Origin of the sequence: Thalassobellus sediminis, assembly GCF_044386045.1 — a bacterium.
GTDB lineage: Bacteria > Bacteroidota > Bacteroidia > Flavobacteriales > Flavobacteriaceae > Thalassobellus > Thalassobellus sediminis.
Map to the genome: position 1 here is coordinate 230685 of NZ_JBISCD010000039.1, position 57671 is coordinate 288355.

53 protein-coding genes (1 of these 53 only partly in view) are annotated in these 57671 nt (G+C 30.7%); 33 read left to right on the top strand and 20 right to left on the bottom strand.

Annotated features, from left to right (window positions below; all coding sequences use genetic code 11):
• Positions 1–323, top strand: the end of a protein-coding gene (locus ACH5TW_RS05740; RefSeq protein WP_439335538.1) for a proline dehydrogenase family protein. Its footprint begins 853 nt before the window's first position; only the last 323 of its 1176 coding nucleotides appear in the window; its start codon lies beyond the left edge, outside the window; it ends in the stop codon at positions 321–323.
• 11 nt (positions 324–334) lie between these two features.
• On the opposite strand, the gene ACH5TW_RS05745 is transcribed toward ACH5TW_RS05740, so the two are convergent.
• Genes ACH5TW_RS05745 through ACH5TW_RS05755 form a run of 3 tightly spaced genes read right to left on the bottom strand, consistent with a single transcriptional unit; the run spans position 335 to position 2550 of the window.
• Positions 335–928: a sugar transferase gene (locus tag ACH5TW_RS05745; RefSeq protein WP_439335539.1), complete on the bottom strand. Its 594-nt coding sequence runs from the start codon at positions 926–928 to the stop codon at positions 335–337.
• Positions 928–1305 (bottom strand): hypothetical protein, encoded by a 378-nt coding sequence (locus ACH5TW_RS05750; RefSeq protein WP_439335540.1) that lies wholly within the window; start codon positions 1303–1305, stop codon positions 928–930. Before ACH5TW_RS05750 ends, ACH5TW_RS05745 begins: the two co-directional genes overlap by 1 nt.
• 45 nt (positions 1306–1350) lie before the next feature.
• A complete protein-coding gene (locus ACH5TW_RS05755; protein ID WP_439335541.1) occupies positions 1351–2550 on the bottom strand; it encodes an alanine dehydrogenase in 1200 nt (399 codons plus the stop codon).
• Between the two features lie 174 nt (positions 2551–2724).
• On the opposite strand from ACH5TW_RS05755, the gene ACH5TW_RS05760 reads away from it, so the two are divergent.
• Complete coding sequence (locus ACH5TW_RS05760) at positions 2725–5160, top strand: TonB-dependent receptor domain-containing protein (protein ID WP_439335542.1); 2436 nt, start codon at positions 2725–2727, stop codon at positions 5158–5160.
• Here ACH5TW_RS05760 and ACH5TW_RS05765 read toward each other — a convergent pair.
• The 4 genes from ACH5TW_RS05765 to porX all read right to left on the bottom strand — a co-directional run bounded on the left by ACH5TW_RS05765 (position 5157) and on the right by porX (position 8031).
• Positions 5157–5696 carry a hypothetical protein gene (locus ACH5TW_RS05765; protein ID WP_439335543.1) on the bottom strand — a complete coding sequence of 180 codons (540 nt, stop codon included), beginning with the start codon at positions 5694–5696 and terminating at the stop codon, positions 5157–5159. The two genes, ACH5TW_RS05760 and ACH5TW_RS05765, sit on opposite strands and share 4 nt — an antisense overlap.
• Positions 5653–5781, bottom strand: coding sequence for a hypothetical protein (locus ACH5TW_RS05770; protein ID WP_439335544.1), 129 nt, complete (start codon positions 5779–5781; stop codon positions 5653–5655). The genes ACH5TW_RS05765 and ACH5TW_RS05770 overlap by 44 nt, the downstream gene beginning before the upstream one ends.
• 158 nt (positions 5782–5939) lie before the next feature.
• Positions 5940–6386, bottom strand: a complete 447-nt coding sequence (gene tsaE / locus ACH5TW_RS05775; protein ID WP_439335545.1) for a tRNA (adenosine(37)-N6)-threonylcarbamoyltransferase complex ATPase subunit type 1 TsaE — start codon at positions 6384–6386, stop codon at positions 5940–5942.
• A 91-nt stretch (positions 6387–6477) separates the two neighbouring features.
• A complete protein-coding gene (gene porX, locus ACH5TW_RS05780) occupies positions 6478–8031 on the bottom strand; it encodes a T9SS response regulator signal transducer PorX (protein ID WP_439335546.1) in 1554 nt (517 codons plus the stop codon).
• A 105-nt stretch (positions 8032–8136) separates the two neighbouring features.
• Here porX and ACH5TW_RS05785 point away from each other — a divergent pair, with 105 nt between their 5' ends.
• The 22 genes from ACH5TW_RS05785 to ACH5TW_RS05890 all read left to right on the top strand — a co-directional run bounded on the left by ACH5TW_RS05785 (position 8137) and on the right by ACH5TW_RS05890 (position 28973).
• The gene (locus ACH5TW_RS05785; RefSeq protein ID WP_439335547.1) at positions 8137–9357 is read left to right on the top strand and encodes an HD domain-containing protein; all 1221 of its coding nucleotides are present in this window, start codon (positions 8137–8139) and stop codon (positions 9355–9357) included.
• Positions 9358–9410: 53 nt separating this feature from the next.
• Positions 9411–10439 carry a UDP-3-O-(3-hydroxymyristoyl)glucosamine N-acyltransferase gene (gene lpxD / locus ACH5TW_RS05790; RefSeq protein ID WP_439335548.1) on the top strand — a complete coding sequence of 343 codons (1029 nt, stop codon included), beginning with the start codon at positions 9411–9413 and terminating at the stop codon, positions 10437–10439.
• On the top strand, positions 10426–11832 hold the full coding sequence (locus tag ACH5TW_RS05795; protein WP_439335549.1) for a bifunctional UDP-3-O-[3-hydroxymyristoyl] N-acetylglucosamine deacetylase/3-hydroxyacyl-ACP dehydratase: 1407 nt from the start codon (positions 10426–10428) through the stop codon (positions 11830–11832). Before lpxD ends, ACH5TW_RS05795 begins: the two co-directional genes overlap by 14 nt.
• Before the next feature lie 5 nt (positions 11833–11837).
• Positions 11838–12623 carry an acyl-ACP--UDP-N-acetylglucosamine O-acyltransferase gene (gene lpxA / locus ACH5TW_RS05800; RefSeq protein WP_439335550.1) on the top strand — a complete coding sequence of 262 codons (786 nt, stop codon included), beginning with the start codon at positions 11838–11840 and terminating at the stop codon, positions 12621–12623.
• Positions 12624–12627: 4 nt separating this feature from the next.
• Positions 12628–13194 (top strand): elongation factor P, encoded by a 567-nt coding sequence (gene efp, locus ACH5TW_RS05805; RefSeq protein ID WP_439335551.1) that lies wholly within the window; start codon positions 12628–12630, stop codon positions 13192–13194.
• A gap of 6 nt (positions 13195–13200) precedes the next feature.
• Positions 13201–14148, top strand: coding sequence for a UDP-3-O-(3-hydroxymyristoyl)glucosamine N-acyltransferase (locus ACH5TW_RS05810; RefSeq protein WP_439335552.1), 948 nt, complete (start codon positions 13201–13203; stop codon positions 14146–14148).
• Positions 14149–14237: 89 nt separating this feature from the next.
• Positions 14238–15110 (top strand): succinate--CoA ligase subunit alpha, encoded by an 873-nt coding sequence (gene sucD / locus ACH5TW_RS05815; protein WP_439335553.1) that lies wholly within the window; start codon positions 14238–14240, stop codon positions 15108–15110.
• A gap of 157 nt (positions 15111–15267) precedes the next feature.
• On the top strand, positions 15268–16014 hold the full coding sequence (fabG, locus tag ACH5TW_RS05820) for a 3-oxoacyl-[acyl-carrier-protein] reductase (protein WP_439335554.1): 747 nt from the start codon (positions 15268–15270) through the stop codon (positions 16012–16014).
• 3 nt (positions 16015–16017) lie between these two features.
• The gene (locus ACH5TW_RS05825) at positions 16018–18051 is read left to right on the top strand and encodes a VWA domain-containing protein (RefSeq protein WP_439335555.1); all 2034 of its coding nucleotides are present in this window, start codon (positions 16018–16020) and stop codon (positions 18049–18051) included.
• A 1-nt stretch (position 18052) separates the two neighbouring features.
• Positions 18053–18823 carry an SDR family NAD(P)-dependent oxidoreductase gene (locus tag ACH5TW_RS05830; RefSeq protein ID WP_439335556.1) on the top strand — a complete coding sequence of 257 codons (771 nt, stop codon included), beginning with the start codon at positions 18053–18055 and terminating at the stop codon, positions 18821–18823.
• A 69-nt stretch (positions 18824–18892) separates the two neighbouring features.
• On the top strand, positions 18893–19708 hold the full coding sequence (locus ACH5TW_RS05835) for a prohibitin family protein (RefSeq protein WP_439335557.1): 816 nt from the start codon (positions 18893–18895) through the stop codon (positions 19706–19708).
• Positions 19709–20028: 320 nt separating this feature from the next.
• Positions 20029–20886: an ATP phosphoribosyltransferase gene (gene hisG / locus ACH5TW_RS05840; protein ID WP_439335558.1), complete on the top strand. Its 858-nt coding sequence runs from the start codon at positions 20029–20031 to the stop codon at positions 20884–20886.
• A 41-nt stretch (positions 20887–20927) separates the two neighbouring features.
• Positions 20928–22214 (top strand): histidinol dehydrogenase, encoded by a 1287-nt coding sequence (hisD, locus tag ACH5TW_RS05845; RefSeq protein ID WP_439335559.1) that lies wholly within the window; start codon positions 20928–20930, stop codon positions 22212–22214.
• Positions 22211–23254, top strand: a complete 1044-nt coding sequence (hisC, locus tag ACH5TW_RS05850; RefSeq protein WP_439335560.1) for a histidinol-phosphate transaminase — start codon at positions 22211–22213, stop codon at positions 23252–23254. The genes hisD and hisC overlap by 4 nt, the downstream gene beginning before the upstream one ends.
• A 25-nt stretch (positions 23255–23279) precedes the next feature.
• Positions 23280–23573, top strand: a complete 294-nt coding sequence (locus ACH5TW_RS05855; RefSeq protein WP_439335561.1) for a GIY-YIG nuclease family protein — start codon at positions 23280–23282, stop codon at positions 23571–23573.
• A gap of 26 nt (positions 23574–23599) precedes the next feature.
• Positions 23600–24736, top strand: a complete 1137-nt coding sequence (gene hisB / locus ACH5TW_RS05860; RefSeq protein WP_439335562.1) for a bifunctional histidinol-phosphatase/imidazoleglycerol-phosphate dehydratase HisB — start codon at positions 23600–23602, stop codon at positions 24734–24736.
• A gap of 24 nt (positions 24737–24760) precedes the next feature.
• On the top strand, positions 24761–25342 hold the full coding sequence (gene hisH, locus ACH5TW_RS05865) for an imidazole glycerol phosphate synthase subunit HisH (protein WP_439335563.1): 582 nt from the start codon (positions 24761–24763) through the stop codon (positions 25340–25342).
• Between the two features lie 2 nt (positions 25343–25344).
• Entirely contained in the window at positions 25345–26079 is a 735-nt protein-coding gene (gene hisA / locus ACH5TW_RS05870) for a 1-(5-phosphoribosyl)-5-[(5-phosphoribosylamino)methylideneamino]imidazole-4-carboxamide isomerase (protein WP_439335564.1), read from the top strand.
• Entirely contained in the window at positions 26080–26835 is a 756-nt protein-coding gene (gene hisF / locus ACH5TW_RS05875) for an imidazole glycerol phosphate synthase subunit HisF (protein WP_439335565.1), read from the top strand.
• 7 nt (positions 26836–26842) lie between these two features.
• Positions 26843–27436, top strand: coding sequence for a bifunctional phosphoribosyl-AMP cyclohydrolase/phosphoribosyl-ATP diphosphatase HisIE (hisIE, locus tag ACH5TW_RS05880; RefSeq protein WP_439335566.1), 594 nt, complete (start codon positions 26843–26845; stop codon positions 27434–27436).
• Complete coding sequence (locus ACH5TW_RS05885; protein ID WP_439335567.1) at positions 27437–28225, top strand: tRNA pseudouridine synthase A; 789 nt, start codon at positions 27437–27439, stop codon at positions 28223–28225.
• 67 nt (positions 28226–28292) lie between these two features.
• Complete coding sequence (locus tag ACH5TW_RS05890) at positions 28293–28973, top strand: DUF2461 domain-containing protein (RefSeq protein WP_439335568.1); 681 nt, start codon at positions 28293–28295, stop codon at positions 28971–28973.
• 53 nt (positions 28974–29026) lie between these two features.
• On the opposite strand, the gene ACH5TW_RS05895 is transcribed toward ACH5TW_RS05890, so the two are convergent.
• Positions 29027–29443 carry a glyoxalase gene (locus ACH5TW_RS05895; RefSeq protein WP_439335569.1) on the bottom strand — a complete coding sequence of 139 codons (417 nt, stop codon included), beginning with the start codon at positions 29441–29443 and terminating at the stop codon, positions 29027–29029.
• A gap of 229 nt (positions 29444–29672) precedes the next feature.
• Between ACH5TW_RS05895 and ACH5TW_RS05900 the strand changes: the two genes are divergently transcribed.
• From ACH5TW_RS05900 to leuB, 5 genes are all read left to right on the top strand, one after another.
• A complete protein-coding gene (locus ACH5TW_RS05900; RefSeq protein WP_439335570.1) occupies positions 29673–32756 on the top strand; it encodes a T9SS type A sorting domain-containing protein in 3084 nt (1027 codons plus the stop codon).
• 328 nt (positions 32757–33084) lie between these two features.
• Positions 33085–34479 carry a 3-isopropylmalate dehydratase large subunit gene (gene leuC / locus ACH5TW_RS05905; RefSeq protein WP_439335571.1) on the top strand — a complete coding sequence of 465 codons (1395 nt, stop codon included), beginning with the start codon at positions 33085–33087 and terminating at the stop codon, positions 34477–34479.
• A gap of 120 nt (positions 34480–34599) precedes the next feature.
• Complete coding sequence (leuD, locus tag ACH5TW_RS05910; RefSeq protein WP_439335572.1) at positions 34600–35196, top strand: 3-isopropylmalate dehydratase small subunit; 597 nt, start codon at positions 34600–34602, stop codon at positions 35194–35196.
• Positions 35197–36717: a hydroxymethylglutaryl-CoA lyase-like TIM-barrel protein gene (locus ACH5TW_RS05915; RefSeq protein WP_439335573.1), complete on the top strand. Its 1521-nt coding sequence runs from the start codon at positions 35197–35199 to the stop codon at positions 36715–36717.
• Between the two features lie 146 nt (positions 36718–36863).
• Positions 36864–37922, top strand: coding sequence for a 3-isopropylmalate dehydrogenase (gene leuB, locus ACH5TW_RS05920; RefSeq protein ID WP_439335574.1), 1059 nt, complete (start codon positions 36864–36866; stop codon positions 37920–37922).
• A gap of 131 nt (positions 37923–38053) precedes the next feature.
• Here leuB and ACH5TW_RS05925 read toward each other — a convergent pair whose 3' ends face one another.
• The 9 genes from ACH5TW_RS05925 to ACH5TW_RS05965 form a co-directional block, all read right to left on the bottom strand.
• Entirely contained in the window at positions 38054–39337 is a 1284-nt protein-coding gene (locus tag ACH5TW_RS05925; protein ID WP_439335575.1) for a mechanosensitive ion channel family protein, read from the bottom strand.
• Entirely contained in the window at positions 39337–39627 is a 291-nt protein-coding gene (locus ACH5TW_RS05930) for a DUF3817 domain-containing protein (RefSeq protein ID WP_439335576.1), read from the bottom strand. Before ACH5TW_RS05930 ends, ACH5TW_RS05925 begins: the two co-directional genes overlap by 1 nt.
• Before the next feature lie 64 nt (positions 39628–39691).
• Entirely contained in the window at positions 39692–40309 is a 618-nt protein-coding gene (locus ACH5TW_RS05935; RefSeq protein WP_439335577.1) for a YqaA family protein, read from the bottom strand.
• A gap of 779 nt (positions 40310–41088) precedes the next feature.
• Positions 41089–41481 (bottom strand): hypothetical protein, encoded by a 393-nt coding sequence (locus tag ACH5TW_RS05940; protein WP_439335578.1) that lies wholly within the window; start codon positions 41479–41481, stop codon positions 41089–41091.
• A 304-nt stretch (positions 41482–41785) separates the two neighbouring features.
• Positions 41786–42607, bottom strand: coding sequence for a DUF3226 domain-containing protein (locus tag ACH5TW_RS05945; protein ID WP_439335579.1), 822 nt, complete (start codon positions 42605–42607; stop codon positions 41786–41788).
• 2 nt (positions 42608–42609) lie between these two features.
• Complete coding sequence (locus ACH5TW_RS05950) at positions 42610–44739, bottom strand: AAA family ATPase (RefSeq protein ID WP_439335580.1); 2130 nt, start codon at positions 44737–44739, stop codon at positions 42610–42612.
• A 346-nt stretch (positions 44740–45085) separates the two neighbouring features.
• On the bottom strand, positions 45086–45376 hold the full coding sequence (locus tag ACH5TW_RS05955; RefSeq protein WP_439335581.1) for a type II toxin-antitoxin system RelE/ParE family toxin: 291 nt from the start codon (positions 45374–45376) through the stop codon (positions 45086–45088).
• Positions 45363–45620, bottom strand: a complete 258-nt coding sequence (locus ACH5TW_RS05960; RefSeq protein ID WP_439335582.1) for a type II toxin-antitoxin system ParD family antitoxin — start codon at positions 45618–45620, stop codon at positions 45363–45365. Before ACH5TW_RS05960 ends, ACH5TW_RS05955 begins: the two co-directional genes overlap by 14 nt.
• A 534-nt stretch (positions 45621–46154) precedes the next feature.
• On the bottom strand, positions 46155–47306 hold the full coding sequence (locus ACH5TW_RS05965; protein WP_439335583.1) for a DUF7486 family protein: 1152 nt from the start codon (positions 47304–47306) through the stop codon (positions 46155–46157).
• A 248-nt stretch (positions 47307–47554) separates the two neighbouring features.
• Here ACH5TW_RS05965 and ACH5TW_RS05970 point away from each other — a divergent pair, with 248 nt between their 5' ends.
• Entirely contained in the window at positions 47555–49459 is a 1905-nt protein-coding gene (locus ACH5TW_RS05970; protein ID WP_439335584.1) for a S8 family serine peptidase, read from the top strand.
• A 335-nt stretch (positions 49460–49794) separates the two neighbouring features.
• Here the strand turns inward: ACH5TW_RS05970 and ACH5TW_RS05975 are convergent, their stop codons facing one another.
• Positions 49795–50628, bottom strand: a complete 834-nt coding sequence (locus tag ACH5TW_RS05975) for a hypothetical protein (protein ID WP_439335585.1) — start codon at positions 50626–50628, stop codon at positions 49795–49797.
• A gap of 427 nt (positions 50629–51055) precedes the next feature.
• Here ACH5TW_RS05975 and ACH5TW_RS05980 point away from each other — a divergent pair, with 427 nt between their 5' ends.
• The 3 genes from ACH5TW_RS05980 (at position 51056) to ACH5TW_RS05990 (ending at position 54988) form a co-directional block, all read left to right on the top strand.
• A complete protein-coding gene (locus tag ACH5TW_RS05980; protein WP_439335586.1) occupies positions 51056–51697 on the top strand; it encodes a thiamine phosphate synthase in 642 nt (213 codons plus the stop codon).
• 61 nt (positions 51698–51758) lie between these two features.
• On the top strand, positions 51759–53945 hold the full coding sequence (locus ACH5TW_RS05985) for an amino acid permease (protein ID WP_439335587.1): 2187 nt from the start codon (positions 51759–51761) through the stop codon (positions 53943–53945).
• A 143-nt stretch (positions 53946–54088) separates the two neighbouring features.
• The gene (locus ACH5TW_RS05990) at positions 54089–54988 is read left to right on the top strand and encodes an EamA family transporter (protein ID WP_439335588.1); all 900 of its coding nucleotides are present in this window, start codon (positions 54089–54091) and stop codon (positions 54986–54988) included.
• A gap of 3 nt (positions 54989–54991) precedes the next feature.
• Here the strand turns inward: ACH5TW_RS05990 and ACH5TW_RS05995 are convergent, their stop codons facing one another.
• Both ACH5TW_RS05995 and ACH5TW_RS06000 read right to left on the bottom strand, forming a co-directional pair.
• The gene (locus ACH5TW_RS05995) at positions 54992–56305 is read right to left on the bottom strand and encodes a DEAD/DEAH box helicase (protein WP_439335589.1); all 1314 of its coding nucleotides are present in this window, start codon (positions 56303–56305) and stop codon (positions 54992–54994) included.
• Positions 56306–56310: 5 nt separating this feature from the next.
• Positions 56311–57651, bottom strand: a complete 1341-nt coding sequence (locus ACH5TW_RS06000; protein ID WP_439335590.1) for a DEAD/DEAH box helicase — start codon at positions 57649–57651, stop codon at positions 56311–56313.
• Between the last annotated feature and the right edge of the window lie 20 nt (positions 57652–57671).

The following is a 57671-nucleotide window of genomic DNA, read 5'->3' on the forward strand; positions in this document are numbered from 1 at the left end:
ACAACTTAGACTTTATGTCTTTGTTTGCTGGTACACATAATGAAGCGAGTTCTTATTTACTTATGCAATTAATGAGAGAAAAGAATATTGCTAATAATGACCAACGTATTTGGTTTGGGCAATTATATGGTATGAGTGATCATATAAGTTATAATTTGGCAGATAAAGGTTATAATGTTGCTAAGTACATGCCTTTTGGTCCAGTAAAAGATGTGATGCCGTATTTAATAAGAAGGGCAGAAGAGAATACTTCAGTGTCAGGACAAACTGGAAGAGAGTTGTCACTTATAACTAAAGAAAAAAACAGACGAAAGCAATTATAAATTAAATTCTTTTATTTTGTTATCACTTTAATGATTGTGATTAAAATAAGTTTTAGGTCTAAAAAAAAGTGTCTTCTTTTTATATACTCTTTATTATATTTTAATTTATCAGGAATAACAGTTTTTATATAAAACGATTCAGGATTTTTGACAGATTTTAAAAGTTCTACTTCATTTCTGTATTTTAAAGAAGCTAGTCCAGTAATACCGGGTCGTATTTTGAAAATTTTCATATCGTCTTGATTATAAAAATTAACATAATAACGAAGTTCTGGTCTGGGGCCAACAAAGCTCATGTCTCCATTTAAAATATTAAAAAGTTGCGGAAACTCATCAATTTTATAGCGTCTTAAAAAGTAGCCTATTCGAGTTATTCTAGAATCATGATTTCCTATTGTAAGCAATCCTTTGTTTTGAGATTGTAAACGCATGGTTCTAAATTTAAAAATATTAAAATCATTATTGTGCTTACCAACCCGACCTTGAATAAACAAAACAGGGCCTTTAGAGTCTAGTTTAATTAATAAAGCTACTAGTAATAAAAAAGGAAAGAGTAAGAGTAATGCAACTATCGAAAAAACAATATCAAAACTACGTTTAATCATTATTGTTTTTTAACTTTAATATTTGTTATAGTTGCAATACTATCACAATTTTGAACAGTTAAAGTAATTTCTTCTTCTTCATATTCACCTTCAACAATATAAATACTGCAGGGTTTTTCTCTTGTTTTACTTTCAGAAAAATTAATATCACCTTTCTTTAAAACATAATATATTTTAGTAGAATCACTTTTGTAATTAGAAAAGTATGGTTCAACATTATCGCCATAAATAATTTTTTTCGAGTTTATATTTTTTAAAACACGAGCATCTGGACCATAACTGCACGACGCTTTTTTACCATTCAAAAAGAAAGCTAAAATTATTAGCCCCATTGAAAAACCACCTAAATAATACCCAATTCGTTGTATTAATTTCATTTAAAAAAAAATTTGGAAAGAAATTGGTGATTTTTAGATTTTGAATTAAAATATAAGAAGATTAATATCACTATAATTTAAATCGAACCACTCACCAACAGATTTACTTGTTAAAATTCCGTGGTAAAAATACAACCCATTTTTCAAACCTCTATCAAATCTAAGAGAATTTTCTATACCACCGTCTTCTGCAATTTTTAATAAATAAGGTGTGAAAATATTACTAATTGATACAGAAGCAGTACGGGAATATCTAGCAGGGATATTAGGTACACAATAATGAATAACGTTGTGCTTTATAAATGTAGGTTGCTTATGAGTAGTAACTTCACTGGTTTCAAAGCAACCACCCATATCAATACTAACATCAATTATAATAGCTCCTTTTTTCATACTTTGAACCATAGCATCTGAAACAATAATAGGAGATCGATTAGTTCCTCTTACAGCTCCTATAACTACATCACATCTTTTTAAAGCTTTAGTTAAATTTTTGGGTTGTAGAGTTGAAGTAAAAAAAGGCCGCCCTAAATTAGTTTGGATGCGTCTTAATTTTGTTATAGAATTATCAAATACTTTTACGTTTGCACCTAAGCCTATTGAACTTCTAGCAGCAAATTCACCAACGGTGCCAGCTCCAAGTATAACAACCTCAATAGGAGGGACGCCACTTATGTTTCCAAACATAAGTCCGTTACCATCTTTATTATCGGATAATAATTCGGCAGCAACTAAAACAGAAGCTGTTCCTGCAATTTCGCTTAACGACTTAACGGCAGGATATGTTCCGTCAGAATCTCTAATAAATTCAAAAGCTAAAGCTGTAACACGTTTAGAAGCCAAAGTTTCAAAGTATTTTTTATTCTGAGTTTTTATTTGCAAAGCAGAAATTAATATAGCTTGTGGGTTAAGAAGCTTAATTTGCTCCATTGTTGGAGGTTCAACTTTAAGCACCATTGGACAAGCAAAAACTTTAGCGGTGTCTTTCGTTATTTCGGCTCCAGCTTCACTATAATCTTTATCGCTAAATCTTGCCCCTTCACCAGCACCAGATTCTAGTAATACCCTGTGTCCATTGCTAACAAGTGCAAATACGGCGTCAGGAGTTAAACAAACACGTTTTTCTTGAAAAGCTGTCTCCTTAGGTATTCCAATAAAAAGTTCACCTTTTCGTTTATAAATTTCAAGAGTTTCTTCTTGTGGTAATAGTTGTTGCTTTGTAAAAGGCGAAAGTGGTTTCGACATGTTTGCTTAAATTTTAATAAAATTGAAATTACGAATATTTTTTTGATTTTCTAAAACAGAATTTTATTTATATAATTGATTTTTTTAGTGTAAGATATCATTTCAACGATTATATGGGATAACCTCAATGTAATTTAATTTAAAAGATTTAAATTTGTAAGTACTATTTTATATATGAGTATTACAAAACTACCTTATTTAATTTTATTTTTTTTCTCTGCGCTTTGCTTTTCGCAAAGCTATAGCATAAAAGGGGACTTACAAGATGAAAACGGACTGCCCATAGCATTTGCTAATGCTATTTTAGTAGATTTAGATGATATAAATATTATAAAAGGTACTATTACAGACGAGGAAGGTAGTTTTACACTTGAAAACTTAAAACCTGGAGATTATATTTTTAAAATAAGTTTTTTAGGTTTTAAAGAATATACAACAAGAGTTGAGCTTGATAGAGATATTGATTTTGAAACAATAACGCTTAATGAAACACCACAAGAGCTAAATGGAGTTACTGTTGTAGCAAAACGGCCTACAATTAAACGTTTAGTTGATCGTACCGTTTTTAATGTTGAAAACTCTACATTATCTAATAATAATGTTTTGGATGTTTTAAAACATGCGCCTGGAGTTATAGTAGGTAACGACCAGATAACAGTTAAAACGAAAATACCAGTAGTTTATTTAAATGATAGAAGGATATATTTGTCTATAGAAGAAGTACAGCAATTATTAGAAGGCACATCTGCAAATAATATTAAATCTATAGAAGTTATAACAAATCCTCCAGCGAAATATGATGCAGAAGGAGGAGCTGTACTTAATATCATTACAAGTAAAAACATTATTGCTGGATATAATGGTAGTGTTTTTGGTAATTTTAAGCAGGGGAGTGAGTTTCCTAAATATTCTTTAGGTACAAATCATTTTTTTAAAACAAAAAAACTAAATACTCACATAAACTATACTATTAGTCCGCGAAAAGATTTTATATTTAATAATGAGTATGTCAATTTTATTAATGAAAATAATCTTGTGTTTTCAAACTGGGAAACCGATTATAGAAAAACAGAAAAATCTACTAACCAAAATATTAATGCAAATATAGATTATCAAATAAATAAGAATAATAGTCTTGGTTTTTCTACCAATATCTTGATAAAACCTAGAGAGAACTCTAAAACAAATGCAAATTCTGAAACTTCAGTATTTGGATCTAATCAAGCTCTAGACTCGATATTTAACACTTCTAATCGTTTAGTCGAAGAAACTTTTAATTTAGCTTTTACATTAGATTATTTGCATAAGTTTAAAAAAGAAGGTGAACAAATTAGTGCGAGCTGGCACCACACCAATTTTGACTTTTCAAACTTCCAAGATGTCAATACGGGGTATTTTTTACCAAATACAGATGTATCGTTTCGAGATAATAGATTTCAAACATTTTCTGGTCAAAAAATAAAAATCTATGCAAGTCAAATAGATTATGAATTACCAATTGATGAAAAATCATTATTTGAAGCAGGAGTAAAAATTTCTAATATTGATTCTAAAAGTATATTGAATCAATTTACTTTTGAAAATAATATTAAAACAGAAAATTTACAAGATTCTGATACTTTTCTATACGATGAAACTAATTATGCTGGCTATTTAAGTTATGCTAAAGATTGGGAATCATGGAGTTTAAAATCTGGAGTTCGAGCTGAGTTTACTAGAGTACAAGGAAAATCAATAGCAACAAATCAAATCAATAGCAATAATTATTTCAAGTTATTCCCTTCTATTCATCTATCAAACACTTTGAATGACAATCATAAATTGTATTTCAATTACAATAGAAGTATTTATAGACCACGATATAGTCAGTTAAATCCGTTTAAATATTTTATTAGCGATAATACATTTATATCAGGTGACCCAAATCTAAAACCACAAATAGATGATGAATTTACATTAGGCTATTCTTTTTTTAAAGAGCATTCTTTAGAGGTGTATTATAGAAATGAATCAAAACCAATCCTTCTTGTAGTTTTTCAAGATAATGAAAACAATCTTATAAAGTATATCAATACAAACATAGACCAAAGTGTTTCTTATGGGATATATTATAGTTTTTATCATGATTTATTTAAAAATTGGAATATGAGTTTTGAAACTCAATTATTTTATTATGATAATCAATTTAGAGCAATAGAAAGTAATGATAGTATCTTTAAATCTAACAAATGGACAACATATTTTGAAATAACTAATTATATATATTTTCTCAGTAATAGAAGTTTAAATGTTGACATATCTTATATTTACATATCTCCATGGGCAGAAGGTCCTTCTATTTTGTCAACAAGATCTAGTTTAGATTTTTCTTTAAGGAAAACATTATGGAAAAATAAAGCATCTATCAGTATAGGTGTAGTAGATACTTTTAATAACTATAATTTTATTGAAACTAGTAGATACTTAAATCAAGATGTTAGAGTGAAACACAGAAAAGAGAGTAGATTGATTACTTTTGGTTTTAGTTATAAGTTTGGAAATTATAAACTATCAACTAATGAAAAAGATGTTGATATAAATGAGCGAAATAGAATTAATAACAAAAATTAAAAATACTGAGTTATTTTCTCCCAAAAACTTTTAGGAGATATTTTTAGTTCATCTTCTAATTCTTGCATTGATTTATTAGCCTCATTAACTGTATTAAATATTCTAGCTCTAATTAAATAAATTGAGGGTATAATGATTGCCATTATGGGTATTAAATAAATTAACTGATTACTATCAATGTTCAATGTGTTGTCTTTATTTAGTATATCAGATATTTGGTAAGCATACATTGCTATTGGAACTAGTAAAGTATGATACCACCAATGGCGACAAGTAAAAAACCATAATAACAATAAATACAATGGTATTATTTTACCTAATAACACCCAAATAGCAACTCCAGCACTTTCGTAGTAACCGCTACTATAAGTAAATTCATATCCAAAAATAAAAGTGCTCCAGATTTTAACATCTGGAACACTTTCATGTAAGTAAAATAAATAAGGAGTTATAGCTATTAATGTTGCTATAATTGCTCCACCGATAAATTTATTATCTTTTGATTTTAGATTTTGGTGCTGTTTCTTGGTGTCCATCTACGTTATAAGCGCTTACTGCTTGAGTCATAAATAACATTCCTCCTAATATTGCTACTGCAACGATAAATTTTTTAGTTTTCATAATTTAAGGGATTTTAATTAATTAATACCTCAAAAGTAATTACAAACTACATAGAAGAAATTCGTGAAATGTTAAAATTATGTTAAAAACAATTTATTTTAAAATTTGTGCTGTGGCTTTTCCGTAAATCTTCTGTTTTGGAAGTGTTTATGTGTTATTTATTCATGTCTTTCAAGCAAATTTGGTTTATTATTCTTGTTAATACTAAGCTTTAATGTTCTAGAATTGTTATTATTTAAAATTAAATCGATCCTATTAAATTCTACTGGCAGAATATCTTTTACAATATCTGGCCATTCTATTAAAGACCAATTTTTAGAATCTAAATAATCTTCTATTCCAAAATTATAAGCTTCTTCAATGTCATTTATTCTATATAAATCAAAATGAAAAATTTTATCATTTTTTAGTTCGTATTCATTAACAATAGAAAAGGTAGGACTGCTAACTTCATCATAACTTCCTAATGCTTTAACTAAAGATTTTATTAATGTTGTTTTACCAGCACCCATATCTCCATAAAACAATATTGTCTTTGATGTGAGTTTACTAATTAATTTATTTGCAACATTGTCTACTTCATTTATCTTGTAATTAATTTCCAACTTAAATAAAATTTATATGCAATATTACTAATTATATTTGATAAAATCTACTAAAAAATGCATTTTATCGATGTTTTTTGCTTTTAAAAGGCTATTTAGGATTAAAAACTATAAAAGGAATAATCATTTCCTCTAAAGAAACGCCACCATGTTGATATGTGTTTCTAAAATAACTCACATAATGGTTGTAGTTATTTGGATAAGCAAAAAACAAATCGTTTTTTGCAAAAATATAAGAACTATTCATTGTAAGTGAAGGCAAATGAATATCCTTAGGATTTTTTGAAGCAAGCACATCTTTCTTTTCATAAGTTAAACTTCTACCTGTTTTATATCTTAAGTTTAAACTAGTATCTCTATCTCCAATAACTTTAGACGGATTTTTAACATTAATAGTTCCATGATCTGTGGTAAGTATGAGTTTAAACCCTAACTGTTGTGCTTGTTGAATCATTTCTAATAAAGGAGAGTTTTTAAACCAACTATGGGTTAACGATCTGTAGGCTTTATCGTTAGATGCTAATTCTTTCACAACTTCCATTTCTGTTTTAGCATGCGAAAGCATATCAACAAAATTATATACTATTACAGATAAATCATTCTTTTTTAAAGAATTAAAGTTTTCAACTAGTTTTTTGCCGGCTTTTAGATTTGTGATTTTATGATACTCACAAGTTAAGTTTGTTAGACTTAATCGTTTCATTTGTGCTTCTAAAAATTCTGCTTCAAAAAGATTTTTACCTCCTTCGTCTGTATCGTTTTTCCAATATTCAGGAAATAACTTTTCCATATCGCTAGGCATTAAGCCAGAGAAAATGGCATTCCTTGCATATTGGGTTGCTGTAGGTAAGATGCTAAAAAACGCTTCTTCTTTTTCTTTTTTATAAAAATTATTGATTACAGGTTCAAAAACTTTCCATTGGTCATATCTTAAATTATCAATAACCACCAATAATGTAGGTTGCTCTTTATTTAATTCTGGAGCTATTTTTTCTTTAAAAAGGGTATGAGACATTACAGGAGATTCTGTATGTGGTTTAAACCAATCTTCATATTCTTTTTCTATAAATTTTCCGAACTGAGCATTTGCTTCATTTTTTTGGGATTCTAAAATTTCAAACATGCCAATATCTTCAATATCTTCAAGTTGTAATTCCCAATAAATAAGCTTTTGATATAAAGTTATCCATTCTTCATAAGAATTTACCATAGATAAATCCATAGATATTTTTCTAAACTCTTGTTGGTAGTTTGATGTTGTTTTTTCAGAAACTAATCTAGAATGGTCTAAATTCTTTTTTAAGCTTAAAAGTATTTGATTAGGGTTTACAGGCTTAATTAAGTAATCTGCTATTTTATTACCAATAGCTTCTTCCATGATATATTCTTCTTCACTCTTAGTGATCATAACAACAGGAAGGTTATTTTGCTTTTCTTTTATTTCATTTAAAGTTTCAAGACCAGTTAGTCCAGGCATATTTTCGTCTAAAAATACAATGTCAAAATTTTCATCATCTAATATATCAATTGCTTCAGAACCACTTTTGCAGGTAGTTACATTATAACTCTTTTTTTCAAGAAATAAAATATGTGGCTTTAATAAATCTATCTCATCATCAACCCAAAGTATTTTTATTGTATTCATTTAAATGTAATTTAAATTTTTATAGTAATTAGAATTAATTTTAAGTCTTTTATTAGACTTCATATAATTATATTTGTGTCTATTAAACTATATAATTTTTAAAGTTTGAACAAACTTAAAATATTAAACGATCCAATTTACGGTTTTATTACCATTCCAAATTCTCTTATTTTTGATTTAATTCAGCATAAGTATTTTCAAAGGCTAAGGCGGATAACACAAATGGGGATGTCTTATATGGTGTATCCAGGAGCACATCATACACGTTTTCATCATGCCATTGGTTGTGTGCACTTAATGCAACAAGCTATCAATGTACTTCGTTTTAAAGGAGTTGCAATCTCTAAAGACGAAGAAGATGCATTATATATTGCTATTTTATTGCATGATATTGGTCATGGTCCGTTCTCTCATGCTATGGAACATAGTATAGTTAATAATGTGTCTCACGAGCAAATTTCATTGCTTTTTATGGAGGAATTAAATGAAGAATTTAACGGAAGTTTAACGCTTGCCATCCAAATCTTCAAAGGAGAATACCATAGAAACTTTATGTGTCAGCTTATTTCAGGACAGTTTGATATGGATAGAGCCGATTATTTAAAGCGAGATAGTTTTTATACAGGTGTTGCTGAGGGTAATATAAATAGTGAACGATTAATTACCATGCTTAATGTTGTTAACGATGAATTGGTAGTTGAGGAAAAAGGCATTTATAGTGTTGAGAAGTTTATAATTGCACGCCGTTTAATGTACTGGCAAGTATATTTACATAAAACAGGATTGGTTGCAGAGCAATTGCTAATTAGAGTTTTAAAACGTGCAAAACAATTAACAATAAAAGGAGAAGTGCTTAACGCTAGCAAACCGCTTCAGTATTTTTTAAATAATGAAATTTCAATTGATGATTTTAATAAAGATACACTTAGTATTTTTTCTCAATTAGATGATTATGATGTTATTTCAGCTATGAAAGAATGGCAATATCATAATGATTTTGTGCTGAGTAATTTATGTGAAATGATTATTAATAGAGTTTTGTTAAAAATAAAGCTTAAGAATAAGCCAATTAAAAAGCAAAGTCTAGAAAAACACATTGAAGAATTGATTTTAGAACATAAAATCAACAAAAAAGAAGCAGAATATTTTGTGTTTACTGGCAGCATTTCTAATCAAGCTTATCAATTAAAGCACCAGAGCATTAATATATTACATAAGTCTGGTAAGATTCAAGATATAGTAAAAGCCTCAGATCAACTAAATCTTAAAGCTTTATCAAAACCAGTAACTAAATATTATATATGTTACCCCAAAGTTAAACTTTAGTACATTTTTCCTATTTTTGCGGTAATCAAACAAAAAACAATTAAAATTTTAGTGTGAAGTTTACAGCACAACAAATAGCAGGGATTTTAGAAGGAGAAGTTGTTGGAGATCCTGATATAGAAGTATCAAAGCTTTCCAAGATAGAAGAAGGTTTTAATGGTGCTTTAACATTTTTAGCGAATCCAAAATATACGCCACATATATATACTACAGAAGCTTCAATAACTATTGTAAATAAAACATTTGAGCCAGATAGCAATATTAAAACAACACTCATTAAGGTTGATGATGCTTATTTAGCCTTTTCAAAAATATTAGAATATTATAATTCTGTTAAGTTTAATAAATTAGGTATTGAACAACCATCATTTATTTCGGAATCATCTAAATATGGTGATAATTTTTATGCAGGAGCATTTTCATACATTGGAGATAATGTGATTTTAGGAGATAATGTAAAAATATTTCCAAATGTATATTTGGGAGATAATGTAGAGATTGGTAATGATTCTATTGTCTTTTCTGGTGCTAAAATTTATTCTGAAACTATTATAGGTAAAAATTGTGTTATACATTCTGGAGCTATAATTGGTGCCGATGGATTTGGTTTTGCTCCTAATGAAAAAGGTGGATATAATAAAATACCACAAACAGGAAATGTAATTATTGAAGATTTTGTTGATATTGGTGCTGTTACTACAATAGATAGAGCTACATTAGGCTCAACTATTATACGAGAAGGAGTCAAGTTAGATAATCAAATTCAAATAGGACATAATGTTGAAATTGGTAAAAACACAGTAATAGCTGCACAAACAGGTATTGCAGGATCTACTAAAGTTGGTGACCATTGTCAAATAGGTGGACAAGTTGGGATTGCAGGACATATTACTGTTGGTAATAATGTTAGAATTCAAGCTCAATCTGGTATTGGTAGAAATATTAAAGATAATGAAATGATTCAAGGCTCTCCAGCTATTACATTAAGTGACTATAATAAGTCGTATGTACATTTTAAAAATTTGCCTAAAATTGTAAAAAATATTAATGATTTAGAAAAAAAAGTGAATGGGAATAGTTAATACAGAAATCAAACAAAAAACCATCCAAAAAGAAATATCCTTAACAGGAGTTGGTTTACATACTGGTAAAAACGTAACCTTAACATTTAAACCTGCAATTGTAAATTCAGGTTTTACTTTTCAACGTGTAGATTTAGAAGGAACACCTACAATAAAAGCTGATGCTAATTATGTGACTAATACACAAAGAGGAACGTGTTTAGAAAAAAATGGTGTAACCATTCAAACATCAGAGCATGTACTTGCTGCTTTGGTAGGTTTAGATATAGATAATGCTATAATTCAATTAGATGCTTCTGAACCTCCAATTATGGACGGTTCTTCGAAGTTTTTTGTTGAAGCTATAGAAAAAGCCGGTATTACGGAACTTGATGCTTTTAGAGAAGAATATGTTGTTACAGATATTGTTTCCTATACAGATGAAGAAACAGGTAGTGAAATTTTATTGATGCCTTCTAAGGAATACCAAATTACCACTATGGTAGATTTCGGAACCAAGGTTTTAGGAACACAGAATGCTACTTTAAATCAGATTTCAGATTTTAAAAAGGATATTTCAGATTCGCGTACATTTAGTTTTTTACATGAAATAGAAATGCTTTTAGAGCATGGTCTTATAAAAGGTGGCGATTTAAATAATGCTATTGTTTATGTTGATAAAGCATTATCGCCTGAAACAATGGAAAAGTTAAGAGTTGCCTTTAAAAAAGATAGCATTGCAGTTAAGCCAAATGGCATTTTAGATAACTTAACATTGCATCATCCTAATGAAGCTGCAAGACATAAATTGTTAGATGTATTAGGAGATCTTGCTTTAATTGGAACAAGAATAAGAGGTAAAGTTATAGCAAATAAGCCAGGGCATTTTGTAAACACACAGTTTGCTAAAAAAATGTCTAAGCTTATAAAAAACGAAAGACGCAATAATGTGCCTTCAATTGATTTGAATCAAACACCTTTAATGGATGTTACTCAAATTATGGCTATGTTACCGCATAGACAGCCATTTTTGTTAATAGATAAAGTATTTGAACTTTCTGATAGTCATGTAATTGCTCAGAAAAATGTTACCATGAACGAAGAGTTCTTTAAAGGTCATTTTCCTGGAGCACCAGTAATGCCTGGAGTTTTAATTGTAGAAGCTATGGCGCAAACTGGAGGTGTATTGGTTTTAAATACGGTTCCTGACCCTGAAAATTATTTAACGTTCTTTATGAAAATGGATAATGTTAAGTTTAAACAAAAAGTAGTTCCAGGAGATACGTTAATATTTAAATGTTCGTTAATTACACCAATACGTCGAGGTATTTGCCACATGCAAGGCTATGCTTATGCAAACGGTAAGCTTTGTGCAGAAGCTGAATTAATGGCGCAAATTTCAAAAGTAAAATAATATATATGAATCAACCATTAGCATATGTGCATCCAGGTGCAAAAATCGCAAAAAATGTGGTTATTGAGCCTTTTACAACTATTCATAATAATGTAATAATTGGAGAAGGAACTTGGATAGGAAGTAATGTCACTATTATGGAAGGTGCGCGTATTGGTAAAAATTGTAATATTTTCCCAGGATCAGTCATTTCAGCTGTACCGCAAGATTTGAAATACAATGATGAAGATACTACAGTAGAAATAGGTGATAACGTAACTATAAGAGAATGCGTTACAATTAATAGAGGTACCGCCGATAGAATGAAGACAGTTATTGGTGATAATTGTTTAATTATGGCATATTGCCATGTTGCTCATGATTGTATTGTAGGTAAGAATTGTATTTTTTCAAATAACAGTACACTTGCAGGACATATAACCATTGGAGATTATGTTGTTTTAGCTGGAATGACGGCTGTTCATCAATTTGTTTCAGTCGGAAATCATGCATTCGTTACTGGTGGATCTTTAGTTAGAAAAGATGTGCCTCCTTATGTAAAAGCAGCAAGAGAACCATTGTCTTATGTAGGAATAAATTCCGTAGGTTTAAGAAGGCGTGGTTATACAACAGAAAAAATTAGAGAAATTCAAAATATTTACAGAATTCTCTATCAAAAAAATTATAATAATACACAAGCTTCAGAAATTATCGAGGCAGAAATGGAAGCAACTCCAGAACGCGATGAAGTACTTCAATTTATTAAGAATTCGCATCGTGGTATTATGAAAGGATATTTTAAATCAAACTAAATTTATGGCAACTACAAGTGATATTAGAAATGGCTTATGCATTAAGTATAACAACGATATTTATAAAATAATAGAGTTTTTACATGTAAAACCTGGAAAAGGACCTGCGTTTGTAAGAACAAAAATGAAAAGTGTTACTAGCGGAAAAGTATTAGATAATACATTTTCTGCAGGACATAAATTAGAAGATGTACGTGTAGAAACACATAAGTTTCAATTTTTATATAATGATGGTGAATATTATCATTTTATGAATACAGAAGATTATTCTCAAATTCAATTAATGGAATCTGCTTTAGATAATCCAGGATTAATGAAAGAAGGAGAGGTAGTTACTGTTTTAATTAATACTGAAGACAGTATGCCGTTATCGGTAGATTTACCAGCTAGTGTAATTTTAGAAGTTACTGCTACAGAACCTGGGGTTAAAGGAAATACAGCTACAAATGCTACAAAACCTGCTACTGTTGAAACAGGAGCAACAGTAAATGTGCCTTTGTTTATTAATGAAGGTGATAAAATTAAAGTTGAAACAGATAAGGGAACGTATAAAGAACGCGTTAAAGAATAGTTTTTTTTGAAATTTCCAAACCCACATACCTTAAAACAAATTGCTCAATTAATTGATTGTAATTTTGTTGGAGAAGAAGCATTTCAAGTATTAGGAATCAATGAAATTCATGTTGTTGAATCAGGCGATATTGTATTTGTAGATCACCCTAAATACTATGATAAGGCTTTAAATTCTGCTGCTACTATTATTTTAATTAATAAAGAAGTTGAATGTCCAAAGGGAAAAGCATTATTAATTAGCGACGACCCTTTTAGAGATTTTAATAAGCTTACAAATTATTTTAAGCCTTTTGAATCTTCTACTAAGCAGATATCAAGTTCTGCTATTATAGGAAAAGACACAGTGATTCAACCAAATTGTTTTATTGGTCATAATGTTGTTATTGGCGATAATTGTTTAATTCATTCTAATGTTAGCATTTATGATGATACAATTATTGGCAACAATGTCACCATTCATGCAGGAACTGTTTTAGGAGCAAATGCTTTTTATTACAAAAAAAGACCTGAAGGGTATGATAGGTTAAAATCTGGTGGGCGCGTAGTGATACAAGATCATGTGGATATTGGCGCAGCCTGTACTATTGATAGAGGTGTTACTGCTGATACCTTAATTGGTGAAGGCTCAAAGCTAGATAATCAAATACAAATAGGGCATGATACTATTATTGGTAAAAAATGTCTTATCGCTTCTCAAACAGGTATAGCTGGCTGTGTTGTTGTTGAAGATAATGTTACTATTTGGGGACAAGTAGGGGTTAAAAGTGGCATTACAATAGCTAAAGGCACCGAGCTTTATGCGCAATCTGGTTTAGGGCATTCGACAATAGAAAATAAAGCGTATTTTGGTTCGCCTGCTTCTGAAGCTAGAGAAAAATTTAAAGAAATGGCTTATGTTAGAAAAATTCCTGAAATATTAGAGAAGTTAAATAATCAAGATAATAAAGAGTAAAAAATAAATGTTGGTTTTTGCTTTAAAATTTTAATTCAAAAAATTACATTTGCTTTTTATAAAAAATTAATAAAGAAAAATAATCTCCTATGAGTGTTTTAGTAAATAAGGATTCAAAAATAATAGTTCAAGGTTTTACAGGTAGTGAAGGAACATTTCACGCCAGCCAAATGATAGAATACGGTACAAATGTCGTTGGTGGTGTAACACCAGGAAAAGGAGGTCAATCACATTTAGAAAGACCTGTTTTTAATACGGTTGCAGATGCTGTTAAAGAAGTTGGAGCAGATACTACTATCATTTTTGTACCACCAGCTTTTGCTGCTGATGCTATTATGGAAGCTGCTGATGCTGGTATTAAAGTTATTATTACTATCACAGAAGGTATTCCAGTTGCAGATATGATTACTGCTTCTAGTTATATAAAAAATAAAGATTGTCGTTTAATCGGCCCTAACTGTCCAGGTGTTATTACGCCAGGAGAAGCTAAAGTTGGTATTATGCCAGGTTTTGTTTTCAAAAAAGGAAAAGTTGGTATTGTTTCTAAATCAGGAACATTAACTTATGAAGCTGCAGATCAAGTTGTAAAACAAGGTTTAGGAATTACTACAGCAATTGGTATTGGAGGAGATCCAATTATTGGAACTACTACAAAAGAAGCTGTTGAGTTATTAATAAATGATCCAGAAACTGAAGCTGTTGTAATGATTGGTGAAATTGGTGGTCAATTAGAAGCTGATGCTGCAAATTGGTATAAATCTAGTGGAAGTACAAAACCAGTTGTTGGTTTTATTGCTGGGGAAACTGCTCCTGCAGGACGTACAATGGGTCACGCAGGTGCTATTGTTGGAGGAAGTGATGATACAGCACAAGCTAAAAAAGCAATAATGAGAGAGTGTGGAATACATGTTGTAGATTCTCCTGCTGAAATTGGAAAAAAGATTGCTGAAGTTTTAGGATAACAGCCATAATATATTTTAAGAACCTCACATGATTTGTGAGGTTTTTTTATTTGAAGCAATTTGGATTTATTATATTTGAATTGAAAATATTTAACCAACTACAAACGATTTTTGAAAATGTTTATTCTTTAAAATTCGTTGAATTAAAATAAATGGAATGAAATTATTAGAAGGAAAAACGGCAATTGTTACAGGAGCTAGTAGAGGTATAGGAAAAGGAATTGCTCAAGTATTTGCTAAACAAGGTGCTAATGTAGCTTTTACCTATAGTTCATCTGTTGATGCAGCGAATGAATTAGAAAAAGAATTAAATGCTTTAGGTGTTAAAGCAAAAGGATATAAAAGTAATGCAGCTAGTTTTTCAGAAGCTCAAGCTTTAGCAGATGAAGTTGTTAAAGAGTTTGGAAGCATTGATGTTTTAGTTAACAACGCAGGTATTACTAAAGACAACTTATTAATGCGTATTAGCGAAGAAGATTTTGATACTGTTATTGAGGTAAATTTAAAGTCTGTTTTTAATATGACGAAGGCTGTACAACGTACGATGCTTAAACAGCGTAAAGGCTCTATTATTAATATGAGCTCTGTAGTTGGTGTTAAAGGAAATGCAGGACAAACTAATTATGCCGCATCAAAAGCTGGTATTATTGGGTTTTCAAAATCAGTAGCATTAGAGTTAGGGTCTCGTAATATTAGAAGTAACGTAGTTGCTCCTGGTTTTATCGAAACTGAAATGACAGCTAAACTTGACGAAGAGGTAGTTAAAGGATGGCGCGCAGGAATTCCTTTAAAGAGAGGCGGAACTCCAGATGATATTGCTAATGTGTGTGTGTTTTTAGCTAGTGATATGTCTGCTTACATTACAGGACAAACATTAAATGTTGATGGTGGAATGCTAACATAAGCCATGTCTTCAGAAACTATAATTTATATAATACTTGCTGGAATTATAGCGTTATTATTAGCGCTTTTTCAGTATTTTAAAAAAGAAAAAAGCATGTCTAAATTGAACATGCTTTTTTCTTTTTTAAGGTTTCTTACTATTTTTTCAGTTTTGTTATTACTTATTAATCCTAAGTTTAATCAAATTAAACTTTCGGTTGAAAAGCCTAATTTGGTTGTGGCTATTGATAATTCAAATTCAACATCTTTTCTAAAACAAGATGAAAAAGTAAGGTCTTTAATAGAAACCTTATCAAAAAATAAAGAAATAAATAATAAATTTAATTTAAACTTCTATACGTTTGGAGAATCGCTTCAAAGTTTAGATTCTTTAACGTTTTTAGAAAAACAAACTAATATTTATGAGGCATTTAATAGGTTTTCTGAAGTATACAGACATACAGTAGCACCAACGTTATTAATTACTGATGGTAATCAAACTTATGGTAATGATTATGAGTTTTCGTATTTAGATTACAAACAACCTATCTTTCCTATTATTCTGGGGGATACAGTTGTTCATACCGATTTAAAAATTGAACAACTTAACGTTAATAAGTATGCTTATCTAAAAAATAAATTTCCTGTAGAATCTATTGTAGTTTACAATGGTAATGCTCAAGTAGAATCAAATTTTATAGTTAAGCAAGGCAATACCACCGTGTATTCTGAAGTGGTAAGTTTCTCTAAAAACAATAATTCAAAGTTAGTTAGTTTTACTTTACCTGCATCGACTGTTGGAGTTAATAGTTATAAAGCAACACTTATTCCTATTAAAAACGAAAAAAATACAGTAAATAATTCTAAGAATTTTGCAGTTGAAGTCATCGATCAAAAGACTAAAATAGCTATTGTTCATGATTTTTTACATCCAGATTTAGGTGTATTTAAAAAGAGTATTGAAAGTAATGAACAACGGTCTGTAACTTTTTTAAGCCCAAATGAAATTGAAAGTCAAATAAATGATTTTCAATTAATTATGTTGTATCAGCCAAACAGAAAGTTTAAGGATTTGTTTAATGTTTTAAATAAAGAAAATAAAAACTTGTTTGTTATTGAAGGCTCTAAAACAGATCTTAATTTTTTAAATAGCATAAATACAAATTACCAACACGAAGTAACTCAGCAAACCGAAGTGTATCAAGCAGAGTTAAACAGTAATTATACACCATTTATAATTGATGATATTAATTTTGAATCATTTCCGCCACTTACATCAAATTATGGTTATGTAAATTTTTCAATACCGTTTGAATCTATATTGAATAAAAGTATTCGAGGAGTAGCGACAAACGAACCTTTATTAATGACTTTTGAAAAAAGTGGTAGGCGAGAAGCTGTATTGTTTGGAGAGAACATTTGGCAATGGCGTGCTCAAAATTTTATAAATTCAAAGTCCTTTAATCAATTTGATGATTTCATAGGAAAACTGATTCAGTATTTAGCTTCAAACAAAAGAAGGCATCGATTAAATTTAGAATATAATTCTTTTTATAATGGTAGCACAAATATTATTGTTAAAGCGCAGTATTTTGATAAAAATTATGAGATCGACACTAGAGAATCTCTATCAATTTTTATTACAGATGAAATATTGAAAACTACAAAAACGCTTCCTTTAATTTTAAATAATAACTATTATCAGGTAGATTTAAGTAGTTTGTCACCTTCTAAATATAATTTTACAGTCCGTACAGCTAATCAAAATATTTCTAAATCTGGTCAGTTTGAAATTTTAGAATATAATGTAGAACAACAATTTTTAAACGCTAATGTAACAAAGTTAGAACAATTAGCTACTAACAGTAAAGGAAATGCTTATTTTATTGATAAAACAGATGACTTAATTAACGATTTGTTAGCTGATAATAGGTATGTTTCTATTCAAAAAAGCAATAAAAATAGTCTACCTTTGATAGATTGGAAATATCTACTCGCAATTATAGCGATAAGCTTAGTATCAGAGTGGTTTTTAAGAAAATATAACGGATTAATTTAAAATGAAAAAAGAAAGTAAAACAGCTTTAATTACCGGTTCATCATCTGGTGTTGGTGCAGCTACTTGTATCGAATTCGCAAAAAGAGGATGGAATGTTGTTGTTAATTATTCTAAAAGCAAAAGTGATGCTCATAATGTTGCCGAAATTTGCAAAAGTTTCGGGGTATACGTTTTAGTGTGTCAAGCAAATGTAGCCGATGAAGATGATTGCAAAAGAATGATTGAAGAAACAATCAATTCTTTTAACCGTATAGATGCATTAGTAAATAATGCAGGAGCTACAAGGTTTTGTGGTTATAACAATCTAGACGGACTTAATAAACAGGATTTTCAAGATCTTTATGAAGTTAATGTCATTGGGGCTTATCAAATGGTAAAATTAGCCGCTAAGCATTTAAAAAAGACTAACGGAGCAATTGTTAATACAACTTCTATTAGTGCTGTATCTGGTGTAGGTAGCTCTATTGCTTATGCTGCTTCTAAAGGCGCTTTGTCTACTATGACGCTTTCACTTGCCCATGCACTATCTCCAGAAGTTAGAGTAAATGGTGTTTGTCCTGGTTTTATTCAAACTAGATGGACAAAAGGTTTTTTGGGTGAAAGATATGAGTCTGTTAAAGAAAACGTAGAGAAAACAACATTAACTAATAGTACATCATTGCCTGAAGATATTGCTAAAGGGATTATTTATTTGGCAGCAGATGCAAGAACAACTTCAGGACAAATATTAACTATTGATGGAGGTCAATTAGTATATCAAGGAAAAATTTAATCTTTATATAACTATATAATTAAAGACATCATATAAAAACAAATCAATTAATTTAAACTAAAATAAGTAATGGAAAAATTACCAAAAATTGCATTTCCTATAATAATAGCAGTAGTTATTTTTGTAGTATTATTATCAAAATCAGCTGTAACCATAGATTCAGGAGAAGCAGGCGTACTGTTTAAAACTTTTGGAGATGGTGTTGTTACTGATGAACCACCAATGGGAGAAGGGTTTCATATTGTTGCGCCTTGGAATAAGGTATATGTTTACGAAGTAAGACAACAAGAGCTTTTTGAAAAAATGAAGGTATTGTCGTCTAACGGATTAGAAATTCAAATAGATGCTTCGGCATGGTATGAGCCTGTATATAATGATTTAGGTAATTTACATCAATCTCTTGGTCAAGGTTATTTGCAACGTGTTATTCAACCAGCTATTCGTAGTGCAGCAAGAAGTGTTATTGGACGGTATACTCCAGACGATTTGTATTCGACTAAACGTGACGCTATTCAAGTAGAGATTTTTGAAGAAACTAAGAAAATACTTGATAAACAATATGTTCAATTGAATGAGGTGTTAGTAAGAGATGTAACTTTACCTCCAACAATTAAAGATGCTATTGAGCGTAAATTAAAACAAGAACAAGAGTCTTTAGAATATGAGTTTAGATTAGTAACAGCTGAAAAAGAAGCCGAAAAAGTAATTATAGAAGCTAAAGGTAAAGCTGATGCAAATAGAATTTTAAGTGCTTCTTTAACAGATAAAATTCTTCAGGATAAAGGAATTGAAGCCACTGTTAAATTATCAGAATCACCAAATAGTAAAGTTATTGTTATTGGATCTGGTGATAGTGGTATGCCTATTATTTTAGGTAATCAATAAAGTGAAGAACATAAATATATCAATATTTTAATGTTTCTTTTGAATTTTGAATAAACAAAACATAGTAAAACTATAGAATTTATAAATGTTTGTAATTTTGAATTCATTATTTGGAATTATACATATAAAATTTGCATATTTGTAGAAACAAAAAAGAACATGACTTTTATTCAAATACATCATCATTTTCATATTTGCTCTCAAGCGAAGTGAAAATGTATTGAATAAAATCAACATATTTTAAACCCGTTTGAGACAATCAAGCGGGTTTTTTAATTTTAAGTCCAACTAGATTGTTTCAAACTCATAAAAACAAGATAATGAGTAAATTAAGAATTGCAGTACAGAAATCAGGTCGTCTAAATGATGACTCAATGAGAATCTTAAAAGATATCGGAATTTCTATCGATAACGGAAAAGATCAATTAAAAGCTTCAGCTAGAAATTTTCCTGTAGAAGTTTTTTATTTAAGAAATGGTGATATTCCACAATACCTAAAAGATGGCGTTGTAGATGCAGCTATTATTGGTGAGAATGTTTTAATTGAAAAAGGAGAAGGTATTAACGTTGTAGAAAAATTAGGTTTTTCAACCTGTAGAGTTTGTATAGCGGTACCAAAATCTGCCGAGTATTCTAGTATTCAAGATTTAGAAGGGAAGCGTATTGCAACCTCGTATCCAAATACTGTACAAAGTTTTCTAGATAAAAATGGCGTAAATGCGAACCTTCATATTATTAATGGTTCTGTTGAAATTGCTCCAAATATTGGGTTGGCAGATGCTATTGTAGATATTGTTTCTAGCGGAAGTACTTTATTTAAAAACAACTTAAAAGAAGTAGATACTATTTTAAAATCGGAAGCTGTTTTAGCAGTATCTCCTGTTTTAAGTGATGAAAAACAAGCTATTTTAGATAAAATTCAATTTAGAATTCAATCGGTTTTAAAAGGCAGACAATCAAAATATATTTTATTAAATGCACCTAATGATAAAATAGACGACATTATAAATGTGCTTCCAGGAATGAAAAGCCCAACGGTTTTACCATTAGCACAAGAAGGATGGAGTTCGGTACATTCGGTAATTAGTAAAAACGAATTTTGGGATGTTATTGATGCGTTAAAAGAAAATGGCGCTCAAGGTATTTTAGTGTGTCCTATTGAAAAAATGGTGCTTTAGCATACTGAACTTGTTTCAGTATCTTTTAAATAGATAATAAGATGCAAATAATAAACAATCCAGAAAGAAGTGAGTGGCTATCTATTTTAGAACGCCCAACACAAACTGTGAATGATATTGAAGCTATAGTAACCGAAGTTTTTAACGATGTTAAAACCAATGGAGATGATGCTATAAAAAGATATACATCTAAATTTGATGGTGTTGCATTAGAATCTAATGTAGTGACTCAAGAGGAGTTGGCTAATTCAAAAAAATTAGTATCATCAGAGCTTCAAAATGCCATAAAAGCAGCAAAAGATAATATTGAAGCGTTTCATGCCATACAAAAAACAGCACGAGTTGAAATAGAAACAACAAATGGAGTGAATTGTTGGCAAGAAAAGCGTCCTATTCAAAAAGTAGGATTATATATTCCAGGAGGCACAGCGCCTTTGTTTTCAACCGTATTAATGTTAGCAATTCCTGCTAATATAGCCGGTTGTAAAGATATTGTATTGTGTACGCCTCCAAATAAAGAAGGTAAAATAGCTGCCGAAATCATGTATGCTGCCAATTTATGCGGTGTTACAAAAATTATAAAAGTAGGAGGGATTCAAGCGATTGCAGGTTTAACGTTTGGAACAGAAACAATTCCGCAAGTTTATAAAATTTTCGGCCCGGGAAACCAATTCGTAACCGTAGCTAAGCAACTATCAACAAAACACGGTGTTGCTATCGATATGCCAGCAGGACCAAGTGAATTGTTAGTGGTTGCAGATGAAACAGCTAATGCAGGTTTTATAGCATCAGATTTATTAAGTCAAGCAGAACACGGAACCGATAGTCAGGTGATTTTGGTATCTACCTCAAAAGAGATATTGAATTCAGTTTCTAGCGAAATTGAAATACAATTAAATGTGCTTCCGCGTAAAGCCATTGCAGAACAAGCCATAGCGAATTCAAAATTAATTTACGTAGAAAACGATGGATTAGCTTTAGATATGATTAATGAATACGGTCCAGAGCATTTTATAATTTGCACGAAAAATGAAGATTTTTATGTAGATGGCATTCTTAATGCAGGCTCAGTGTTTATAGGTGATTATACGCCAGAAAGCGCAGGCGATTATGCCTCGGGAACGAATCACACCTTACCAACAAATGGCTTTACAAAAGCATATTCAGGAGTGAATTTAGATAGTTTTTTAAAGAATATGACGTTTCAAAAAATATCTAAAGAAGGCCTTTTAAATATTGGAGAAACCATTGAGTTAATGGCAGAGGCTGAAGGTTTACAAGCGCATAAAAACGCTGTTTCTATCCGATTAAAAGCATTGAAATCATGAATATCCAAGATTTAATAAGGCCAACTATAAAAGCTTTAAAGCCGTATTCGTCTGCAAGAGATGAATTTCAAGGAGTTACAGACGATATGGTGTTTTTAGATGCGAATGAAAATCCGTTTGAAAATGGCGTGAATCGTTATCCAGATCCTCAACAAGGAAAATTGAAAGCGGTTTTATCAGAAATAAAAGGTATATCAGCAAAAAATATCCTTTTAGGAAATGGTAGCGATGAAGTTTTAGATTTAGTATTTAGAGCGTTTTGCGAACCTAATGTTGATAATATCATCACTTTGCCGCCAACATACGGTATGTATAGTGTTTTAGCTAATATTAACGCTATTGGGATACAAGAAGTGTTGCTGTCAGAAGATTTTCAGCCACAAGTAGATAAAATTCTAAATACAGCAAACCCACAAAGTAAAATTTTGTTTTTATGTTCGCCAAACAATCCAACAGGAAATAGTTTTAACACTTCTGAAATGGAGGCGTTATTAAATAAATTTCAAGGTATTGTGGTGATTGATGAGGCATATATCGATTTTTCAAAAGAAGAAAGTTGGATACATAGACTGGAAGAATTTCCAAATTTAATTGTGACGCAAACGCTATCAAAAGCTTATGGTATGGCAGGAATTCGTTTAGGTATTTGTTACGCTTCCGCGGAAATTATAGCTGTTTTAAACACAATTAAACCACCGTATAATGTTAATGAATTAACTCAAATAAAAGCGGTTGAGAAATTAAATATCAAAGATTTAACAAAAAATCAAATTGAAACTATTTTAAAAGAGCGAGACGTATTGATTTCAGAATTGAATACTGTTGATTTTGTTTCAAAAATATATCCATCAGATGCCAATTTTGTACTTGCTAAAGTTGATGATGCTACAAAACGCTACAATCAATTAATTGAAAAAGGGATTGTAATAAGAAATAGAACCACGCAACCTGGGTGTGAAAACACTTTAAGGTTTACGGTTGGGACAACTGATGAGAATAAGAAATTAATTGAGACCCTTCAATTAATTTCGAAATCCTGAACTTGTTTCAGGAACTTATGAAACAATGACTAATTTTTATTGTTACATATTATCAAATAAGAATAGAACAGTATTATATATTGGATATACTGATAATTTGAAAAGAAGGTTATTAGAACATAAAAAAGGAAACGGAGCATTATTTACTAAAAAATATAATGTAACAGATTTAGTATATTTTGAAACTTTCAATGAAATAAAAAAAGCCAAATCTCGTGAAAGACAATTAAAGAATTGGCATAAAGAATGGAAATGGAATCTGCTAAAAGAAGCCAATCCAAAATTAGAAACATTAGACATTAATAAGACCCTGAAATGAATTCAGGGTTGCTTAATAAATTAAGCATGAAAAAAGTATTATTCATAGACAGAGATGGCACATTAGTATTAGAGCCACCAGTAGATTATCAACTAGATAGTTTAGAAAAACTAGAATTCTATCCAAAAGTATTTCAATACATGGCAAAAATTGCAAGTGAGTTGGATTACGAATTGGTTATGGTAACAAATCAAGATGGATTAGGAACAGATTCTTTTCCAGAAGATACCTTTTGGCCAGCTCAAAATAAAGTCATTGATGCGTTTGCAAAAGAAGGTGTTGTGTTTTCAGAAGTGTGTATCGATAAAACCTTTCCTCATGAAAATGCAGAAACACGTAAACCTAGAACAGGTTTATTGACTAAGTACTTTTCTGAAGATTACGATTTAGCAAACTCTTTTGTATTAGGTGATAGAATAACCGATATGGAATTAGCAAAAAACTTAGGCGCAAAAGGTATTTATTTATCTGAAGATCCAGAATTAGGAGCCGATGAAATAGAAACATCTAAACAAAGTATTTTAGATTGTATTGCTTTAACTAGCACAGATTGGTCTAAAATATATGAGTTTTTAAAACTTGAAGATCGTGTAGAAGAAATCACTAGAAATACTAATGAGACCAAGATTTATATAAAACTAAACTTGGACGGATCTGGTAATAATAATATAGATACAGGTTTGTCTTTTTTCGATCATATGTTAGATCAAATTGGGCGTCATGGCGCTATGGATTTAACTGTTAAAGTTGATGGTGATTTAAACGTTGATGAACACCACACCATTGAAGATACTATGATTGCTTTGGGTGAATTATTTAATAAGGCACTCGGTAATAAATTAGGTATAGAGCGTTACGGATTCTGTTTACCAATGGATGATTGCTTAGCGCAAGTAGCTGTCGATTTTGGAGGTAGAAACTGGTTAGAATGGGATGCAGAGTTTAAGCGTGAAAAAATTGGTGATATGCCAACAGAAATGTTTTTTCACTTATTTAAATCGTTTACAGACGGCGCCAAATGTAATTTAAATGTTAAAGCAGAAGGCGTAAACGAACATCACAAAATAGAAGGTGTTTTTAAAGCCTTCGCAAAAGCTATGAAAATGGCAGTGAAAAGAGACTCAAACAAAATGTTTTTACCTAGTACAAAAGGAATGCTTTAAATAGCTTTTAGCTTAAAATATATAATGAAATTAGTTATAATAAATTACGGAGCAGGAAATATTAAAAGCATACAATTTGCTTTTAAACGATTAGGAGTTGATGCTATTTTGTCAAATGATCCTGATGAAATTATGGCTGCCGATAAAATTATTTTTCCAGGCGTGGGAGAAGCGAGTAGCGCCATGAAAATGTTACGAGAAAGTGGGTTAGATAAATTGATTCCAACTTTAAAACAACCCGTTTTAGGAATTTGTTTAGGCATGCAATTACTTTGTAAATCGACAGAGGAAGGAAACACCAAAGGGTTAGGCATTTTTCAAACAGGTGTTAAACGTTTTGCTGACAATGTAAAAGTACCGCAAATGGGCTGGAATGTTATAAAAGATCTAAAATCAGATTTATTTAAAGGCATAAAAGAAAATGAATATATGTATTTGATTCATAGTTATTACGCCGAACATTGTAAAGAAACCATAGCTGCAACAGATTACGATATTAATTATGCATCAGCTTTACAGCATAATAATTTTTATGGTGTTCAATTTCACCCAGAAAAGAGTAGTTTAGCAGGAGAACAAATTTTGAAGAATTTTTTAGATTTATAAAAATGAGAATAATACCAGCCATAGATATTATAGACGGAAAATGTGTTCGTTTAACCAAAGGAGATTACGAAACAAAAAAAGTTTATAACGAAAACCCGCTTGAAGTTGCAAAAATGTTTGAAGATTCAGGTATTGAATATTTGCATTTAGTCGATTTAGATGGTGCCAAAGCGCAGCACATTGTAAATTATAAAGTGTTGGAACAAATTACATCTAAAACGAATCTTAAAATAGATTTTGGTGGAGGTTTAAAAACAAATGAAGATTTGCATATCGCCTTTAATTCTGGAGCAAAACAAATAACAGGTGGTAGTATTGCTGTTAAAGATCCAGAAACCTTTGAAGGTTGGTTGTCTAAATATGGTGCTGAAAAAATTATTTTGGGTGCTGATAGTGACAATGGGAAAATAGCAATTAGTGGATGGATAGAACAGAGTAAAGAAGATGTTATTCCGTTTATAAAAGCATATCAAAAGAAAGGAATTAAATATGTTATTTGTACTGATATATCTAAAGATGGTATGTTACAAGGGCCGTCGGTAGAATTGTATAAACAAATTATATCAGAATGTTCTAATAGTAGCAATGCGCAATCTGTAAGCTTAATAGCTTCAGGAGGTATTTCACATATTGATGAATTACCAATTTTAAAAGAAATAGGTTGTGAAGGTGTTATTATTGGAAAAGCTATTTATGAAAATAGAATAAGTTTAAAACAACTAGAGAAATTTGTATAAATGTTAACAAAACGAATTATACCTTGTTTAGATATTAAAAACGGACGTACAGTAAAAGGCGTTAATTTTGTCGATTTACGTGATGCAGGAGATCCGGTAGAATTAGCAAAACAATATGCTGATTTTGGAGCAGATGAATTAGTGTTTCTTGATATTTCTGCCACTTTAGAAGGTAGAGGAACTACTTTAGAAATGGTTTTACATGTAGCAGAGCAAGTCAATATTCCATTTACTGTTGGTGGCGGTATTTCATCTGTAGAACATGTTGATGCATTGCTTCAATGTGGTGCAGATAAGGTTTCTATTAATTCTTCTGCAGTAAAAAGACCTGAATTGGTTAACGAATTATCTAATAAATTTGGGAGTCAATGTGTCGTAGTGGCTATTGATGCAAAACAAGTTGATGGTACTTGGAAAGTGCATTTAGCAGGCGGCAGTATTCCAACAGATATTGATTTATTTGAATGGGCTAAGGAAGTTGAAGAACGTGGAGCAGGTGAAATATTATTCACTTCTATGAATCATGATGGTACTAAAAACGGATTTGCAAATGAAGCTTTAGCTAAATTATCAGAGGAATTAAATATTCCAATAATAGCATCTGGAGGTGCAGGAAATGTGCAGCATTTTATAGATACTTTTAAAGAAGGAAAAGCAGACGCCGCATTAGCAGCAAGTGTATTTCACTTTGGTGAAATTCCTATTCCAGATTTGAAAAAAGAATTAAAAGAAAACAATATAGAAGTACGATTATAATTTTATTATGGAAATTAAATACGATTCAAACGGACTAGTACCAGCAATAATTCAAGACGCTACAACAAAAAATGTATTGATGTTGGGGTATATGAATGATGAAGCTTATAAAAAAACAATAGAAACGAAACAGGTTACTTTTTTTAGCAGAAGTAAACAACGTTTATGGACTAAAGGTGAAGAAAGCGGCAATTTTTTAAATCTAGTAGATATAAAGAATGATTGTGATAATGATTCTTTACTTATTCAAGTAAATCCTGTTGGCCCAACGTGTCATAAAGGAACAGACAATTGTTGGGGTGAAGAAAATAAATCTAATTATGGTTTCTTTTCAACCTTAGAAGATGTAATTACTGAACGTGTTGCAAATAAAGATACTCAAAAATCTTATGTAGCTAGTTTATTTGCAAAAGGCATTAATAAAGTAGCTCAGAAAGTAGGCGAGGAGGCTGTTGAAACCGTTATTGAGGCTATGGATAATAATGATGAGTTGTTTCTTTATGAGTCGGCAGATTTATTGTTTCACTATCTAATGTTGTTACAGGCCAAAGGGTTTACTTTAAAAGATATTGAAAAGGAATTAATAGGAAGGCATAAATAAATGCAATTTCAGTCTAAAAAATACTTTTATTTAATTACCATTCAGTATTTAGGCTATCGTTTTCATGGTTGGCAAAAGCAACCTGATGTAAAAACGATTCACTTGATGATTGATAGAACCTTAAATTTTATTTTAGAAGGCAAACGATTTAAAAGTTTGGGTTCTGGAAGAACTGATGCAATGGTTTCTGCTGAAAGTGCTGCATTCGAATTGTTTTTATTTGAACCTATTGAAGATGAAACTGCTTTTTTAGAGTTTTTTAATCATAATTTGCCACAAGATATTCGAGCGCTAGGTATTAAAGAAGTTGATGCTCAATTTAATATCATTCAGCATTCAAAAGTTAAAGAATATATTTATTTGTTTGCTTACGGTGAAAAATGCCACCCATTTTGTGCACCAATAATGACGACTATTTTAGATGATTTAGATATAGATATCATGAAAAAAGGAGCTAAACTTTTTGAAGGAGAGCATTATTTTAAATCCTATTGTTTTCGTCCTACTGATAATGGTATATATAATCGTGAAATTTTAAGTTGCGAATTGGTAGAAAACACCGTGTATACAGCTAATTATTTTCCTAAAAAAACATACTTATTAAAAGTGAGAGGTAAAGGGTTTATGCGTAATCAAATTCGGTTAATTATGGGGACTCTCATCGATTTAGGTAAAGGTAAATTGACTATAGAAATTATAGAAAACAGTTTGAAGCCAGATAGCGACATTAAAATGAATTATATTGCACCAGCTTCGGGTTTAATTCTTAATAGTATTGAATTTGAATAGTTAATGGTGTTTTGTAATTTAGACAACCAATTAACGACATAAGTTTTAATCTTTCAATTAAACAATCATGAGTCATACAGTGTCAAAAGACGTGTTTTCGTTCTTCAAGAAATTAGAAAAAAATAACAATCGCGATTGGTTTAACGAAAACAAACCGGAATTTAAAGCTATTGAAAAAGACGTTAAGGCATTTTATAATACAATTTATGAAACCTTAAATACACATGATTCTATTGATAAATTAAAAATATTTAGAATCTATAGAGATGTGCGTTTTTCAAAAAACAAATTACCTTACAAAACACACTTTGGAGGTTCGTTTCATAGAACGAAGCCGCATTTAAGAGGTGGTTATTATTTACACCTTCAACCTAATAATGAAAGTTTTATTGCAACTGGTTTTTGGGAACCTGCTCCAGCCGATTTAATGCGTATTCGTAAAGAATTTGAAATGGACGACTCTGAAATTAGAGAGATATTGTCTAATGATGAATTTAGTAGTATTTGGGGGAATACATTTGTTGGTGATGAAGTAAAAACAGCTCCTCGCGGATTTGACAAAGCGCATAAAGCCATCGATTTAATTAAAAAGAAACAGTATATATTTACTAAGAAATACACCGATAAAAAAGTGCTAGATCCTAATTTTATAAATGAAATAAGTGATGCATTTAAAGCCATTCGCCCATATTTTGATTACATGAGCGATGTACTTACTACCGATTTAAATGGTGAGTCGTTAATTTAGTTTTTGTCATTTCGAAAGCATGCGATAAATCGCATATTTTTGCTACGTTTATTTTAAACAGCTTCTAGCAACTCAGGTTTTTCAAAAAGTTGAATATTACTCAATAAACGTTCTTTTACAATATTCATCATACGCTTGTTTAATGCTGATGAATTTTGAATATAAATTAAATATTCTTCAACAGTAAATTGCCCGATAATCATACCTTTTAAAGAGTTTCTAAATTTTATGTCTTTCTGAATAGTATTTTCAATATAGTCTATCCGTTTTTCAAGTGTTAAACCGTAAAAAACAGATTTATGTTTAACAATGTAATTTTTAAAAACTTCAATAAGCAAATCATTTTGAAGTTTAATAACAGGGCGTAATACTAAATTCTGGAAACGCTCATCACTACTCATATTATCATTAATTGTTGCAGAGGCAATGGTAGGACGAATACTTTTTAAATTGAAGTGTCTTTCATTCATTATTTAGAGTTTTAATAAAAATATAAATTATTAAACCTGAAAATATTTTTAAGAACTATAATTGTCAACGAGGTTATTAACAATGAATGGTGTTTTGTGTTTTTTTTGCGTTTTTACTAAATAATTAGTAGTTTTTTATTAAAATGGCTGTTTTGTAGCTCTTTTTAAGTTGATTTTTGACCTTAAAACTAATTAAAGGCTAATTAATTTTATAAAAAATAAAATTAAAATGAAAAAAACATCATACAAGTTTTTTATAGGCCTTATATTATCAGTATTTATTATTTCTATTGTCTTTTTTAATGTAATTCCAAAAAGATTAAGTGAATCTGTACAAATTGAAGATAGCGAACATGATCCAGATGAACATCCAAAGGGTTGTATTTCAATAGAGGAAGCAATGTTAAATAAAAGTCATGCAAAAATGGCTAACACAAAAGGCAACTTAGGGTATAATGCATCTACATTTTCAAGTTATGCTGATGGTACTATTAATGGTAGTTGGTCTGATGTTAAGTTTCTAACAAATAATAGTAGTATCTATACTAGTTATGGTTATCGAGTAGATGGGTCCTTGTATGATAAAGGTAATGATGTACTTTATATTATTTCCTTTGCAGGACATTTATATCGAGTAGATAGAGATGAAGCAAACCCTTCAAATACGCAGTGGACATTATTAGATAATAAAAATAATTACAATGATAATGCTGATGATATGTATTTATACGGTATAAATTTACCAGATGGTAAATTTCGAATGATACGCTCAAGAGATAATGCTTTGATGGAATATAGTGATGATGAAGGAAGAAGTTGGAAGAATTCAAATGTTAGATATCACTGGTCTTGTCAAGATGTGGGAGTTGCACAAACTTCTTCTGGAGTTGATAGAATTGCTACATTTGCATCAATAAACACGACTACTAGAAAGCCATATTTTTCTACTGATGGAATCACATATACAGCTTCAACATTATCATTTTTAAGAAGTCAATATACAGGTCATATTATAAAGCCTTTGAAATCTGAAAATGTCTATCTATTTATACATAATACTTCTACAAAAAAAATATCTATTTACAAACTTGGGCCTAATGATTTAGACTATCAATTGGTTCAGTCACCAGAATTCGTTTTTGCTAACTTTGGAAACGTAATGGGTACTGTAATTGACGGTGTTACACATTTTACAATAGCAGGAAACAAGTCTGTTTATTATTCTTCAGATTCAGGTGAAAACTGGTTGACAAAAACTACTAATAGTGGGAACAATGCAATTAGAACCATGCATCCTACGCAACCAAACATTTTATTTTCAGGAGATACAGATGTTAGAATGTCAAGAAATTTTGGAGTAACACACGAGGGCTTTTCAAATAGACAAGGATGGGATGTTCAGCACCAAAGAATGTATGAAAAAATGGATGGTAGTATATTTCAGCTCGTAGGGAATGATTTTGGTGCTTTTATATCATACACGCCAGATGATAAATTCAGTTATATTCAAATAAATAATACTGCAACAACTCAAATGTGTTATGATGCTGATTACAGTGAAAATTACAATATGGCTTTTACAGCGACACAAGATAGAGGGGCAAGAAACTTCCCTCTTAACTCTACTAGTACTGGTACTGGAGAGATAAGATCTACTGATGCATTTCGTGCTACTGTAGCTAATGATGGAGCATCTATATGGACGTGGTTATATTTTGGAACTTTGTATCATAGAGATTTTGCATTGCCAAATGCAACCACAACTAATTTAAATTTTACAGGGAGTTGGTGGGCTGCGCCTATGATTGCTTCTAGAACTAAAAATGAAGATGCTGTTTATGTTGCAGCAGGTTCAAAACTAAAAAAATTCACTTATAATTCTGTAAATAAAAGCATAATACAAACGGAACATTATTATAATTTTGGTGCTGAAACAAATAGTGAAATTACAGGATTTGAAATCTCTCCGGTAAATCCAAATATTTGGTACGTGTCCGTAAAGAATCGCAATTTTTTATATTCTGTAGATGGGGGGCAAACTTTTGAATTTACAACAGCTAATAGATCTTATTTTCCTGGAGCAAATACTACAAATTGGGGGAATTGGACAAAAAACCAGCATGTAATTAAAGCATCTGCTTTAGATGAAAAAACGGTTTATTTTGCTGGTGTTGGTAATCGATTTTCTATAAGTAAAGATGGAGGAAAAACATTTGCTAATCATATTAATGGCTTAAATGTTTTTCAAATTAGAGAATTTGTGCTTTCTCCTGATGAAAAATTCATATATGCTGCTGCTGGTCATGCTGGTGCTTGGGTGTATTCGGTTGAAAAAGATAAGTGGTTTTCTATGGTTGATGCCTCGGTACCAACTGTAGACTTTACTGATGTTGATTATTTGCCTAAAACTAATACTGTTGTTTTTGCAACTTATGGGTCTGGTATTTTAAAATTTAAAATTGATAGAGTAGAAGAAATATTAGCACCAACAAACCTCAATGCGGGTAATATTGATAATAATGGGAGTCTCCAAATAACCTGGAATGATATATCTGATAATGAAACAGGTTTTGTAATAGAGCGCTCAGATAATGGTGAGTTTGTTGAAATTGCTACAACTTCTGCTAATACCACCTCTTTTTTAGATGCTAATTTGCCTTCCAATAAATTTGTTCGATATAGAGTTAAGGCTATAAATGAAACATTAGAATCCTTTTACTCAAATTATGCTATTTTAAAAACAGACAATACAGAACCATCTTTACCCAATAATCCTAAAATAATTCAAGGTGGTAGATTAATAAATTCACAAATTGAATTAAGATGGTTAGATTTATCAAGTAATGAATCTGGGTTTAGAATAGAACAGTTGATAGACGGTAATTATGTAAAAATAGGAGAAGTTGGGGCAAACGGAACTATTTATAGGTTTGATAATTCCGATTTAGTTTCATGGCATCGTTTTAGAGTAACAGCTTTTAATAATGTTGGGAGTAATGCTTCTGAAATTTTTATAATTAGTGGTACTGGTGATGATTCATTAGATGTTGAAGATGAAATTTTAGACAATACAGAATTAACTGTTTACCCAAATCCATTTAAAAACAGTATTAAATTTAAAATGAATGATAAATTAAATAATTATTCAGATTGGTTGCTTTTTGATGTTAAAGGAGCCTTGCTAAAAAAAGGTGAAATAGCAAATTATGAAAATAATGAAATTAGTACTGATGAATTAAGTCCTGGTACTTACATTATTAAATTCAATGGGAAAACAAAAAATATCACCAAAAAAATTATCAAAAAGAATTAATAGCAAATAAAACTTTTTTTAAAGCGGTATGTTCTTAATTGATCATTCCGCTTTATTTTTTTATTAAAAGATAGAATAAAATATTTTAAAAGGTGATGTGCTGTTTCTGCTAGAGCGAATGCATTAAAATTTATAATCAATTTTGCTTTTCCGTTAAATTATAATCGTTTTTTCTCTATTCCATTAATAATATTATAAAAGTAATATAGATTGTTGCCTAATGGCTATTAAAAAAACTAGTTTTTTTTAAATTTGTCAACTTGCTAAAAATGAAATTAGTTTTTTAGTAATCATAGAGATATAAATAAATAGAATATAAAATAGAATTATGAGTAAATCATTGTTTGATAAAGTATGGGATTCGCATGTAGTGCGAAGTATAGCAGATGGACCCGATGTGTTTTTTATAGACCGTCATTTAATTCATGAAGTTACCAGTCCTGTAGCCTTTGTTGGTTTAAAAAGTAGAGGTTTAAGTGTATTGTACCCAGAGCGTACGTTTGCTGTTGCAGATCATAACACACCAACTATTAATCAACATTTACCAGTTGAAGATCCTTTATCGGCAAATCAGTTAAAGACTTTAGAAGATAATGCTAATGAATATGGTATTAGTCACTGGGGATTAGGACATCAAAATAATGGTATTGTTCACGTTGTAGGACCAGAAAACGGAATTACACTTCCAGGAGCAACTATTGTTTGTGGAGATTCACATACATCAACTCACGGTGCATTTGGAGCTATTGCTTTTGGTATTGGTACTTCTGAGGTTGAAATGGTTTTAACCACACAATGTATCATGCAACCTAAGCCAAAGAAAATGCGTATTAGCATTAACGGGCCTTTAAGTAAAGGTGTAACGCCTAAAGATGTTGGTTTATATATTATTTCACAATTAACAACTTCTGGTGCTACGGGTTATTTTGTAGAATATGCAGGTGATGTTTTTGAAAACATGACTATGGAAGGTCGTATGACTGTTTGTAACTTATCTATTGAGATGGGTGCACGTGGTGGAATGATTGCTCCAGATGAAAAAACATTTGAGTATGTAAAAGGGCGTCCTATGGCTCCTAAAGGTGCAGATTGGGATAAAGCCATGGCATATTGGGAAACTTTAAAAACAGATGAAGGCGCTACTTTCGATAAAGAATTAGTTTTCAATGCTGCAGATATAGAACCAATGATTACTTACGGAACCAATCCAGGAATGGGTATGGGAATTTCTAAAAATATTCCTTCTGCAGAATCTGTTGAAGGTGGTAAAGCAACTTACGATAAGTCTTTAGCTTATATGGGTTACGCTGAAGATGAACAAATGATTGGTAAGAAAATCGATTACGTATTTATTGGTAGTTGTACTAACGGACGTATTGAAGATTTCCGTGCTTTCGCTTCTATTGTAAAAGGAAGACAAAAGGCTGATAATGTTACGGCTTGGTTAGTGCCAGGATCTCATATTGTTGAAGCTAAAATAAAAGAAGAAGGCTTATTAGATATTTTTGAAGAAGCTGGATTTGTTTTAAGAGAACCAGGTTGTTCTGCTTGTTTAGCAATGAACGATGATAAAGTACCAGCAGGAAAATATGCTGTAAGTACTTCTAACAGAAACTTTGAAGGTCGTCAAGGACCAGGATCAAGAACATTATTAGCAAGTCCATTAGTGGCTGCAGCAGCTGCAGTTACAGGCGTTGTTACAGATCCAAGAGAGCTTTTATAAGTTTGCAGTTAACAGTCAGCAGTTCTCAGTTAAAAACTGAATAATATTGTTGATGTATGAAAATTAAATAAAAATATAATATACTGCCAACTGATTACTGGCAGACTGAATACTAAAATTATGGCTTACGATAAATTTACAACACTAACAAGTACTGCAGTTCCATTGCCAATTGAGAATGTAGACACCGATCAAATTATACCAGCTCGTTTTTTAAAAGCGACAACGCGTGATGGTTTTGGAGATAATTTATTCCGTGACTGGAGATATAATGGTGATGATACACCAAAACAAGATTTCGTTTTAAACAATCCTATATATAAAGGAAAGATATTAGTTGGAGGTAAGAACTTTGGTTCAGGATCTTCTAGAGAGCACGCTGCTTGGGCAGTATACGATTATGGTTTTCGTTGTGTAGTATCTAGTTTCTTTGCAGATATTTTTAAGAATAACTGTTTAAATATTGGTGTTTTACCAGTGCAAATTAGTCCAGAATTTTCAAATGAAATATTTGAAGCTATTTATGCCGATCCTAATACAGAGTTAGTGATTGATTTACAAGCTCAAACAATTACGTTACCAGCTTCTGGAACACAAGAGTCTTTTGATATCAATGGATATAAAAAAGATAATATGCTAAATGGTTTTGATGATATTGACTATTTGCAAAACATGAAAAGTGAGATTGAAACATTTGCAGAATCTCGTCCTTTTTAAATGAGTTTGAAGAAAATAGAAATAATGGATACGACATTGCGCGATGGTGAACAAACCTCGAGCGTGTCGTTTTCTGCTTCAGAGAAGCTTACTATTGCAAAGCTTTTACTAGAAGAATTAAAAGTAGATCGTATTGAAATAGCATCAGCACGTGTGTCTGAAGGTGAACTTCAAGCGGTTAAAGATGTTACCGAATGGGCATCTGAAAACAATTATTTAGATGATGTTGAAGTATTAACTTTTGTTGATAATGGTGTATCTATACAATGGATGATTGATGCAGGAGCTAAGGTTCAAAACTTGTTAACCAAAGGTTCTTTAAACCATTTAACACATCAACTTAAAAAAACTCCAAGTCAGCATTTTAAAGAAATAGCAGAAAATATCGCTTTCGCGGAAGAAAAAGGTATTGATACGAATGTTTATTTAGAAGATTGGAGCAATGGCATGCGAAATTCTAAAGACTATGTTTTTGAGTTTTTAGCCTTTTTAGCAACGCAACCAGTAAAGCGTATTATGCTACCAGATACTTTAGGTGTTTTAACACCAGAAGAATCTTATAATTATATTAAAGAGATTAAAGATTTATATCCTAATCTGCATTTTGATTTCCATACACATAACGATTACGATTTAGGTGTATCTAACGCTATGGAAGGTTTAAAAGCAGGTGCCGATGGTTTGCATTTAACAATAAATGGTATGGGAGAGCGTGCAGGAAATGCACCAATGGCCAGTACTATTGCTGTTATTAATGATTTTATGCCAAATATTGAAATTGGCGTTAATGAAACCTTTTTATTTACCATTAGTAAATTAATTGAAACGTTTTCGGGTGTTATGATTCCGTCTAACAAACCTGTTGTTGGTGCTAATGTGTTTACACAAACGGCTGGAATTCATGCCGATGGCGATAATAAAAATAACTTGTATTTTAGTGAGTTGATGCCAGAGCGTTTTGGTAGAACACGCCAATATGCTTTAGGAAAATCGTCTGGAAAAGCTAATATACAGAAGAATTTACAAGAATTAGGACTTCAGCTTAATGATGCCGATTTACGAAAAGTAACGCAACGTATTATTGAGTTAGGAGATAAAAAACAAGTGGTTACTAAAGAGGATTTACCTTATATTATTTCGGATGTTTTAGACAGAACTTATGAAGAAAAGGTAAAGGTTAACTCTTATGTGCTAACACATTCTAAAGGATTGAAACCATCAACAACGGTTTCTATTACTATAAATAATGAAACGTTTGAAGAAAGTTCTCAAGGCGATGGACAATTTGATGCGTTTATGAATGCTATTAGAAGTATTTTTAAAAGTAAAAATTTAGTATTACCTGATTTGGTTGATTATGCGGTGAGAATACCTCCTGGAAGTCATTCGGATGCTTTGTGTGAAACCATTATTACTTGGAAAAATGCTGATAGAGAATTTAAAACTCGTGGTTTAGATTCAGATCAAACAGTATCTGCTATTAAAGCTACTGAGAAAATGCTAAACATTATTATTAGTTAGAACGCTAAATGGTTAGCGCGTTAGAGATTGATGCGGCATCCTTTTTTGTTATTAAAAACAAAAAAGATATAGCTGAAAGCCCGACCCTTTTTAGGGTAACGCAAAAAAAATAAAAAAGTTTAAAATAAAGATTAAAAATAAAATAGATGAAATTTAATATTGCTCTTTTAGCCGGAGACGGCATAGGACCAGAAGTAATAGATCAAGCTGTAAAGGTAAGTGATGCTGTTGCTGCAAAATTTGGACATGAAATAACTTGGAAACCTGCCTTAACAGGTGCTGCAGCTATTGATGCTGTTGGTGAACCTTATCCAGACAGTACACACGATGTTTGTGTTGCTGCTGATGCTGTTTTATTTGGAGCTATTGGGCACCCAAAATTTGATAATGATCCTTCTGCGCCTGTACGTCCGGAGCAAGGTTTATTAAAAATGCGTAAAAAATTAGGGTTATTTGCTAATGTACGTCCAACATTTACATTTCCTTCTTTATTAGATAAATCGCCTTTAAAACAAGAGCGTATTGAAGGTACTGATTTAGTGTTTTTACGTGAGTTAACTGGTGGAATTTACTTTGGTGAAAAGGGTAGAAGAGATGGTGGAGAAACAGCTTTTGATAACTGTGTTTATACTAGAGCTGAAGTACAACGTTTAGCTAAAAAAGGTTTTGAATTAGCAATGACACGTTCTAAGAAATTATGTTGTGTTGATAAAGCCAACGTATTAGAAACGTCTCGTTTATGGAGAGAAACAGTTCAAGCTATGGAAAAAGATTATCCAGAAGTTGAAGTAAGTTATGAGTTTGTTGATGCCGTAGCGATGCGTTTGGTACAATGGCCAAATAGTTACGATGTATTAATTACTGAAAACTTATTCGGTGATATTTTAACAGATGAAGCTTCTGTAATTTCAGGATCTATGGGACTTATGCCATCGGCATCTATGGGATCTGATATTGCTTTATTCGAACCTATTCACGGATCGTATCCACAAGCAACTGGATTAAATATTGCGAATCCTATGGCAACTGTTTTATCTGCAGCTATGATGTTTGAAACAGCTTTTAACTTACCTGAAGAAGGTAAAGCTATTAGAGATGCTGTTAATAAAGCCTTAGCTGAAGGTATGGTTACTGAAGATTTAGCTGATGGTGGAAAATCATACGGAACCAAAGAAGTTGGTGACTGGTTAGCTGCTAATATTTAAGATATTAAGCACACTATAAATTAAAAAGGGTGAATTCTATGAATTCACCCTTTTTTTATTGTTAAAACTAATGATTTTCTTTATGTGATTTCTCCTAGCGTCGAAATGACTTATAGCTATTTCTTTAGAATTTATTTAGTTTTAAAGCTACCATGACTAGGCAACTCAAAAACCTCTAATTCAAAGTAGGGAAGGGCTGCTAATAAATGATCGAAGATATCAGACATAATATATTCGTAATTCTCCCAACGTTTATCACTACTAAAAGCATAAATTTCTAAAGGAATTCCTTGCGTGGTTGGTGCTAATTGACGCGCCATAATCATCAGATCTTTATTAATAGCTGAATGATGCTTTAAATACGAATCGATATATTTTCTAAAAACACCAATATTAGTCAGGTTTCTACCGTTTAATAATAAGTCTTTATTAATTGTATTTGTATCGTTAAACGTTTTAATATCGGCTTGTCTACCTTCTAAATAAGAGGTTAAAAGTTGAATGCTTTTTAGTTTTTCAACATCAGTATCTGTTAAATATTTAATACCATCTTGTTTTATAAACAAGGCTCTTTTAATTCGTCTTCCTTCTGAACTTGTCATACCACGCCAGTTTTTAAACGAATCGGAAATAAGGGCATAGGTTGGAATAGTAGTAATCGTTTTATCGAAATTTTGAACTTTTACTGTGGCTAAATTTATTTCAATAACATCACCATCGGCACCATATTTTTCAAAGGTTATCCAATCGCCAATACGCACCATGTCGTTTATAGATACCTGAATACTAGCAACAAAGCCCATAATAGTATCTTTAAATACTAATATGATAACTGCTGAAATGGCTCCAAGACCCGTAACAAACTTTAAAAACGGAATATCTGTAACAATAGCTATGGCCGACATAAATCCCGCTACCCAAGCAAAAATCATGAAAACTTGAATGTAGCTATCTATTGGTTTATCTTTTAAATTGGGTATGGTTTTTAAATAATCCTTTAAGGTGTTTAGAAGACTTCTAACAATCCAGAGTGTTAAAATAATAGCAAATACTTTTAAACCTTTTTCAACAACATTTTCAAAAGAAGGAAAGTCTATAAAAACAATATCAATAAATTCTAAAGCAATTAATAATGGAATAATATGCGCAATATTACGAGGCACTTTATTTTTCACTAATAAATCATCAAAATTTGATTTAGAAATAGCTGCAAATCTAGTAAAGGCTGTTAATAGAAGCTTCCTAATGAGAAAATCTACAAGAAAAACAATGATAAGTACCGTAAATAATAAGGCTATCATGTTTAAATATTTAGCAGACTGTTGTGTTAATTGAACGGTTTCTACTAAATAGTCATATAGTAAATGTGAATATTTAGGTCTTACAACAACTTCTGTGATAGTATCCGCTTGCATTATGCTTTAACTTTTAAATATTTTCTATCGATATAAAAGGTTCCGAAAGGAATAATTGCTGCCAATAAAACAGACCAAAATTCTTTTTTAGTCCAACCTAATTCCGATTTAATCATGAAGGCAAGTATAATGTAACCTATAAAAAGTATACCATGAGGCATTCCTAGTAGTTTTACATATTTCGGTTCGTGTAAAAGGTATTTTATAGGTGTAGCGATGAATAATAATAAAATATAAGATACACCTTCAAGAAATGCTACAATTCTGAATATATTTAAAAATGAAAACATGATATAAAATTTAAGTACAAAAATACAGTACAAAGATTAAATATAGCGTGTGTTTAAGTTTTTTTTAAAAGACGTTAAAAATAACAAGTCCGTAGAATAAAAAACGTAATAAACGTAACGAACCATAAATAACAACATTTTTAAAAGGAAACTCTATAATACCAGCTGCCATACAAGAAATTGAAAAGGGTAGCGGCAATAGGGCACCAACAACAATTAAAAAACCGCCCCATTTTTTTGAGTTTTTTAATTGATCTGCCATTTTTTCTTCTAAATAGTTATGAAAAGAAGGTATTTTGGTAATAATATGTCCGATATAATATGAAACCAAACCTCCGAAATAAGATAAAAAAGCTAAAAGACTCAAATAGCCCCAAGGATTATTAAGCTTTCCTACCCAGGCAATAAATATTTCTGGTGGCACAAGACCTAATAAGGTTTCTGAAACAAAAAAGAATGCTAATACGCCATAAGCCGGTAATATTTGTGTAAGTTTTACTAATGCAGCATTAATATTAAAAAAATGATTTAAAGTATATACAGCAGCAACAATAATTATAATATAAGGAATAGCTTTTTTAACAGCATTCCAAACAAATGCATAAAATCCTGTATAACTATAGTACTGATGTAGTAATTGAAAACGAGACTTAGATGTTTTTGTTTTTGACTTAGGTTTCATTAAATAATTTGATAAATTTAAAGGCAAGCAAATATAATTGTATTGTATTTGTTATAAAAATGTAATTTGCCAATTAAATATTATTTAACATAATTTAATAAATAGAGAGTAAGGTTTAAAATATTCTATTTTACATAATATAAATTATAGTACATTTCACAACAATTAGCGAAATAGCGCTTTTGGGCGATATTTGACATAATTACAGATATAATGGCTGCCAGACTTATATCGATAGTAATTATGTTAAGCTAATTGTGGCTTCGTTTGAACAATTTAGATGTGTAGCTATAATTCTCTATTATGTAAAATATCCCAGAAAGTTTTAATTTTAATAGAATACTAATATTTGGGTCATTAAACTTTATCGTTTTGCTTCTCGTATAATTTTAATATTCTGTACAATCCTTAATCAATTTTTAAATAAGCGATTCTCAAGAAGCATAATAATTCTATTTCTGTACTATAATTTGCCGTTATGTAAAATTGCCGCTGCCAATCGCTCGATTGCTTTTTAAAAATTTAAATGTTTCAATAACATTTATTTTTAAACACAATTTACCGCCGCTTGCCAACGCCAAAAAAAAGCTAGCTTTTAACTATTATTAAAATTCTCGTTTTAAAGGAAATCTTCGTTGTAATTTTTTTCAAGAGATTCTCGTAAGCTTTCCACAAGAGCTAAAATTTTAAGAAAAATAAAATTCTTAGCACTTGTTCTATTTAGAAATCCAATTTAAATTTTCTGAAATTCTATTTTACATAATGTTTATAGATATGATTTAAAGTTTATCAATCATATTCTCTATAGCATATTTACTTAACTCTGGGATTGCATTTGTAAATACGCTAATTTCCCAATTAGATAATTGTGCTAACATCACGTCATTACTAATAAATAATGAATTTGGATTTAAAAATACTGTTAACGGAATTAGATATAAAACTTTCGCTTCGCTCTCAATTAAAAGAACTAAACCAATTAAAAGATTTTCTTTTAGTTCGCCTAAATCTTGTTTTGGAATCTTGATAATTCTTTTGGTATCAAAATCAATAGATTTAAAGAATAATTGATACGATTTGCCATTATTAGTCTTGATATTAAAGTCTACTGCTTCTCTCCCACTTTCATTATGTGAAACTTTAATTTGAGCTTTTTTAAGCTCTGATTTCATAAAGTTTAATGCGTTTTCATTGACAGTATTCATAGATAACAAGATACATTTTTAAGTTTTAATATCTTTTGTCTTGAAACAAAAGAAACAAAAATTCAAGACTGCATAAACTTTTGGAAACAATTACGGCTCGTTATGCTATATTTTAGGAAACATTGTAACTCGTTAAGATTGTTTTGAAATTCGTTGCTTATTTATAACTATTAAGAATCTGTATTACTAGACCCCTAAAATATGTACGCTCCACTCACCTATTGTTTTACCAAAATTTTATGAGGTCGAGTAAAATCCTATAAAAAACACTTTATTTCGTAAATTTTTCAAAGAATGAAATTATTTCAGAGCATTTATCAGAAGATTTAATTTTATTATCATTTAAATAATCTGATTGACTGATAATTACAGTATTTGTTGATCCTGATTTTTGTAATTGCCCAGATATACCTATGATGGCTTTCTTAAGATCAGCTCCTTTTTTCTTTCCTCTCTTTTCTTCATAATGAGTATCAAAGTATTGTTTGGCATTTTCAAAAATTTCTTCATTATTCTCTAACATAATAGGAATAAGTAAATCTTCTAACTTACCATTTTGTGATTCTACATTTGAAAAAATATAGCATCCTAAAAGCATTTCTCTATATTTTGCTAAAATGGCATCATCTAAAAACTCAAGATCATTAATTATTTCTTTGACTTCATTTTGAACTTCTTTCAGTCTATTTTCAGTTCCTTTGTCATCTGCATCGAAAAAATATAAAAGATTTAGTGTTGTATCTTTAGGTAGGATTTCTATTTTACCTTCTTTAGGTAAAAAGGAAACAATTTTACTCAATATTGATTGTCTAGTATCTTTTTTTGAATCTCCTCCTAATGCATATAAAAAGACAAAATTATCATCTCTTTTTAAAACAGAACCTGGAAGTAATGTTCTTCGAACAGTTTGAATATTTAGATCATTAACATTACTTTTTTTAACTTCTTCAACAATAAATTGATTCATTGGTGTTGGGTACTCTCCAAGTTTTGTGTTTTGTGCTGTTTTAAATGAACTAGTCTTTAAAATTTTATGTAAAAAAGCGACATCATGAGGGCCTTCACATAAAGCTAAAATTATGTTATTTGCCATATTTATCTTATGTCTATATTAATAGAATTAACCAAACTCTTTAATTCATTACCTTCTAAAAATTTTGACCTTATTTCACCATCTTCATCTTGTGTCATAGCATAAGCCATCAAATTATCATCTGGATAGTCATTTAATACAAACGCATCAATACATTCCTTGCTATGGGTTGATAGGAAAACTTGAACATTAAAGTCATCAGCTAAATTTTGAATAAAAGCTGTAAAAGGGATTAATAAATTTTTATGAATAGCACTATCAATTTCATCAATACACAAAACGCCATTTCTACAATAGCCCATTAATAGTCCAATTTCAAAAACTCTTTGTACTCCTTCTCCATATTGAGACAAATCTAAAGCCTTATTATATTCTGAAGAAGATACCATAAATCGTTTTACACTATCTATGGTTGTTAATTCAATTTTTTCAATTTTAGGATCAATATATCTAATTATAAAATCTATTATCTTGGAGAGATATTGATTTTCCACTGATTTTGCATGTGCTCTTTCGAGTAATTTAGGTGTATGCCTAAAAGGGCTACTTAAAGCTGCTGTACAAAGTTTCTTAACTTCATCATAAAGTAGAACTGGTTCTCTATTTGTATAAAGGTGCATTCTACTATCTAAAGTATTACTTGACACTAAAGCTTCGCAATCTATAGATTTAATGTAGTTACTTTTATCAATAGGTTCTATAGTTTGATTAAAGTTTATTTCTAATGCACATTCAGTATTATTAAAAACTGAATCTATATCTATCGTTTGATGAAAAATTTCTTCTATCCAACTTGAAGGAATTTCAGAACCAAAATTACCTCTTATTCTTTCTAATTCTATAAGAGCATTTATATCATTTAAATTCGTTTGAAGATATATAGCTTCTAATAAGGATGTTTTTCCTGTATTATTTCCTCCTGCAATGATATTAACTTTACCTATTTTATTAAGAAAGGTCTTATTAAGCTTTTTGTATTGATTAATTTCAAAAGAAGAAAATTGAGAATTTATCTCAGTAAAATATTGATTTATTATAGAACTACTAGAAACTACTGCATTTGAATTTGAACTCGGAATTAATCTATCTAACTTTATTTTTAAATTTTCAATTTTTTCATAATCTTCATTTTTTAGATATTCACTAAATTGAAAAGCTGTATTAACCTCTTTTGAAATACTAGACATTGCATTATTTAATCTTGCTTCACCAACAGCATCACTTAAAGCAAAAGCTTCAGTAATACTTCTAGACTCTTCCATTTGATTAACAGCTTGTGGATCATCAATAAATTTTGAAAGCTCTCTGATTTCATGACTTTTAGTAATAATTGGTTCTCTGGTTATTTCAATTTCTTCTCCTAACTCATTTTCTTCTGTTGTTTGCTCTTTGGATATCCATTGAAAAATTCTTTCTTCATTTACTAAATTATCAGGAGCCATAGTATTATCGTTCCACTCTAACCAAGCTTTTACTTTAGTGTTTTTAATAATTTCTTCAAACACTGAATACATCATTGTTTGAAACTGGTCTCCAAAATCACTATTTTTGAATCTTTCTATAAAGGCTAAACTTCTTAAACTTCTTCTTAAATTATGCTTTGTTATTGCCAAAGAGTCACATACATCTATTTCTGACATATGATATATTTCAATTAAATCTTTTATTAATTGAGCTTGATTAACAGGACTCCACTTTCTTTTACCGCTAATATGGTGGATACCCATAGTAATTAAATGCTCAACTGGATTGTCATCTGATATAAGAACTACTTCAAGGCTCTTAAAATCACTTTCAGTAAGTTTTCCAACATCCTTTGATTCTTGAAAATCTTTATATAACTGTTTTAATGCAGCAGTCCTTCTGTTTCCTTCAACAACTAGAAATTCTCCATCTGATAATTCTTTAACTTGAATAGGATCTTTAAGAATACCATTAGCTTTAAAACTTCTTATTAAATCAGAAATATTTTCTAAGTTTTTACCTGCTAATAAATTAAATGTTCTTTCTTGGATTCTGGGATTTGCTATATCGCTTTCTTCTATTCTACGATAATCCTTATTATCGATGAACCTATAATTATTTGGATCTAATAAAAATTTATTTATATGTCTGCTAATTGTTTTACTCATAATATTATCTTAATCGGTACAATTTACTTTAAATTCAATTGTCACACAACAATTCAAATATAGTGATTTTTGTAAGTATATTTGTTTATTTAAAACCATTCCACACACATTCCACTTCTCTCCTATCGTCGTTTCGTAAAAAGAGTGTTCCATTAACATTGTAGAGAAAGTTTTTAGAAGAAAAAAATAAGAAAAAGTAGTAGTTTGAACTTCGCTTTTGCCAAAGCAAAGTTACATAACGCTGAACATTATAATTCAGATTTGAAATTATAATCCGACATTATATAAAATGTCTTTGTAACATTAAAAACTTCAGTTTTATTGTATTGTGAAGAAAAAAATCTAGCTATAAATTATTTTCATAGCCCATACTTTGATTAAGTACACGAACAATTAAAATATCAATATCTGTAGCTAAATAAAAAATAGTATGAGATTTGTAAGAAAACCTTTTTAATGCGAATACAAATTCTGAGGCATCTCGTCCAAGATTGATGTTATCGGATAAAAATTGAAAGATATCGTGTATTCCAAATAAATATTCTTGTGCCTGTTTTAATCCAAACCTTTCAATTCCATATTCGTACATTTTTGTAAGATCACTTTCGGCCTTTCCAGATACTTTATAAACGCCCATCTGCTCTCATACGTTCTTCAACTGCTTTCATAATATCTGGAACAGATTTATTGCTAATGCCGCTTTCCATACCTTCTGTTATGGCTGCTTTTAGTGCGGAAAATTTAGCGTTTTTTGCCTGATCCTGTCTTACTAAATCACGAAGATATTCACTATCATTAGTAAATTCACCAATTGTAATTCGTGATTTTATCCATTTATCTTGTTTTTCAGTAAATGTTATTGTTTTTCTAATTGTAGACATGCGTATTTTTGTTTTAATAATCATACTATTGGTGAAATTTAATGTTTTTGATTGAATATTACAAAAAAATAGAGTTCTAATTTCATGTATTTAGTAACTATTCCCATTCCATACACATTCCCACTTCACTCCTACCGTCGCTTCGGGCAAAGCGTATTTCATTGCATTTTTAAAGAAACATTTGAGAAGAAAAAAAATAAAAGAAAATTTGGGATAATAACTTACTTCGCTTTTACCAAAGTAAAGTTACATAACGCAGAACATTATATTACAAATGTTCATTATGTTGTTTAAGCCTTTGTTTCCATTTGATAGCTATAATGTAATATTATGTAAAATATCCCATAAGCATTCGTTTTCTTAAGAATAAGCAGAACATTATAATTCAAAAAAGAATTATAATCAGACGTTATATAAAATGTCTTTGTAACAATAAAAATGTTAGTTTTATTGTAATCATGCAGATAAAAATCTATAATTAAAATTCTGAGGCATCTCTTCTAAGATTGATGCTATTACCTGCGACAGCGGATATTATTGAGTAATAGCTTTTAAATGTGCATGAACAGGATTTCCTCGTACATTCATTTCTACTTCTCTATCAAAAATCTTAATTCCTTTTACGGCATTAAGTTTGCCTTCTGGATTAAAAGCTTTAACACCATAGAATTCACCATTTTCATTTACAGCTTTAACATTTATAAGATTCCCTGAACGACTAATACCTTTTACATCTAGTTTTACATTAGCATCAGTTACCGCCTTAATATCATATATGGTGCCGTCTGACCCAATAGCCTTAATGGGTGCATATTCGTCTTTGCTATGCATGATTTTAACTGGTAATTCACCCCCATCTACAAAGGCCTTGATATTCATAAAGCTATGTTGCTTAGAGTCTTGTGTTGCTTTTACATCAAATTTATTGCCTTCACTATCAAAAGCTTTTACATCTAAATTTTTACCTTCGGGCGTTACCGCCTTTATATTCCAGATAATTCTTTCAAAACTATTTTCTTTTATGTTTTTTGCTATATTTTTTTTAGGTATTATAAGATTGTCTTCATTATCTGTTTGATGCATAACTATAACATGCGCATATATATCTAAGCCTTTTAATGACATTTCTCTTTCTTTTGTATTAATTTTTATGCCCTTAACATTATTAAGTTGTCCTGAAGGTGAAATAGCTTTTACACCATAGAACTCACCCTTTTTGGTAAGGGCTTTCATAATAACAACATTATCAAATCTAGTGACTCCAATAATGTCTAGTTCTTCTCCTTCTAGGGTTATTGCTTTAATTTTATGAGGATGACCTTTTGCAGTAATAGCTACGACAGGAGAAAATTGATTTTTACTAACTAATACCTTAACGGGTAATTTTTCGCCATCCATAAAAGCTTTTACATCTAAAAAGTTATCTTGATTGGAGTTTTGAATGGCCTTTACATCGAAAGCCTTTCCTTCATTATTAAAGACTTTAATATCTAGGCTGTGCCCATCAGGATGAATGGCTTTAACATTCCAATAAACATCTTCAAATTTTGAGATATCTCCTGTTTCGGTATTACTTGTTTTGTTTTTTGAAGAACTGTTATTACAGGCCATGAATAATAATAAAAACCCAAGAATAAATACATTGTAACAGATAGTTTTAATAAATGATTGGTTATAGCTTTTCATAATTTAAATTTTTGAATTAGCTAAAACTAGGAAAATATGACAGGAGTTTTTATGACATTAATCATAAAAAAATACATGTATAACTTTCTGATATTAAGTAGTGTAAAAAAAAGTATCCTTTGTGATATTAATTGCTTATTGATAGATGAAGTTACATGACACGTAAAAATATAAAAAAAATTATGTGCTTTATTATACCTATCTTTATAAGTAACTAAAAAACTAAAACCAATTAATCCATTACTTCCATGAAAAATTCTATTTGTTTATTCCTAGCGTGTACTTTCACTATTTTTTCAACTTATGGACAACGTGATACCATTCAATCTGTTGATGATATTCCAAGATTTACTTATAAAATTGATGATATCGCTTCTGTTGTATATGCAGATGATGATCTATTTAGAAAGTTATATCTGGAGGTAGAAAAAAACTATATGTCTCTTAAAAACGATTATGTTATAGAAGATACTACTTTAAAGAAAAGTATTTTGTCTACATTACAATCTATTGACTTTTTTGAGGAACGGTTTGATGAAGGAAAAGCAAAATCTGAAATGATTAAATCGTTACAGGTAAAACCAGCACAAAAGCTAACCTCTGGTATTCTCACTTTTACCTATTTAAATACACTAGTCAATCATAAAACCTCAAATTTTGAGGAATTCAATACTGCATACAAGACTGAATTAGAGAAATTAGTTATGCCTTTAGAATATGAGGTAGTTGGCGACAACATAAAATCTAGTAAATCATCAATGGAGATTTTTTCTGAAAACTTAATAAAAGGTCTAATTGTAGAAAATATTGATCCTGCATCTATAGGTGGCGAACTGAGTGGCGATTTTGCCGGTTCACTGATTTATTACAAATATTTAACAAAGTATATTATGCCTTATAAAGACATTGTTGCTAAAGTATATAAAACATATTTAGATGCTAATCATGTTGAAAAAAAGAATATTTGGAAAGATAGAGATGTAGATTTAACAAATCGATCTAATTTAAGTCCGGTTACAATTGCAATTTGGGATAGTGGTGTTGATGACTCCTTATACCCTAACAACATGTATGTAAATACTAAGGAGAAAATTGATGCTATTGATAATGATGGTAATGGTTATGTTGATGACATTAATGGCATTGCCTATGACTTACATTTAAACAAGATAACTGGTAATTTAATAACACTTTCTGATGAGCAAAAAGTTGATGTGCCACAAACATTACAATTATATAAAGGATTAATAGATTTACGGTCTAATATAGAAAGTGAAGATGCCGACCACTTAAAAAAAACAATGTCTGGGTTAAAACCTGAAGAAGTGAAACCTTTTATTGAAAACCTTAATTTTTTTGGAAACTATGCCCACGGAACGCATGTTGCTGGAATTGCTGTTTTTGATAATCCAGCAGCCAATTTACTAGTAGCAAGAATTACATTTGGATATAAATTTATGCCTGAATTGCCAACTATTGAAAATGCTAAAAAAGATGCTAAAGAAACTATAGAAACTATTAACTATTTTAAAACGAATGGTGTTCGTATTGTTAATATGAGCTTTGGAGGTTCGCCTCAAGGGATTGAAATAGCTTTAGAAAAGCATGGTGTTGGTGAAGATAGTGAGGAAAGAAAGAATTTGGCAAGAGAGATTTTTGATATAGGGAAAATAGCTTTTTATGATGCTATTAAGGACGCTAAAGATATTTTGTTTATTACTTCTTCTGGAAACTCTAATGAAGACAGTGAGTTTTATGAGGCTATCCCTTCTTCTTTCGATTTGCCTAATATACTAACTGTAGGTGCTGTAGATCAAACCGGTGAAGAAACAAGTTTTTCTAGTTTTGGAGAAAATGTAGATGTTCATGCCAATGGTTTTGATGTAGAGAGCTATGTACCTGGGGGTGATAAACTAAAAATGTCTGGAACATCCATGTCATCGCCCAATGTAGCAAATTTGGCTGCGAAAATATGGGCCATTAACCCTAATTTAAGCGTTGAAGATGTTAAAAACTATATTATTTCGTATAGTGATATTAGTGACGATGGACGTATTATTTTAATGAACCCAAAAGCTTCAATAAATGCCGTTGATAATAAAATGAATCCTATTATTAAAAAGCAATCAAAAGAAACGAGAATAAAAGGCTAGGGTTATTTATTAAAAAAAACGAACTTAAGTAATTTTACTTTCACAAAAAAATCAAGCCGTATAATCTAATATGATGCTTAAAGCCTAGGTAAATTAATCTTTCACAAATCTTTTTCTATAGGATTTAACGCATAAAAAAATCAAATTTTTTGAAGTAAACAATAATAATTCAATTTAAGGTACAATAAAGAGAATGGAATAGGTTTAGACCTTTCTTTATGTAAAGAAATGGTTGAAAGTAATGGAGGTCAGATTTGGGTAAAAACATTAAATATTAAGGTGTTACAATCTATTTTACTGTGCCTAAAAAACAGTGTAATAGTAAGTTCTAATTATTATTCACCTAGAAACGCATCAGCAATTTTTAAAATCTCAGCATCTGTTGGATTACTTAGTATTACTAACCTAGAAAGAGCATTAACAGTACTTCCTGCTTCTATATCATAACCAAAAAGGGATAAGTAATTAGAAATATGTTTTTCTTCATTGTAAGGGGTAAAAACACCAAAGCAATCCTTACGCTTAGTCATAATTATAATGGTAGTACCTGCTTGTGGGTCTCGGCGTATAGCAAGTGGTTTATCAAAGTTTGGCATAAATGTCCATTTAAGTGGGTGCGGTTCCAAATTCCAGCGACCATCATCTATAATCTTTTGTGCCATGAGATCTCTTGGAAATGCAAGCCATTCGCCTAATTCTTTATCCGCAGAAACGAAACCTTTAGTGTTATTTCCCAATGGATTACTAGAAGCCCATACTCGGGAATCTATGTACTCGTGTTTATAATAGGATGCTAAAAAAACCTCGAAAGCTTCAAGTCGTTCTTTGGCATAAACCGTTGTTGTTAAATCAATAGTGTTTGGAGTTACCCAGCGATACGTTCCTCGTAGTTCAAAAGGTCTGTCTAAGGTTACCGGCCAAACAACCTCTAGACTTCCATCATCTTTAAGTTTAGCAGTACTTGGCCATCGCCTAGCACCATACCCGTATCGTTTACCTTTAGTAAAAACACGGTAATGATTAAATAAACCTTCACCAAGAGCAATAGTTGAGCTATCGGATATTAGTGTAACGGGAACCAAGCCTGTAGATTTTCCAGATTGCCGAAGCACACCGCTTAGTATACCTGTATTAAAACTAAATGAATTATCCTTTACAAGTTTAAACATTAATGATTCATTAGTTGATTGTTTTAATACTGTTGTTTTGCAACTCAGAATAGTAAATAATAATAGTAAAACAGTATAACATTTAAAACTATATAAAAACCCCAAGTTATGCTTAAGCTTTAGTAAGCTGTATTGATAATGTTTTTTAGTATTAGGATTCATTTATTGATTAATTAAAGCGTTATTTTAAATTACTAGATATACTGTTCCTAAATTTACTGATTTTTTGTGGTATTTGAAATGGTTGAAAGGAATGACGGAGAAATATGAGTAAAGAGTCTTAAAATAAAGGAACTACAATCTATTTTACAACATCTAAAAATTTGGCACATAAATAATTCACATGATGTTTTAATTTTTAAGAATCACTGTCTTTGATAATAGTCGTATTTTTGCTTCTTATTTAATTTTCTGTAGATATTAAAATATGATTATACCTAAATTGCATTATATTTCACAAGGTAATTCTCCTAAAGAGCACCTAGAAAACATACAAAAAGCATGTACATCTGGAGTAGAATTGGTACAATTACGTTTAAAAAATGTTTCAGAAAAAAAGATTTTAAAGATAGCTGAAGGAGCTAGTGAGATTACATCACATTTTCAAACAAGATTAATAATTAACGGTCATTATAAAATTGCGAAAATTATTAAAGCAGATGGTGTTTATTTAGAAAAAAATGACACCTGCCCTACCATAGTGAGAAAACATTTGTACACTTGGCAAAGTATTGGAAGTACAGCTAATACTTTGCAAGATTGTGAAGCTTTAATTGGTAAGGAAGTTGACTATATTGGTTTAGGTAGCTTTAGAAATGTAACCAAAGAAAATTTGAGTTCTATTTTAGGTTTAAATGGGTTTATTGACATTACAGAAGCCTTAAAAACAGAAACACCAATTATTGGTTTTGGAGGTATTACGACAGATGATGTTAAAAATATATTAGAAACAGGTGTTTCAGGAATTGCTGTATCTGAAGCAATAACCCATAATTTTAATTCTATAAGAACTTTTAATCAATTGCTAAAAGCATCATCAACAGAAGAACAACGCCATACGTTTAAATAAAATAAAAAGATTAGCTATATTCACTTTCGCTTTTGCGAGTATTCCTTAGAAAGACCAAATAATGGACGAAAAAAAGAAATATAGAACATTTGAAGGCGTTTTTACGCCATCATTACTAACCATTTTAGGGGTGATAATGTATATGCGTTTAGGCTGGGTTGTTGGTAATGCAGGCTTATTTGGTGCTATTGCCATTATAATCATAGCACACGTTATTGCGGTTACTACGGGTTTAAGTGTTTCGTCTGTGGCATCAGATAAAAAAATTGGTGCTGGTGGTATTTATTATGTGTTATCTCGAAGTATGGGCATTCCTATTGGAGGTTCTATTGGTATTGCTTTATATGTTGGTACTGCTTTTTCTATTGCTTTATATTTGGTAGGGTTTGCCGAAAGTTTAAACGGTTATTTTGGCTTTGGAATGGCTATTAATGATATTCGGTTAACTGGTACACTAGCCTTAATATCACTTACCGTTTTAGCTTTAATTAGTACGTCTGTTGCTCTAAAAATGCAATTTTTTATTCTGGCAGCTATTGTTATTTCGTTGATTTCTGTTTTTTTGGGAAGCAGTGATTATGCTCCTGAAACCTTACATTTATTTTCTGATGCAAGCTCAGTGCCTTTAGAAGTGGTATTTGCAGTGTTTTTTCCAGCTGTTACAGGGTTTACAGCAGGAATTGCTATGAGTGGTGATTTAAAAAATCCGAAAAAATCAATTCCTCTAGGAACCTTATCGGCTATTGGTGTAGGCTTACTAATTTATATTGCACTAGCTGTTTTTATTGCTTTTAGCGTTAATTCTGAAGTCTTAAAAACAGATTATAATTTTTTAATGAAAATAGCCCTATTTGCTCCAGCTGTGGTAGCAGGAATTTGGGGAGCTACCTTATCGTCGGCTTTAGGTGGTATTCTTGGTGCTCCTAGAATTTTACAAGCCATGTCTATAGATAAAGTAACGCCTAAACTATTTGGTAAAGGAAAAGGGAAAAACGAAGAGCCAGTAAATGCCTTGTTTATGGTGTTTATTATTGCTGAAGCTGGTATTTTAATAGGTGAATTAGATGTTATTGCGCGCGTGGTTTCTATGTTTTATTTAACGGCATACGGGTTTATAAATATTTCTTATTTTCTTGAAAGTTGGGCGAATCCAGATTTTCAACCGTCATTTAAAATTAAACGCTGGATTGGTTTACTTGGTTTTATAGCTTGTTTTACAGTTATGTTTAAACTAGATATGATGGCTATGATTGCTGCCTTTGCTATTGTAGCAGCCTTGTATTTTGGATTACAACGGAAGGAAGTCAAGCTACAGTCTAATGATGTATGGCGAAGTGTTTGGGAAAATGTAGTTAATAAAGGTTTAAAAAAAATAAATGCGCAAGGTGATGATGCAAACCCAAATTGGAACCCTAATATTATATTATTTAGCGGTCAAAGTAAACATCAATCTTACTTACTAGAGTTGTGTAAATCGGTTTCAGGAAGAACAGGCATTGTTACCAATTTTAAACTTATTGTAGAAAAAGATAATTTTAAGCCATTAAAAAGAACAGAACAAATTGTTAGAGATGATACCTTTAGCGATCTTGGTATTTTTGCACGACAAGTAAAAGTTGATAATATATATAATGGTATTACTAATATAGCTACCACTTTTGGCTTTTCAGGTGTTGAGCCTAATACCATTATGATGGGATGGCCAAAGGGTTTAGAGAATTCTGAGGAATATTCTAAAATGACTCAAACCTTATTACATTTAGATTATAATTTATTGTATCTCGATTTTGATAATAAGACAAAGTTTGGAAACTATCAAACGGTAGATTTATGGTGGCGAGAAACTGATAGTAAGAATGCTGAAATGATGTTGAATATTGCTAGATTCATCATTGCATCTCCTAAATGGAGTCATACTAAAATTAGAGTCTTGTTTTTAAATAATAACAATGTTGATAGAGATATTATATATTCAAAAATTGATGAACTCGTTGATAATTTAAGAGTGAATGTAGAAATAAAAATTATCAACAATGCTGTAGAGCAAGAACCGTTTTATAATATAATATCACAGTATTCTGCTAATACAGATTTAACTCTAATTGGTATTCCTAATTACAAGATTGAAAAGCAAGCAGAATTTGTACTTAAAACGAATAATTTATTTGAAACCATAGGTTCTACCCTATTGGTAAAAGCAGCTAATAATTTTAATGTTCTCGATTTAGATTTTATTAAGGATTCATAGTGCTATTTGATTATTAAAACTTGTTTTTCAGCGAATTAAGTATTCAAATGTAATTAGACTTCAAACAAACTATTTCAAGCTTCAAAATAAATCAGAATTCAGTATAAAATTATAATACGCGTATTAGTATCTTCGCGCGCATTATGTGGATGTATCTCGGACTTTTAGCGGCTTTATTTTTAGGATTACATAACTTATGTAAAAAACATGCTGTACAAGGAAATGAAGTGTTTCCTGTGCTTTTAGGAACTATTTCATCTGGATTTTTATTACTTCTCCCCTTTTATATAGGTTCTGTATTCTACCCAGAATACATGATTAAGATTCAGTTTTATATTACCAATATACCATGGGAAACACATGGTTTTATTTTTATAAAATCTGCTATGATGGCAGCTTCTTGGTTATTAGCATATCAAGCCTTGAAACATTTACCAATAACTATTGTAACACCTATAAGATCGGCAGGTCCTTTTTTCACCTTTATTGGTGCTATTCTTATTTATCAAGAAAAGCCTAGTTTTTGGCAATGGATAGGTTTCTTTCTTATTATTTTCTCCGTACTGTTATATTCTAAAATAGGCAAAAAAGAAGGCATTCATTTTAAAAGAAATAAATGGATATTTGCTATTATAGGCGCTACCTTTTTAGGGGCTTCTTGTGGTTTATACGATAAATTTTTAATTCAGAATTTAACCTTAAACCCGCAAACATTACAATTCTGGTTTTGTTTATATACCGTACTTATTTTACTGGTTATTATGACAGTAATCTGGTTTCCTAAACCAGAAAAACGACACGCTTTTAAATGGCGTTGGTCAATCCCTTTAGTTGGGGTTTTACTGCAAATTGCAGACTACTTTTCATTTAAAGCTTTACAAGACCCAGAAGCTTTAATTATGTTACTTTCAGCTATTAAACGTAGTCAGTTAATTATTGCAGTCGTCATAGGAGGTTTGATTTTTAAAGAACAAAACAAACGAAAAAAATTAGTGCCATTAGCGGGTATAATGTGTGGTGTGTTTTTGATTTTGTATACATAAAGCTTACAAAATAGTAACTCTTACCTTCTTCTTTTTTAAGCGCGTATTATTTAATTTTTCTACCAGTTCTTCAGCTAGTGTTAACGGAATGCCTACAAAGGCACAATCAGGTTTTAATTCAATCGTTCCTAATTGATCTTTGTTAAGACCACCTTGTTTAAAAAACATGCCAGCAATATCTCCTTTTGAAATTTTATCTTTTCGTCCGCCTGAAATAAATAAGGTTTCCCAATACTGTGGTTTGTGTGGTGCTTTTTTAGAAATATTAATGCCATTAACATTTTTTATAAATTCAGGTAATAATTGATTTTCCCATTTTAATATATATGCGGTTCCTTTAGCATTAACTCTAGCGGTTCTACCGTTTCTATGAATAAACTCTTCTTCATGGCGAGGTAATTCATAATGAATAATATAATTCAGTTCTGGAATATCTATACCTCTTGCTGCTAAATCGGTTGCCACTAATACTTGGCAGGTACCGTTTCTAAATTTTATTAAAGCACGTTCTCTGTCTTTTTGTTCCATACCACCAGAAAAGCATGCATGACTCACTTTATTTCGTTTTAAAAAACGACTCACTTCTCCTATGCTATCTCTTAAATTACAGAAAATAATCCCTTGTTCGTTGCCAATATGTTGCATCAAACCCAACAAGGTTTTTAGTTTATTTTTGTCTGGAGACACCACTGTTTTAATGGCTAACTTCGATTCTTTTTTTGCTTTTAAATAGTTGATTGTAGTTGGCTTATCTAATCTAACAAAACCAGGAATCGCAACACCCTGTGTTGCAGAAGTTAAAATACGCTTATTTACACTAGGAATTTGACCTATAATTGCTTTCATTTCTTCCTCAAAACCATCTTCTAAAGACTTGTCAAATTCATCTAAAATAAGTGTTTTTATACTCGCTTTAGAAAAGCGATTGCTATTAAAATGATCTAATATTCTGCCAGGTGTTCCTATTAAAATAGCAGGGTTGTGTTTAATTTCAATTTTATCTTTAGACATGGGTCTACCTCCATAAACCGCATTAACTTTATAACCAGAACCCATAGAGCGAATAACCTGCTCTATTTGAATGGCTAATTCTCTTGAAGGCACCAATATTAAAGCTTGAACTTCAGTAGAATCTAACTTTAAAGTTTTTAATAATGGTAAAGAAAATGCCAATGTTTTTCCTGTGCCTGTTGGCGATAATATAATCGTGTTTGTTGTTGTTTCAATAACAGAAACAGCTTCCTCTTGCATAGGATTCAAGGCTTCGATATTTAATTTCGTTAAAATATCGTCTTGAGTTTTTATTGGGTTTGCCATACTATTTATTTCTTCTTTTTCTTTTTAGACACTTCTGGTTTAGGTACCACCGTACCCGTTTGCGCTAAGTAATTTGCTAATATTTTATCTACGAGCTCCTCTTTTGTTAAATGATGAAAGATCGTTTTTATTTTTGCTTTAAAATCTTCTGAAACTTCACGATTAGGTTTGGTTTTAAATATTTTTTTAGCCCATAACAAGCCATTGTTTTCTTCAATACTCTGTGCATCCGCTTTTTCAAAAGTTTTAAAAACAATGCCTAATTCTTCTTCAAAATCAGCAATATCAACAACTTCTTCTTGTTGCAATATGGTTAATGAAAGCCCCTTTGCTCCTGCTCTGGCTGTACGTCCGCTTCTATGTACATAGGCATCATAGGTGTCTGGCAAATGATAATTAACAACGTATGCTATATCTTTTACGTCAATACCACGCGCTGCTAAATCGGTCGCCACTAAAATATCAATATGGCCATCTCTAAATTGTCCCATAATTCTATCGCGAATACCTTGCGATAAGCTACCATGTAACGCACCAGACGAGAATTTATTAATAGCTAAATTTTTTGCTAATTTATTAACGGCTGCTTTGGTTTTACAAAATATAATACCACGTTGCCCTTCTTTCGTATTTAAAAAATGAAGTAATACGTCTAGTTTTTCTATTGGTTCTACAACCACATATTGATGATCGATTCCTTGATGACCTACAGTCCCCATGTCTGCTTCAATTTGTACGACATGTTTCGACATGTAATTCTGCACCAATTGCTTAATGGCTCCAGGCATTGTTGCAGTAAACAATAATGTACGTCTCGATTTTGGTATGCTTTTAATAATAGTATCCAAATCTTCTTTTAAAGCGCTCACCATTTCATCGGCTTCATCTAACACTAAATACTTTAAGTCTTTAATGTTGATGGCACCACGTTTTACTAAATCGACTAAACGTCCTGGTGTTGCCACTACTATTTGTGTAGGTGTTTTTAAACGTTCTATTTGAGGCTTTATAGGAATACCTCCGCAAACAGCAGCCACAGAAATAGCTGGACTATTGGTAGTAAACGACACTAAATTAGCGTGTATTTGGTGTCCTAATTCTCTTGTTGGCGCTAATATTAAGGCTTGCACCGTAGTATCTTCCGTATTTATTAACTGTAATAAAGGCAATCCGAAAGCTGCCGTTTTACCAGTTCCAGTTTTGGCTAAAGCAACAACATCTTCTTTTTGTTTCAATACAACAGGAATGACTTTTTCTTGAATATCTGTTGGAACAGAAATTTCTAAATCGGCTAAACTTTGTTGTAATGAAGGATGGATTCCTAAATCAGAAAATAATTTTGACATAACGTAATTTTGTGCAAAGA

Coding starts and splice junctions, on each gene's coding strand:
- sucD (WP_439335553.1), top strand. CDS start 14,238: ATGAGTGTTTTAGTAAATAAGGATTCAAAAATAATAGTTCAAGGTTTT.
- ACH5TW_RS05835 (WP_439335557.1), top strand. CDS start 18,893: ATGGAAAAATTACCAAAAATTGCATTTCCTATAATAATAGCAGTAGTT.
- ACH5TW_RS05795 (WP_439335549.1), top strand. CDS start 10,426: ATGGGAATAGTTAATACAGAAATCAAACAAAAAACCATCCAAAAAGAA.
- ACH5TW_RS05955 (WP_439335581.1), bottom strand. CDS start 45,376: ATGGGCGTTTATAAAGTATCTGGAAAGGCCGAAAGTGATCTTACAAAA.
- ACH5TW_RS05895 (WP_439335569.1), bottom strand. CDS start 29,443: ATGAATGAAAGACACTTCAATTTAAAAAGTATTCGTCCTACCATTGCC.
- ACH5TW_RS05855 (WP_439335561.1), top strand. CDS start 23,280: ATGACTAATTTTTATTGTTACATATTATCAAATAAGAATAGAACAGTA.
- ACH5TW_RS05995 (WP_439335589.1), bottom strand. CDS start 56,305: ATGGCAAACCCAATAAAAACTCAAGACGATATTTTAACGAAATTAAAT.
- ACH5TW_RS05900 (WP_439335570.1), top strand. CDS start 29,673: ATGAAAAAAACATCATACAAGTTTTTTATAGGCCTTATATTATCAGTA.
- ACH5TW_RS05950 (WP_439335580.1), bottom strand. CDS start 44,739: ATGAGTAAAACAATTAGCAGACATATAAATAAATTTTTATTAGATCCA.
- leuD (WP_439335572.1), top strand. CDS start 34,600: ATGGCTTACGATAAATTTACAACACTAACAAGTACTGCAGTTCCATTG.
- hisC (WP_439335560.1), top strand. CDS start 22,211: ATGAATATCCAAGATTTAATAAGGCCAACTATAAAAGCTTTAAAGCCG.
- ACH5TW_RS05945 (WP_439335579.1), bottom strand. CDS start 42,607: ATGGCAAATAACATAATTTTAGCTTTATGTGAAGGCCCTCATGATGTC.
- hisA (WP_439335564.1), top strand. CDS start 25,345: ATGAGAATAATACCAGCCATAGATATTATAGACGGAAAATGTGTTCGT.
- ACH5TW_RS05885 (WP_439335567.1), top strand. CDS start 27,437: ATGCAATTTCAGTCTAAAAAATACTTTTATTTAATTACCATTCAGTAT.
- ACH5TW_RS05825 (WP_439335555.1), top strand. CDS start 16,018: ATGTCTTCAGAAACTATAATTTATATAATACTTGCTGGAATTATAGCG.
- fabG (WP_439335554.1), top strand. CDS start 15,268: ATGAAATTATTAGAAGGAAAAACGGCAATTGTTACAGGAGCTAGTAGA.
- ACH5TW_RS05990 (WP_439335588.1), top strand. CDS start 54,089: ATGTGGATGTATCTCGGACTTTTAGCGGCTTTATTTTTAGGATTACAT.
- ACH5TW_RS05935 (WP_439335577.1), bottom strand. CDS start 40,309: ATGAAACCTAAGTCAAAAACAAAAACATCTAAGTCTCGTTTTCAATTA.
- ACH5TW_RS05830 (WP_439335556.1), top strand. CDS start 18,053: ATGAAAAAAGAAAGTAAAACAGCTTTAATTACCGGTTCATCATCTGGT.
- lpxA (WP_439335550.1), top strand. CDS start 11,838: ATGAATCAACCATTAGCATATGTGCATCCAGGTGCAAAAATCGCAAAA.
- leuC (WP_439335571.1), top strand. CDS start 33,085: ATGAGTAAATCATTGTTTGATAAAGTATGGGATTCGCATGTAGTGCGA.
- hisD (WP_439335559.1), top strand. CDS start 20,928: ATGCAAATAATAAACAATCCAGAAAGAAGTGAGTGGCTATCTATTTTA.
- ACH5TW_RS05970 (WP_439335584.1), top strand. CDS start 47,555: ATGAAAAATTCTATTTGTTTATTCCTAGCGTGTACTTTCACTATTTTT.
- efp (WP_439335551.1), top strand. CDS start 12,628: ATGGCAACTACAAGTGATATTAGAAATGGCTTATGCATTAAGTATAAC.
- ACH5TW_RS05760 (WP_439335542.1), top strand. CDS start 2,725: ATGAGTATTACAAAACTACCTTATTTAATTTTATTTTTTTTCTCTGCG.
- ACH5TW_RS05765 (WP_439335543.1), bottom strand. CDS start 5,696: ATGGACACCAAGAAACAGCACCAAAATCTAAAATCAAAAGATAATAAA.
- porX (WP_439335546.1), bottom strand. CDS start 8,031: ATGAATACAATAAAAATACTTTGGGTTGATGATGAGATAGATTTATTA.
- ACH5TW_RS05980 (WP_439335586.1), top strand. CDS start 51,056: ATGATTATACCTAAATTGCATTATATTTCACAAGGTAATTCTCCTAAA.
- ACH5TW_RS05930 (WP_439335576.1), bottom strand. CDS start 39,627: ATGTTTTCATTTTTAAATATATTCAGAATTGTAGCATTTCTTGAAGGT.
- leuB (WP_439335574.1), top strand. CDS start 36,864: ATGAAATTTAATATTGCTCTTTTAGCCGGAGACGGCATAGGACCAGAA.
- ACH5TW_RS05890 (WP_439335568.1), top strand. CDS start 28,293: ATGAGTCATACAGTGTCAAAAGACGTGTTTTCGTTCTTCAAGAAATTA.
- ACH5TW_RS05925 (WP_439335575.1), bottom strand. CDS start 39,337: ATGCAAGCGGATACTATCACAGAAGTTGTTGTAAGACCTAAATATTCA.
- ACH5TW_RS05940 (WP_439335578.1), bottom strand. CDS start 41,481: ATGAAATCAGAGCTTAAAAAAGCTCAAATTAAAGTTTCACATAATGAA.
- ACH5TW_RS05745 (WP_439335539.1), bottom strand. CDS start 928: ATGATTAAACGTAGTTTTGATATTGTTTTTTCGATAGTTGCATTACTC.
- hisIE (WP_439335566.1), top strand. CDS start 26,843: ATGGAAATTAAATACGATTCAAACGGACTAGTACCAGCAATAATTCAA.
- ACH5TW_RS05985 (WP_439335587.1), top strand. CDS start 51,759: ATGGACGAAAAAAAGAAATATAGAACATTTGAAGGCGTTTTTACGCCA.
- ACH5TW_RS06000 (WP_439335590.1), bottom strand. CDS start 57,651: ATGTCAAAATTATTTTCTGATTTAGGAATCCATCCTTCATTACAACAA.
- hisB (WP_439335562.1), top strand. CDS start 23,600: ATGAAAAAAGTATTATTCATAGACAGAGATGGCACATTAGTATTAGAG.
- ACH5TW_RS05915 (WP_439335573.1), top strand. CDS start 35,197: ATGAGTTTGAAGAAAATAGAAATAATGGATACGACATTGCGCGATGGT.
- hisH (WP_439335563.1), top strand. CDS start 24,761: ATGAAATTAGTTATAATAAATTACGGAGCAGGAAATATTAAAAGCATA.
- ACH5TW_RS05770 (WP_439335544.1), bottom strand. CDS start 5,781: ATGAAAACTAAAAAATTTATCGTTGCAGTAGCAATATTAGGAGGAATG.
- ACH5TW_RS05755 (WP_439335541.1), bottom strand. CDS start 2,550: ATGTCGAAACCACTTTCGCCTTTTACAAAGCAACAACTATTACCACAA.
- ACH5TW_RS05975 (WP_439335585.1), bottom strand. CDS start 50,628: ATGTTTAAACTTGTAAAGGATAATTCATTTAGTTTTAATACAGGTATA.
- ACH5TW_RS05750 (WP_439335540.1), bottom strand. CDS start 1,305: ATGAAATTAATACAACGAATTGGGTATTATTTAGGTGGTTTTTCAATG.
- ACH5TW_RS05965 (WP_439335583.1), bottom strand. CDS start 47,306: ATGAAAAGCTATAACCAATCATTTATTAAAACTATCTGTTACAATGTA.
- hisG (WP_439335558.1), top strand. CDS start 20,029: ATGAGTAAATTAAGAATTGCAGTACAGAAATCAGGTCGTCTAAATGAT.
- ACH5TW_RS05960 (WP_439335582.1), bottom strand. CDS start 45,620: ATGTCTACAATTAGAAAAACAATAACATTTACTGAAAAACAAGATAAA.
- hisF (WP_439335565.1), top strand. CDS start 26,080: ATGTTAACAAAACGAATTATACCTTGTTTAGATATTAAAAACGGACGT.